The sequence below is a fragment of the Sphingomonas lacusdianchii genome, from assembly GCF_022664395.1.
GTDB lineage: Bacteria > Pseudomonadota > Alphaproteobacteria > Sphingomonadales > Sphingomonadaceae > Sphingomonas > Sphingomonas lacusdianchii.
Window position 1 is genome coordinate 1 of sequence record NZ_JAKRET010000003.1, and the last position, 55,387, is coordinate 55,387.

Consider the following 55,387-nt stretch of genomic DNA (forward strand, 5'->3'; position numbering starts at 1 on the left):
TCGGCCAAAGCGGCAGAGGGCGTAGCAAGGCCAACCAATATGGCCGCGATCAAGTGCGCTTTACGGTTCACGAACTGAGGTTACACACGCGAAAGCTGACCGTCACCAATTTGTCCACGCCGCCTAGTGCATTGTTGTGTCCGCCGCCATTGCCGGGCGGAGGTGGAGCGAAGCGGAGCCGGAGACCGGCAATGGCGGCGGACACAACAATGCACTAACAATCACCCCGGACCACCCGGTGGGGGCTGCTCAGGTCCGCCCGACAACGGTGCGGATCCAGTCGCGGTACAGGTCCATCGCCGCGCGATTGCCATAGAATTGCGCGTTAAAGTTCGCGAACGCCGGCCAGGGATGGGCCGGATCGTTCATGTTCAGATAGTTGCCGCCATTGACGTAGGAGAGATAGGTCATCATGCCGCCCGACCATTCCCAGAAATTGGTCAGGTACAGCACCGCGCGAATGCTGCGCCTGCCCATTTCCGCCAGCGCGTAATCAAGGCCCGCTAGCAGCGTCCGGTCGTAATCCTTGCCCGGCCCGCGAAAGCCCGGCTTGATCGAGTTCTTCAGCGGCCCTTCCTCGCTCGACGCCAGCACGCGCAAATTGGTCACGCCCATCGCCGCCAGCGCATCGAGCTCGCGCTCCAGCCGCGCGCGGTCGCCATAGGGGGCATCGGCGCCGAGATAGGCGGCATACCACATATTGCCGCCGACGAAGCGATAGGGCTGGTCATCGACCAGCAGCCGCACCCCCTCGCGCCGTACGAAACCCTGCGCGCCCGCCCCGGTCGGCCGCGAGAGGGGCGGGGCCATGGTACAGCCGGCAAGCAGCGCACCCGAACCGATGAACCCGCGCCGTGCGATCAACGTCATTCTCTCCAGCCCCTGTTCTGATCGCTATCGTGTCGAGCGTTGTCAGGCTGCGGAAGCCGTGCAGGTCTGTCAACACGGTCATGGTTTCCGGCCATCGTCCAACCCGATGAAAAACATCCGGCGTGTCCGTGGCTTGCGCGGCTTGCACCGACGGCCGGCCAAGGCGTACGGAGCGATCGGTCGCGACCTGTCTCGCCGCGATGGAGTTTCCATCATGACCGATCCCATCGCCCATGTCGTCATCGTCGGCGGCGGCACCGCCGGCTGGATGACCGCCGCTGCCTGTGGCCGCTATCTCGACGATGGCCGCCGCCGCATCACCCTGGTTGAATCCGACGCGATCGGCACGGTAGGCGTGGGCGAGGCGACGATCCCGTCGATCCTGAACTTCAACAAGCTGCTCGGCATCGACGAGGCGGAATTCCTGCGCGAAACGCGCGGCAGCTTCAAACTCGGCATCGAATTCGCCGGATGGCACACGGCCGACAGCGGCTATTTCCCACCCCTTCGGCAATTTCGGCCGCGATATCGAAGGGGTCAACTTCCACCAGCTCTGGGCCAGGCTGAAGCGGCACGACGGGATCGGCCCGATCGGCGACTATTCGCCGACCACGGTCGCGGCGCGCGCCAACGCGTTCGGCCCGCCGCATCCCGATCCGCGCTCGCCGCTGTCGGGCATGGCCTATGCCTATCATATCGATGCCACCCTCTACGCCCGCTTCCTGCGCCGCCGCGCGGAGGCGGACGGCGTCGCCCGGATCGAGGGGCGCATCGTCGCCGTCGAGCATCATGACAACGGCCATGTCGCCGCCGTCCGGCTTGACGATGGCCGCCGGGTCGCGGGCGACCTGTTCATCGACTGCTCGGGGTTTCGCAGCCTGTTGCTGGGCGAAGCGATGGGAGTGGGGTTCGAGGACTGGTCGCACTGGCTGCCCTGCGACCGTGCGATCGCCGTGCCGACCGAGCGCACCGAACCGGTCCTGCCCTATACCCGCGCCACCGCGCATACCGCCGGCTGGCAATGGCGCATTCCGCTGCAGCATCGCACCGGCAACGGCGTGGTCTATGCCAGCCGCTATATGGACGACGATGCGGCGGAGGCACTGCTGCTAAGCCGCCTCGATGCAGCGCCCACCGCAGCGCCCCGCCGCCTGTCGTTCACCGCCGGGCGGCGCGATGCGATGTGGGCGGGCAATGTCGTCGCGATCGGCCTGTCAGGCGGCTTCCTCGAACCGCTCGAATCGACTAGCATCCATCTGATCCAGCAGGGGATATCGAAGCTGTTCGCGCTGTTCCCCGATCGCGGTTTTTCGGCCGTCGAGCGCGACGAATATAATCGGCAGATGGCCGACAACTACCGATCGATCCGTGACTTCATCATCCTCCACTACCATGCGACCGCGCGCGACGAATCCCCCTTCTGGAACCATGTCCGCACCATGGACGTGCCCGACAGCCTGACGCGCAAGATCGACCTGTTCCGGCAAAAGGGCCGCATCTTCCGCTACGAGGACGAATTGTTCGCGATGCCCAGTTGGGTCGCGGTGCTGCTGGGGCAGGGGATCGAACCGGTCGGGTACGACCCGATCGCCGACGCCCTCGACGAGGAACGCCTGCTCCCCGCCATCCGCCGGATGCGCAGCGCCACTGCGGCGGCGGTCGCGACCCTGCCGCAACATGGGGCGGTGCTGGCGCGGACAGTCGGCTTGATACCGCCCGCTGGTGTTAAGGCCCCCTGTCCTCCCGACTGAACGAACGATTGCTTCTTCGCAATCGCCGCCCGGAGGCGGACAGACCGCTTTTGACCGGCCTTACCGAGAGGAGGATTGGCTTCTGCTAAGGACCAAGCCCCAGCACACCTTCTTCATCAAGCATCTCGAATGCTTCGATCATGCGCCGTACTTCTAAGTAAGGCCGTTTTGAAAAGATCGAAACGCGTCCAATCCAGCTCACCAGTCGCGCTGATTGAATTGCCGTCGCGCCGCGCCCGGACAGCCGATCGGCACTAGCGATAATGACGCTTGGCATTGCTCAGAACGCCCTCGCAGCCCGAGCAATGTCCGCATGTACCGTGTATTGTCGACACGCGAGGATCCCGTCGTCCCGCCCGCGTTGCGTGACCGCCCTCGGCATGGCACATTCCGCCCTCCAGCGTTTCCGGAGGTTCGATGCGTTCGTTGTTGCTTGCCCCATGCCTGACCGTCGCCGCATCGGCGCTCGCGCAGACGGCCCCTGCCCCGGTCTCGGTCGAAACGGTCAAGGAGGCGACGCGCGTCCTGTCGTCCGACGCGTTCGAAGGGCGCGCGCCGGGCACGCCCGGCGAGGAGAAGACGCTGGCCTATCTGGCCGAACAATTCGCAAAGGCAGGGCTGAAGCCGGGCAACAAGGGTAGCTGGTTCCAGGACGTGCCGCTTGTCGAGATCACCAGCCGCAACGTGTCGCCGCTGGCCTTCACCGGCGCGGGCAGTCCGATCGCGCTGAACTACGGCCCGGATATGGTCGTCGGAACCTATCAGGTGACGCCGAAATCGGTCGTCGCGAACAGCGACGTCGTCTTCGTCGGCTATGGCATCAACGCTCCTGAAAAGGACTGGAACGACTATGCTGGCACCGATGTGCGCGGCAAGACGGTGCTGATCCTCGTCAACGACCCCGATTATGCCAGGCCGACGCTCGACGGACCGTTCGGGGGCAAGGCGATGACCTATTACGGGCGCTGGACCTACAAGTTCGAGGAAGCAGCGCGGCAGGGCGCGGCCGCCGCGATCATCATCCACGATACGGTGCCCGCCGCCTATGGCTGGAACGTCGTCCAGTCGAGCTGGACCGGTCCGCAACAGGTTGCCGACGCCGCCAACGATCATCTGGACCAAAGCAAGGCGATCGGCTGGATGCAGCTGCCCGCCGCGAAGCGCCTGATCGCGGCGGCGGGGAAGAATTACGACCAGCTAGTCGCGGCGGCCCAGAAGAAGGGCTTTCGTGCGGTGCCACTGACCGGCGTCAAGGCGAGTGTGTCGTTCGACAATCAGGTGCGTCGCCATGCGTCCAAGAACGTGATCGGCATCCTGCCGGGCACCAGACGCCCCGATGAGGTGGTGTTGTTCACCGGCCACTGGGACCATCTCGGCCGGTGCGAGGCGGCGAGCGATGGCGACGATATCTGCAACGGCGCGGTCGACAACGCGACCGGCACCGCCGCTTTGATCGGGCTGGCGCAGGCGAATGCAAAGGCCGGCGCGACGGAGCGCAGTCAGGTCTATCTGGCGGTGACCGGTGAGGAATCGGGGCTGCTCGGTTCGGCCTATTATGGCGACCATCCGGTCTATCCGCTCGCGAAGACCGTCGGCGGGATCAACATGGACGCATTGTCGGTCGCCGGACCGGCGCGCAACGTGGTGGTCGTCGGCAAGGGCAAGTCGGAACTCGACGCCTATCTGAACCGCGCATTGGCGGCGCAGGGCCGGGTCGCTGAGGCCGATCCGATGCCGCAGAACGGCTATTACTACCGCTCCGATCATTTCAGCCTCGCCAAGCATGGCGTGCCGATGCTCTATGTCGATTCCGGCGACGACCTGATCGAAGGGGGCAAGGCGGCCGGGGAAGCGGCGGCCAAGGACTATACCGAGAAACGCTATCACGGTCCCAAGGACGAATATGACCCGAACTGGAACTGGGCGGGCGTCGCGCAGGATCTGAACCTGTTCTATGCGATCGGGCGCGAACTGGCGAACACGACCGCATGGCCCAACTGGGTCGCAGGCGACGAATTCCGCGCGATCCGCGACCGCAGCCGCGCGGCGCAGTGAGGGCAGCCGGACCGCGCCGACGCTAGATATCCGGCATCCGGATCGGCAACGCGTGACGGGTCGCTTGCGCTGGCGTTTCTTCGCCGCTCTCCCTGATGCGAGATCGGCACGCTGGCGGCTTCCGTTCGGACGAAACGATGCGGCATCGCCATCGGCCGATCGACGGCCGGCTCTGCACCACCAATTCCGGTTATCCTCATCCGGTGAGGGAGCATAGCGCGCGTCCCGGCGTTCCGCTTGCGCAACGACCAATTCCGGCGCTCCCGTCGGCAGAGACTATAAGGCAGCAAAGTATGGCGATCGTTCGGCGGCGCGTGGAATCCGGCGGCTTCATTCTATTCCTCGCACTGGTGACCATCGGGCTGACGCTGGTCGTATCGAGCTTTGTCGGTGCGCTGCTGTGGGCGGCGCTCGCCGCGCTGCTGTTCCAGCCCCTGTTCCAGCGGCTGCTGCGGTGGCGGCCCGGGCAGCGCAATCTGGCGGCGGCGCTGTCCCTGCTCATCATCACCGTCGCGGTGGTGATCCCGGCGCTCGTCATCGCCAGCATGGTCGTTGAACAGGCGGCGGGCGTCTATACCCAGCTGCGCAGCGGTCAGATCAATTTCGCAACCTATTTTGAACAGGTTCACAGTGCCCTGCCGCAGCGGATGCAGCACGCGATCGACAGCGCCGGGTTCGGCAGTTTCGAACGCGCACAGGCCCGAGTTTCGCAGGCGGTCGGCGCCAGCGCCAGCGTACTCGCCCGCAGCGCGCTGTCGATCGGCGCCAATGCCGCCGCATTCCTGCTCGCGTTCGGGGTCGGGCTGTATGTCACCTACTTCCTCCTGCGCGATGGCGACCGGCTAGGCCCGGCAATCGTCCGGTCGCTGCCGCTGGAGCGCGACGTGGCATGGCGGCTCGCCAACAAATTCACCGCCGTCGTCCGGGCGACGATCAAGGGGTCGGGCGTCGTCGCGCTCGTGCAAGGGGCGCTGGGGGCGATCACCTTCTGGATCGTCGGGCTGCCCGCCGCATTGCTGTGGGGCGTGGTGATGGCGATCGCGGCACTGCTGCCGGCCATCGGACCAGCGATCATCTGGACGCCCGTCGCCATCTATCTCCTCGCGACCGGCGCGATCTGGCAGGGGGTAGTGGTGATCGCATCGGGCGTGCTGGTTATCGGACTGGCCGACAATATCCTGCGGCCGGTGTTGGTCGGGCGCGACACCGGCATTCCAGACTGGTTGGTGCTGGTGACGACGCTGGGCGGGATCGACCTGATGGGACTGAGCGGGATCGTCGTCGGGCCCCTGGCAGGCGCGCTGTTCATCACCGCATGGAGCATCCTGACCGAGCAACGGACGGCACAGGCAGCAACGGACGAAGAGAAATCAACGGCATAGCTTGTAACGACCGCGCTATACGGTCATCCTGCGACGATCGTTGCCGGAGAGAAGCCCATGGACATCGGCCGTCGCGAACTGATCCTCACCGCCGCTGCGCTATCCATCGCCCCCGGTTGCGCATCGTTCGGACAGTCCGACCGCAAGCTCGGCTATGCCATTGTCGGGCTGGGCGGATATGGCCTCGGCCGGATCATCCCCGAATTTCGGAATTGCGAGCATAGTCGCCTTGCCGCCGTGGTCAGCGGCGACCGGGCAAAGGCTGAACGGGTGGCGAAGGAACACGGCCTGCCCGCCGGCGCGATCTATTCCTACCAGAATTACGATCGCATCCGCGACAATCCGGACATCGACATCGTCTATGTCTGCCTGCCCAATGCGATGCATGCCGAATATTCGATCCGCGCGTCGCAGGCCGGCAAGCATGTGCTGTGCGAAAAGCCGATGGCGGTGTCGGTCGCCGAATGCGAAGCGATGATCGCCGCCGCACGCACTGCGAACCGCAAGCTGATGATGGGATATCGCAGCCACTTCGAACCGCATAACCGGGAAGCGATACGCCTCGCTCGCACGGGTGCAGTCGGCAGGACCCGCTATGTCCGGTCCGAACATGGCTTCAATTTCGGCGACCCCAATGCATGGCGGCTGAAGCGCGCGCTGTCGGGCGGGGGGTCGCTGATGGATATCGGCATCTATGCCCTGCAAGCCGTGCGCTACATGACCGGCGAGGAACCCGTCGCCGTTACCGCGCGCGAATCCACCGACCGGCGCGATCCGCGTTTCCGGGAGGTCGAGGACATGATCGACTTCACGCTCGATTTCCCGTCGGGGGCGATCGGCAGTTGCCAGTCGATGTACAGCGCCAACCGCAACCAGATCATGCTGATGGGCGAGAAGGGCCGGATCGAGCTCGAACCGGCGACCGGCTATAGCGGGCAGCGATTATGGGTGGGTGGCGACCGCGAGCGGCAGGTGACGCCACCGCCGGGGCCGGGCCGTAACCAGTTCGCCGCGCAACTCGATCACCTGTCCGAGTGCGCGGTCAGCGGGCGCGAACCGATCGTGTCGGGTGCAGAAGGCCTGCGAGACATGCGGATCATCGAGGCGATCTATCGATCCGCGCGCGAAGGGCGGACGATCCGGATGGACCAGCCCGCCTGAAGCGACGGGCAGGAGCCGAAGGCCCCTGCCCTGCGGTCGATCAGAACTTCACGCCGGCACGCGCGTAGAGATACCGCCCGTTGAAACCGAAGGGCGAGAAGCTCGAATAGGGAATGAAGTAGTTGTTGATCGCCGCCGCGCCAAGGATCGGGTTGCGCGTCGGATAGACGTCGAACAGGTTGTTCGCGCCGATCGCCAATTCGAACTGTCCCGGCGTCGCGCGGATTTCGACGTCGGTCAGCCATTTCGGCGTCAGTTCGACGTCGGTCGCCGCCGATCCGCCCGGTGACAGCGTGTTGCCGAAGCGATTGGTACGCGCGGTCACACCGAAAATGCCCTGCGACCAGTCGAGACCGGCATTGATCTTCGACCGCGGCTGCCCCTCGGTGAGCCGCAGTGATTCCTGCCGCCCGAACAGGGTGACGCCCGGGATCGCCGACAGGGTCGAACGGTCGGTAATGTCGGTCTGGTTGTAATTGTAACCGGCGGTCAGCGTGACGCTGCCGATGCCGAGGTCCGGCACGCGATAGGTACCGACGACCTCCACGCCCTGCGTCCGGGTGTCGATGCCGTTGATGAAGAAGCGGGCCGAGGTGATGTCCTGGATCCCCGCACCGCGCAGCACCGCGACGACCGCCGCACCCTGAAGATTTTCGGACAGGATGATCCGGTCGTTGATCTTGATGTTGTAATAGTCGGCGGTCAGCGTCAGCCCGCGCAGCGGCGTCAGCGTCAGCCCCCCGCCGATGTTGAGCGACTTTTCGGCCTCCAACTGCCGCGAACCCAGCGCCCGGGCGACCGGATCGCCGACCCGGAACGTGCCGATCTCGACCAGCGTCCCGCCGATATTCTGCGTAGCGAAGGACGAGAAGAATTGCTGCGCAAGGCTTGGCGCGCGGAAGCCGGTCGAGATCGATCCACGCAGCGCCGCCCATCCGACCGGGGCGAGGCGGGCAGCCAGCTTGCCGTTCACCGTATCGCCGAAATCGCTGTAATGTTCGTAGCGGCCTGCGGCGACGACGTTGAACGCGTCGCTGACCTTGCCGTCCAGTTCGACATAGCCGGCGAAGCTGTCGCGCGACGTGTCGACCGCGGTGCTCGGCGAGAAGCCGGGGAAGCCCTGCGACCCGGCGGCAGCGCCGTTGCTGAACGCGAACGGGCCGGCGGCGTAGCTCTGCAACTCACCGGCAACGATGCGATAATTCTCGTTGCGATATTCGCCGCCCAGCGCCAGCGACAGTTGCGACAGAAAGCCGACGGCGATGTCGCGCTGCAGGTCGAGATTGACCGTCTGCTGACCGAAGCGCGTGCCGCCCGCGTTGAACGCGCGCTGCGACTGCGGACCGAAGGATGCGTTATAGCTGTTCTCGATACGGAAATCGAAGCTGTTGGTCCCGTATACGTAGGACAGGTCGTAGTTGAATCCAGCGATATCGCCCTTCACGCCCAGCGCGCCGGAGAAATCCTCCATCTGGCTGGTGATGAGCGGCAGGAAGCCATCGGCGTAGAAGGGCGTGCAGACCGTGCCGGTAAAGGTGCAGTTGCGCAGGTCCTGAATGTTGCTGTTGGCGTCGCGGCCCGAAGCACGACGATAGAAGGCGGCGCTCTCGCCGTCGCGAATGCCGTAGCTGCCGAAGATGTAGAGCTCCGAGGTCGCGCCGAGATCGACGCCGCCATTCAGGAAGAAGTTGAAGTCGGTGGTCTTCGCATCGCCATAGCGATGGTTGATGCGATCGAAGCTGAATTCGCGCGGATCGACGCCGCCGGTCGACAGCAGCGGATAGTTGCGGCGCGGATCATAGCCGGCGCGGTTGGTCGGCTCGCGGTCGCGATATTCGCCGGTCAGGTTCAGATAGGCGGTCTCGCCCATTGGCAGGCCCATATTCGCGGCGAAGGTGACGGTACGGCCGTCACGCACCTGACGATCCCGCCCGGTCTCTTCGAGGACATAGGTGCCGTCGGCGCGGACCTGCGGCTCCCCGCTCGCCTGCCGCGCGACACCCGATACTTCGGCGACACCCTCCATCTGCGAGACATATTTGCCATAGGTCATCGTTGCGCGACCGCCTTCGCGGCGCTTGAGCTGCACATTGATGACGCCGGCTATCGCGTCCGATCCATATTGCGACGACGCGCCGTCGCGCAGCACGTCGATCCGCTCGATCGCAAGGCTGGGAATGGTGTTCAGATCGACCGCCGACGAACCACGACCAACCGATCCGTTCGCGTTCAGCAGCGAGGTCGTGTGGCGGCGCTTGCCATTGACCAGCACCAGCGTCTGATCGGGTGACAGGCCACGCAGCGTCGCCGGACGGACCACATCGGTGCCGTCGGTGATCGAGGGTTGCGGGAAGTTGAACGACGGGACGAGCTGGTTCAGTAGCTTGTTGGTTTCGGTATAGCCGGCATTGACCAGCGCATCGCCGGTGATGACGTCGACCGGCACCGGGCTTTCGGCGACCGTGCGGCCCTGCGCACGGGTGCCGACGACCACGATCTCTTCGCCCGCCGGCACGTCGGCGGCGGGCGGCGGCGCATCGACCATCTGGGCAAAGGCCGGAATGGCCGTGAACGCCGTCGACAGGAACAGCGCGGTGAAAACCGGTTTACGCATGAAAATCTCCCCGAAACCTCTCTTTAAGGCTGGTCGTTGCGCCGCCTAGTTCGACCGGGACATTATCTGGCGCAACCCTACGCCAGATAGCGTAACACGATTGTCACGCCCCTGTTGCCGGTCCGCAACATTGGTTTTCTAGGCGAATCGCCTGTTCGGCATTGACAGCGGCGAGCAGCTTGCCTAGTCACGATCCACTTGCCGCGTGGGGTATCTCCACGCGGACATATTGCATTTGGGAAAGAAGCAAGGGCCATGTTCGCAATCGTGCGCACGGGCGGCAAGCAGTATCGCGTTGCCGCAGGAGACAAGATCGTCGTCGAGAAGCTCGATGGTGAAGCTGGCAGCAACGTGACGCTCGGCGACGTGCTCCTTGCTGGCGAAGGTTCGGAACTGAAGTCGGTCGAGGGACTGACGGTTTCGGCGGAAATCATCGCGCAGGCGAAGGGCGAGAAGGTCATCGTCTTCAAGAAGCGCCGCCGGCACAACTACCGTCGCAAGAACGGCCATCGCCAGCAGCACACCATCCTGAAGATCACCGCGATCGGCGACAAGCGCGCCGACGACAGTGCCGCCGCATAAGCGCCTGAGCGAATACGAGGAGTTTGAACCATGGCACATAAAAAAGCAGGCGGTTCGTCGCGCAACGGTCGTGACTCGGCCGGCCGTCGCCTTGGCGTGAAGAAGTTCGGTGGCCAGGAAGTGGTCGCCGGCAACATCATCGTACGTCAGCGCGGCACCAAATTTTACCCGGGCGTCAACGTCGGCATGGGCAAGGACCATACCCTGTTCGCACTGGTCGATGGCCGCGTGGCGTTCAAGGAAGGCAAGCTCGGCCGCAAGTTCGCCTATGTCGAACTGCAGGCGCAGGCCGCAGAATAACGGGCTACCAAACGGGTCGCCCACCAGGGTGACCCGGGTTCCGGCGACGGAACCAGCCAAAAGAGGGAGGCGGGTCACCCCGGCTCCCTTTTTTATTGCTCTCTCCGGCCCCTGCCCGCTTTCCTTTGCGGAAGCGCGGCGCATTGGAGAGACGATGATGTTCGCCCGTACCGAACGCCTGACCTTGCGCCCCGGCTGGATCGAGGACGCGCCCGCACTGCTTGCCGCGATCGGCCATGAAGCCGTCGTCCGCAACCTGTCGAGGGTACCGTGGCCGTACACGCTTGCCGATGCCGAGGCGTTCGTCGGCGCGTGGCAGGGCGATCCCGGCCCCCTGTTCCTGATCTTCAGCCATGACAGCGGACGCTGTAACCTGATCGGCGGGATCGGCATCGGTCCGCTCGGCGACCAGCCGCACGTCATGGGATATTGGCTGACGCCATCGGCATGGGGGCGCGGCTATGCGGTCGAGGCGGGACGCGCCGTACTCGATTTCGCGGCGACGCTGGGTATCGAGCAGGTTGTCGCCGGCCATTACGTCGACAACCCTGCGTCGGGCACGGTGCTGCGCAAGCTGGGCTTCGCCGCGACCGGCACGCGTAGTTCGATCCATTCGCGCGGGCGCGGGATGGATGTCGAGACAATCGACTATGCGATCGACCTGGCCGATCGTCGCTACGACCGACGGCTCGCGGCCTGAAACACGCGGAACGCACGCGCCGTCCGGCTGGTTTAGGACGGACGGCGCTGCTGCCGCACGAGAGGACGCCCGCGATGATCGATCCCGACACGCCCGAACAGGAAGAAATGGAAGAGGTACAGGAAGAAGCCGCCGAGGAACGCGAGGAAGAAGGCGGCTATCAATAATGGTTCGATCGGGGCGTGGCGCGACCCCGTCCCGATCACCCCTCCAGCAAATCGAAATAGCCGACTACGTCGTTGCTGGTCTGCAGATACAACCCCGCCTGCACTTCCTTCGGTTCGCGCGCTGCCGCCGCCATCGCTTCGGCAAGCGTGCCGTACAGGATAGTGGTAGCCACGCCGCCTTCGTCATCGAGGTGATAGAGCCGGACCGCCGCTTCTTCCGATACCGTTCGCATCAGCGCTCCATGCGCGGACCCGGACCTCGGTGCAAGCCGGTCAGGCGCGGGCCAGTCGTGCCGCCTCGAACTCGCTGTCGACCAGTCCGATCAGCGCGCGGTCGTCATGGTTCCACGGATGGAAGCCCGGCAGGAAGAAGGCGAGGTACATGCCCAGCACCTTGCGCGCCATGCCCGGACGACCAAAGGCATAGGCGAACAGCCGCCATTTCAACCGTGCGCCCGTAAGACCATCCTGCGCAAGCAGGTCGAGCATCCCTTCGGTACGCCCGCGAAAGAATCTGACGGTGACGATCAGCATCACCAGCGCCTTGACCCGCCAGCGCTTGAACCGGGTCCAGTGGCGCGTTGCGTGGAGCCAGGTATCGTAGGCGACGCCCTTATGCTCGATCTCCTCGATCGCGTGCCAGCGCCACAGATCGGCCGCCGCCTGATCGCCGCCCGCCAGATGCGCCGGATCGGCGATCAGTTCGTGCGCGAGGATCGCGGTGAAATGTTCGAGGCACATCGTCGCTGCCAGATTGGCGATCGGCGGACGCCCCTTGGTGATTGACAGTTCGTGATCGATCCGCGCGTCGAGCCGCGACGTGTCATAGCCCTGATCGGTGACATGGCGATTGAACGCGACATGCTCCCGGGTGTGGATCGCCTCCTGCTTCACAAATGCCCGGATCTCGGCGGCGAGGCGCGGCGGCACTTCATCGCGATATTGGCGGACGCTGTCGATGAAGAACCCCTCCCCTTTCGGAAAGGTGACCGACAGCGCGTTGTAGAAGGCGGTGGCGATCGGATCGTCGTTCAGCCACCACCGGCGATAGCCGCCATCGCGCCCGAAGCGCAAGTCGCGCGGCGTGATCGTCAGATCGTCGGGAGTCTTTGCTTTCGGCACGGTTCTGCTCCAACTGATACCATGCCAGATGCCGACTACTTACACATATGTCAATAGCTCGCCGCCGCCTCTCCCCCGAAGCGTCGCGTGACGCGGCGCTCGATGCCGCGCGCGACCTGCTGATCGAGGCGGGACCGCAGGCAGTGACGCTGAAGGCGGTCGCGACGCGGATCGGGCGGACGCATGCCAATCTGTTGCACCATTTCGGATCGGCGTCGGGGCTGCAAAAGGCGCTGGCCGAGCGAATGGCGACGACGATCACCGCCACGATCGGCGCGGCGGTGCTGCGCGCACGCGACGGCGATCACGATCCGCGCGAAGTGGTCGACCTGACCTTCGACGCGTTCGATCGCGAGGGAGCCGGCGCGCTGGCGAGCTGGATGATCCTGTCGGGCAATGACGATGCGCTCGATCCGATCCTCGATGCGATCCATGCGCTGGTCGACCGGCTGGGCAGCGAACAGGCGCTGAGCGGCATGCCACTGGCCGAGGAAACGCTGCAGCTGGTGCTGATGGCGCTGGGCGATGCGTTGCTGGGCGGGGCGATGGCAAAGGCGCTGCGCTTGCCGCGCGACAAGGCCCGCGAGCTGGCGGTGCGCAGCCTGATGGCGGTGCGGGCGGAGGGGTGATGCACATCCGTCCGGCGACACCCGCCGACGATGCGGCGATCGTCGATATCATGCTGCCGATCGTCCGTGCGGGCGAGACCTATGCGCTCGACCGCGACATGACCGCCGAGCAGCTGCTCGCCTTCTGGCATGCGCCGGGCAACAGCGTGTTTGTTGCTGAGGTCGAGGGTCACGTGTTGGGAAGCTATTTCTGTCGCGCGAACAAGGCGGGCGGCGGGCGGCATGTCGCCAATTGCGGCTATGCGACGCATGAAGCGGCAATGGGACAAGGCATCGCGCGGGCGATGGCAGCACACTCGTTCGAACATGCGCGGACTGCGGGGTTTCGGGCGATGCAGTTCAACTTCGTCATCGCCAGCAACGATCGCGCCGTGCGGCTGTGGCTGTCGATGGGGTTCGAACAGGTCGGGCGGCTGCCCGATGCGTTCGAGCATCCGACACTGGGCGAAGTCGATGCGTTGGTCCTGTACCGCCGCCTCTGACCATAGCCCCTTTCCCCCTGGCCCGACTCCGACTAAGCGGACGGGATGCATTTTCTCGATCAAGCCAAGATCTTCGTCCGTTCGGGCGGGGGCGGCCCCGGCGCCGTCAGTTTTCGCCGTGAAAAATTCATGGAATATGGCGGCCCCGACGGCGGCAATGGCGGCAAGGGCGGCGACATCATCTTCGAAGCGGTCCCCGGCCTCAACACCCTGATCGATTTTCGCTACACTCAGCATTTCCGCGCGCCGCGCGGGTCGGGCGGGTCGGGCGCGAACCGCACCGGACCGGGCGGGCGCGACCTGATCATCCGGGTGCCGGTGGGGACGCAGGTCCTGTCGGAGGACAAGGAGACCGTCCTTGCCGACTTTACCCGCCCCGGCCAGCGCGAGGTGTTCCTGCGCGGGGGCGATGGCGGGCGCGGCAATGCCAGCTACAAGACCTCGACCAACCGCGCCCCGCGCCAGCACGGCACCGGCTGGCCGGGTGACGAGGCATGGGTCTGGCTGCGGCTGAAGCTGCTCGCCGATGCCGGATTGGTCGGGCTGCCCAATGCCGGCAAATCGACCTTCATCAACGCGGTGACCAATGCGAATGCGAAGGTCGGCGACTATGCGTTCACCACCACCCGACCGCAGCTGGGCGTGGTCAGTCACAAGCAGCGCGAATTCGTGATCGCCGACATTCCCGGGCTGATCGAGGGTGCGGCGGAAGGCGCCGGGATCGGCGACCGCTTCCTCGGCCATATCGAACGCTGCCGGGTGCTGCTGCACCTGATCGACAGCCATGTCGACGATCCGGTCGCGGCCTACCGGATCGTGCGCGGCGAGCTGGAGAATTACGGTGCCGATCTCGCGGAAAAGCCCGAGGTGATCGCGCTGAACAAGGCCGACCTGCTCGACGAAGAACTGACCGCCGCGCTGGTCGCCGAATTGGAAGCCGAGAGCGGGGCGAAGGTCCTGCCGCTGTCGGGCGCGACCGGAAAGGGACTGGAGGCGGTGCTCGACCGGCTGATCGAAGCGATCGGGCCTGCCGAGATGCACGCGCAGGACACCGGCGACGACGAGGAACCACGCGCATGGTCGCCGATCTGACATCCTCCCCATTTCATGGGGAGGAGGACCAGCCGCAGGCTGGTGGAGGGGGGGCGCCGCGCAACGCAGCGTTGGTGGAGCAGGAAGCCCCCCGCCACCAGCCTCTGGCTGGTCCTCCTCCCCGTGCCGGGGAGGATTGGTTCTCGCCCCGAAACTGCCCACGCCTGATCGTGAAGGTCGGTTCGGCGTTGCTGGTCGCACCGGACGGACAGGCACGCCGGGAGTGGCTCGCCTCGCTCGTCGCCGATATTGCCGAACGTGTCGCGAACGGGCAGCAGATCGTCATCGTCTCGTCCGGCGCGATCGCGCTCGGCGCGCGGCGGCTCGGCCTTGCGAAGGGCGGGCGTGCCAGCCTCGAAGACGCGCAGGCCGCAGCGGCAACCGGGCAGATCGCGCTGTCGAGCATCTGGGCCGAACTGCTTGGCCGCCACGGCCTGACCGCAGCGCAATTGCTGGTGACGCTCGACGATCTGGAGGATCGCCGCCGCTACCTGAACGTCTCGGCGACTTTGGGCCGGTTGCTGACGCTGGGCGTCGTGCCGGTCGTCAATGAGAATGACAGCGTCGCGACCGAGGAAATCCGGTTCGGCGACAATGACCGCCTCGCCGCCCGCGTCGGCGCGGCGGCGCGGGCGAACGGCGTCGTCCTGCTGTCCGATATCGACGGCCTCTACGATTCGAATCCGCACAGCAACCCGGACGCCCGGCTCATCCCGCACGTCGCGCAGATCGATGCCGCGATCATGAGCATGGCCGATGCAAAATCATCTTCGGGCATGGGGTCGGGCGGCATGGTGTCGAAGGTGGAAGCGGCGCGCATCGCCACCGCCGCCGGCGCCAACCTCGCCATCGCCAGCGGGCGGATCGACCATCCGCTCGCGCGGTTCGGCGAGACCGGCCATGGCACCGTCTTCGCCACCGCCGGCAATGCTCCAGCGCGCAAGGCCTGGCTGTCGGGGGGGCTGACCGATCGCGGCGCGATCCGCATCGATGCCGGCGCGGCGAAGGCACTTGCCACCGGCCGCAGCCTGCTGCCCGCCGGCGCCATCGGGGTCGAGGGCGACTTCGTTCGCGGCGACCTGATCCGCATCGTCGATGCCGACAATCGCACGATCGCGCGCGGGCTGGTCGAATATGATGCCGGCGAGGTCGCGCGCATCGTCGGACGGCGCAGCGACGAACTCCCGGATCTGCTCGGCTATGCCCCGCGATCGGCGCTGGTCCATCGCAACCATATGGCATTGCTGTGAGGACGATGGCGCTGACCGGCGGCACCGGCTTTGTCGGGCGTCGCGTGATCGCGCAGGCGGTCGGTCAGGGCTGGCACGTCCGCGCGCTGACCCGCCGCGCCCAGCCCGCCGAGCCGAATGTCAGCTGGGTTCGCGGCGCGCTCGACAAGCCCGAGTCCCTGAGCGAACTGGTCGCGCAGGCCGATGCCGTCGTTCATGTCGCTGGCGTCGTCAATACGCCCGATGTCGCAGGCTTCACCGCCGGCAACGTGACCGGCACCCGCGCGATGCTCGACGCGGCACAGGCGGGTGGCGTCCGGCGCTTCGTCCATGTCTCCTCGCTATCGGCGCGCGAGCCGCAGCTTTCGGCCTATGGCGCATCGAAACGTGCGGGCGAGGATCTGGTCGCGGCCAGCGATCTCGACTGGACGATCGTGCGGCCGAGCGGGGTGTACGGGCCGGGCGATACCGAGATGCGGGACATGTTCCGCATGGCGCAACTCGGGCTGGCGCTGCTGCCGCCGCCCGGGCGGGTCGCACTGGTCGCGGTCGACGATCTTGCCCGGCTGCTGCTGGCGCTGGCCGACAGCGTCGGTCCGCGCGCGATTCTGGAGGTCGATGACGGCAACCCGATGAGCCATGCCGAGCTCGCCAAGCTGATCGGCGATGCCGTCGGGCAGCGGGTATTGCCGATGCATCTGCCGGCGAAGCTGTTGCGGATCGGCGCGAAGCTCGACCGGAAATTTCGCGGGGCGTCGGCCAAGCTGACCGAGGATCGCGCCCGCTATCTGGCGCATCCCGACTGGACCGCCGATCCCGCGCGCCGTCCCGATCCCCGTTTGTGGGAACCGCGCATCCCCACGCCGCGCGGGCTTGCCGACACCGCGGCATGGTATCGTGCGCACGGTCTGCTATAGGCCCGCAGAACCAGATACCTTGGCACGCATATTGGAAAGATCCGCATGAGCGACCGCGCCGCGACCCTCGACACCATCACCGGCCTGATCGAACCGTTCAACAAGAAAGGCGTCGCGCTGACCGAGGCGACGACCTTTGCCGGCGATCTCGAATGGGACAGCCTGACCGTGATGGATTTCGTCGCGGCGGTGGAGGATGAATTCGACATCGTCATCACCATGAACATGCAGGCCGATATCGAAACCGTCGGCCAGCTTGCCGACGCCGTCGAAAAGCTCAAGACCGCCTGATCGCCCTGCCCGGCCCCGAAAGACCGAACCGATGACCGAAGCCGCCGCCACCGCCCACGCCCCGTCCGATTCGCCCGAAACGGTCGCGCCCGAACGCGACCTGTTCAGCAAGTTCGATCCGCTGATCGCCGAGCGCGAGGCGCTGCTCGCGACCGGGGTGCGCGATCCGTTCGCGATCGTGATGGACAAGGTGACGTCGCCGACCCAGGCGGTGATCCGGGGCAAGGACACGATCCTGCTCGGCACCTACAACTATATGGGCATGACCTTTGACCCCGACGTGATCGAGGCGGGCAAGAAGGCATTCGACGATTTCGGATCGGGCACCACCGGCAGCCGGGTGCTGAACGGCACCTACGACCCGCACAAGGATTGCGAAGCGGCGCTGCGCGAATTCTATGGCACCGACCATGCCATGGTGTTTTCGACCGGATATCAGGCCAATCTGGGCATCATCTCGACGCTGGCGGGCAAGGGTGAATATATCATCCTCGACGCCGACAGCCATGCGTCGATCTATGACGGCTGTTCGCTCGGCAATGCCGAGATCGTGCGGTTCCGGCATAACTCGGTCGAGGACCTCGACCGGCGACTGGGCCGACTGCCCAAGGAACCGGGCAAGCTGGTCGTGCTGGAGGGTGTCTATTCGATGCTAGGCGATATCGCGCCGCTGCCCGAAATGGTCGCCGTCGCCAAGAAGCACGGCGCGATGGTGCTGGTCGACGAAGCGCATGGCATGGGCTTTTTCGGCCCCAATGGCCGCGGCGTGTATGAGGAACAGGGCGTCGAAAAGGACGTCGATTTCGTCGTCGGCACCTTCTCCAAGTCGGTCGGCACGGTCGGCGGCTTCTGCGTATCGAACCATCCGAAGTTCGACGTGATGCGGCTGGTGTGCCGCCCCTATGTGTTCACCGCGTCGCTGCCGCCGTCGGTCGTCGCCACTGCCGCCACCTCGATCCGCAAGCTGATGCATGCCGGAGAGAAGCGCGCGCACCTGTGGCGCAATTCGAAGCGGCTGCATGGCGGCCTGAAAGATCTCGGCTTCAAGCTCGGTACCGATACGCCGCAATCGGCGATCATCGCCGTGATCCTCGAGGATCAGACGCAGGCGGTGGCGATGTGGCAGGCGCTGTTGGAGGGCGGTCTCTACGTCAACATGGCCCGCCCGCCTGCGACTCCGGCCGGCACCTTCCTGCTGCGCTGCTCGCTGTGCGCGGAGCATAGTGCGGAGCAGGTCGAGACGATCCTCGGCATGTTCGAAGCGGCCGGCAAGGCGGTAGGGGTGATCTAAATCCCCACCGGCACGGGGAGGGGGACCAGCGAAGCTGGTGAAGGGGGACCTCCGCAAGCGGATCGTTTGCGGCCCTCCCCCTCCACCACCGCTTCGCGGCGGTCCCCCTTCCCGTGCCGGGGAGGATCGCAACGGGACTAGCTTCGCTCGCAACCTTCGGTATAGCCGTCCCCCATGCCATCGATCGATCGCTACATGGCCCGGCTGATCGCGGTGCCGCTTTTCTCTACGCTGTTGATTTCGGCGATGTTGCTCGTCCTCGACCGGATGCTGCGGCTGTTCGACTTCGTCGCGGCGGAGGGCGGGCCGGTCAGCGTCGTGTGGCGGATGCTCGCCAACCTGCTGCCCGAATATCTGGGACTCGGCATTCCGATCGGACTGATGCTGGGCATCCTGCTTGCCTTCCGCAAGCTGGCGACCTCGTCCGAACTAGACGTAATGCTGGGCGTCGGCATGAGCTATTGGCGGCTGCTGCGCGTGCCGTTCATCTATGCCACGGTGCTGGCGGCGGCGAACCTCGCCATCGTCGGCTATGTCCAGCCGCTGGCGCGCTATAATTACGAAGCACTGCGCTTCGAACTGCGCACTGGCGCGCTCGGCGCATCGATCAAGGTCGGCGAATTCACCAAGCTCGGCGAACGGATGACGCTGCGCATCGAGGAAAGTCGCGATTCGGGTGCCGATCTGCGCGGCATCTTCGTACAGGCCAGCCGGCCCGACGGCCAATGGCTCGGCGTCACCGCCGAACGCGGGCAGTTTCTGCGCACCGACGATCCCAACACGATCATCTTCCGTCTGACCAACGGGACGCTCATCCATAATTCGCCCGACTTTCGGGTGCCGCGCACGCTGACCTTCACCGCGCACGATTTGCCGATCGACTTGCCGAAATTCGGGAATTTCCGCCCGCGCGGCGGACGCGATCTCGAACAGACGCTGCCACAGCTCGCCATCACCGGCCATGACCCGAAGGTCAGCGAAGAGGATCGCGACGGCGCGCGCGCCAACTTCCACTTCCGCCTCGCCGAAGTCGCCACGATGTTCCTGCTGCCGATGCTGGCGCTGGCGCTGGGCGTGCCGCCAAAAAGGTCGTCGTCGGCGCTCGGCGTGTTCCTGTCGATCGTGATGATCGTGACCTATCACAAGGTCAACGAATATGGCGAGGCGGTCGGCGGGCTGGGCCGGATCGATCCGATCCTCGCGCTGTGGGTACCGTTCCTGCTGTTCGCGGCGCTGGTGTTCCGGCTCTATTGGGTGATCGCGCGCGTGCCGGGCGGGGAGCCGATCGGCGGGCTGGAGCGCGGCGCGGCCAAGATCGGCAAGTTCATCGGCCGCTATCTGCCGGGCCGGCGCAAGGCGACCGCGTGATGCGCGCCTTCTTTCCATCGACGACGGTCGCGATCTACATGGCGCGGCTGTTCCTCGTGCGCACTTTCGCGATCCTGTTCGCGCTGGTGCTGGTGCTGCAGGCGCTCGACCTGTTGTCGGAAAGCGGCAAGATCCTTGCGCAGCCGGGCAATGGGCAGGCCGAAATCCTGCGCTACATCTCGCTGCGGGCACCGCAGATCGTCGCGCGCTTCCTGCCCTTCTCGGTGCTGCTCGGCACGATCCTGACGCTGACCCAACTCAATCAGAATAGCGAGATCATCAGCCTGAAGGCGGCCGGCCTGTCGGCGCACCAGGTGCTCGCCCCGCTGATCCTCGCCAGCTTCGGCGTGGCGGCGCTGTCATTCGCATTCAACGAGCGCGTGGTGGCGCGGGCGACCGCGACGCTGACGGCGTGGGACGATGTCGATTACGGCGCGATGCCGATCGATCGCGGCGACCGTACCAATGTGTGGGTCCGCGACGGCGACAATCTGATCCAGGTCGCGCGCGTGGCGGGACGCGGCGAGCAGACCCGCCTGCGCGGGATCACGGTGTACAGCCGCGACGGCTCATCGCTGCGCGCCTTGACCACGGCCAGCAGCGGCCGGCGCGAAAACGGCGCGTGGCGGATCGAGAATGCCGAACGCTTCACCGTCGCGAACGGCGTTCGCGAGCGACTGGGCACGCTGCGCATCGCCGGGGGCGTACGGCCCGACCAGTTCACGCTGCAGAATGTCGATCCCGACGGCCTGTCCTTCGCCCAATTGTCGCGCGCGATCGACGATCTGGTCGAGGCCGGTCGCCCGACCAAGGCGCTGGAGGGCGCGCTGTGGCACAAGCTGTCGGGGCCGTTGTCGGCGGTGCTGATGCCGCTGCTCGCCGCCGTCGCCGCGTTCGGCGTGGCGCGTTCGGGAAAATTGTTCGTGCGCGCGGTCATTGGCATGGCGCTCGGCTTTACCTATTTCGTGGCGGACAATTTTGCGTTGGCGATGGGCAACCTTGGCGCCTATCCCCCGTTCCTAGCCGCATGGGCACCGTTCCTGCTGTTCTTCCTGATCGGCGAAGCGGTGCTGATCCGAACCGAGGAATGACGCAGGATCGTCGTACTTTGGCCGCAAATCGTCCCCAGATGCGGAGGATGGGCGGCATCGCCCGATCGAGGAATGAGTTGAGGAAGTTGGCCCGATGAACGCGATCACCGAGAAGCAGGGCTTCTGGAAGAAGTCGCACCATCTCGACAAGATGACCTTCAAGGAGCTTGTCGTCGCGTATTTTCAGTACCCGGCGATCATCGCCTATATCGCGCTGTCGTTCGTCGCGATCGGGTTGTTCGTCTGGTCGCCCGCGCCGCTGCTGCCGACGCTGGCATCGGTCGGGGTCGCGGTCCTCGCCTATCCGTTCGTGTGGTATGTGTTGCATCGCTGGGTGCTGCATTCGAACTGGATGTTCAAGATTTCGCCGCTTGCCGCCACGTGGAAGCGCATTCATTACGATCACCATCAGGATCCCAATCATCTGGAGGTGCTGTTCGGCGCGCTGCACACCACCCTCCCCGCGATCGCGATCGCGACGGCGCCGATCGGGTATCTGATCGGCGGGTTCGGCGGGGCGATGGCGGCGCTGGCCACGGGCCTGCTGACGACCTGCTTCTACGAATTCTGCCACTGCATCCAGCATCTGGCCTACAAGCCGAAGAACAAGCTGCTGGTCGCGTGGAAGCGCAAGCACATGGCGCATCATTTCCATGACGAACATGGCAATTTCGGCATCACCAACTTCTTCTGGGACAAGGTGTTCGGCACCCATTACGAACGGTCGGAACGTCCGGAAAAGAGCGCGACGGTGTTCAACCTCGGCTATACCGAGGAAGTCGCGAAGAAATATCCGAAGGTCGCCGAACTGTCGGGTGGCGTCGCCAAGGGGCATCCCCGCTATCGCGGATGACCGATTTGTCATTTGATGTTTGATACGGGGCGGCGCATTGCCGCCCCGTTGTCGTTTGGGGGAAGCAATGTCGGATACACTGGTGAGGGTTCGTCCGGTTCTGAACGGAACCGATCGCAAGGCATTCATCGCCCTTCCCTACCGGCTCTATGCCGGGGATCCGCACTGGGTACCGCCGCTCAAGACCGAGGTCGCGGCAACGATCGACCCGAAGAAGAATGGCTGGTTCAGCCATGCCGATGGCCAACTCTTCATCGCCGAACGTAGCGGGCAGGTCGTCGGCCGTATTTCCGCGCATATCGACACGCTCGCGCTGACCATGCCGGCGGACAAGGGGTTCGGCCCCGGCGTCGGTTTTTGGGGCATGATCGAGGCGGAGGACGAGGCGACCGCCAAGGCGCTGATCGCGCAAGCCGAACAGTGGCTGCGCGACAAGGGCATGACCCGCGCGATCGGCCCGGTCGCATTGTCGATCTGGGAAGAACCGGGGCTGTTGATCCAGGGCCATGACCATAGCCCCACCGTGCTGATGGGCCATCACCTGCCGCAATATCGTGGCTGGATCGAGGATGCGGGCTATGCCCCCGTTAAGCAGCTCGTGACTTATGAGCTGGACATCACCAAGGATTTCCCGCCGATCGTGCAGCGTATCGTCGCGGCGGGCGAGGAGAACGATCGCATCCGCATCCGCCGGGTCAACAAAGCGAAGTTCGCCGACGAAGCCGCGATCATCCTGCGCATCCTCAACGACGCATGGTCGGACAATTGGGGTTTCGTCCCGCTGACCCAGCCCGAGGTCGACGATGTCGGCAAGAAGCTGAAGCCGCTGGTGTTCGAGGACCTGATCCGCATCGCCGAGCTGGACGGCGAGCCGGTCGCGTTCATGATTACGCTACCGGACATGAACGAGCCGCTCAAACCCATGGGCGGGTCGCTGCTGCCGTTCAACTGGCTGAAACTGCTGCTGTGGCTGCGTGCGCCCAAGGCACGAACGATGCGCGTGCCGTTGATGGGCGTCGTCAAGAAGCTGCAGGCATCGCGCATGGCGAGCCAGCTGGCCTTCATGATGATCGAATATATCCGCCGCGATGCGGTGGCCAAATTCGGTGCCTCGCGCGGCGAGATCGGTTGGGTGCTTGACGACAATCAGGGCATGAACGCGATCGCCACCACCATCGATAGCAAGATCAACCGCGTCTATCAGATGTACGAACGGAGTCTTTGACGCGGACGGCCGCCGGGTGCCCCGCCCCGGCGGCGATCGTCGCCGTCACTTCCCGCTCAGCACGAGGACCGGGTCGAAGCCGCGGGCGCGCCATTCGTCGCGGGTCCGGCAAATCTTTCCCTTCAACTGCGACCCTTCGCGGCGATCGATGATGCGGTAGCGCTTGACGCGTGGCGTGGTGGCGACCGGCGTGGCCGGTTGCGCAGGCGCTTCGGCGGCGGGCGCGGCGGTGGCGATCAAAGCGGCCAGCAAGGTTGCGATCATGGATAGTCCCTCCCGTTTCCGATATCAGCGGCCAGCCAGCGCAGCGTCGAGATCGACCCCCATCGCTTCCCAATCGCCACGGGTCTTGCAGACGCGCGGCATGATGCGCGAACCGGTGCGTTCGGTGCGGAAGCAGTAGCGCGCGTTCGGTGCGGCCTTGTACGCGACGGCGGCGGGGCCGGCGGCGAGCGTGACGGTCAGCGGCAGCGCCGATACGGCGGCAGTTGCGGCGACCGGGCTGGGCGTGGCGACCGGTGCCGCTTCCGGTTCGGCGGCGAAGGCCGAGGTGGTGGCAACGAGGCCAAGAACGATCGAAGTGGCGAAGCGAATGGCGGTCATGATGCTGTCTCCCTGTGCGCGTCCGGTGTGTTGCCGGACATGCCAGTAGCTTTGCAGCGACCGTGCCAGTTTTATATTCCGTTGTTTCTCAATAACTTACCAAATGACTACAGTTGTAGTCGTGGTATCCGCCACCAATCCGCGGGAAATGCCGCCATCGGTTGGGATAGTATCCGACGTATCGATCGGCATTGATCAAAAACGGTGCGAGATGCCGCTATAGACGCGCAATTTCGGCGTATCGGCATCCAGACCGGCGACACCGCCCGCATCGATCTGCAGGTCCGGCGACAGCTGCCACGCAAGGGCCAGCGCGACGCGATGCTGGGTCGCTTCGTCGTCGTGCGACCATTGCCCCTCCGCGGTCACCTGGCACCGATCGGACAGGGTGATGCCGAGACCGACGGTCGCGGTCGTCGCCACCATATGCCCTGCCGCTTCCTCGCGCGGCATCCACGCCAGTTCGGGGGAGAATTGCAGGTCCGGCGCCTTGCTCAGATCGTAGCTGATCGGCGCGACGATCCCCGCCCCCCAGCCGCCGCCGCCGATCGGCGAGCGGCCGACCGGCACCGTGACCGATGGCTGCACGCCATAGGACAACCCCTTTCCATCGGGATTACGCAGCGCGATCCGGCCACCGATCTCGATATCGCCGGTCCGCGCCGTCCGCCGGCCATCGCCTCGGTCGCGTTCGATGCCGAGCGGCGTCCAGTTCACCTGCGCCTCGATCCGGTCGGTCAGACCCAGCCGGAACAGCGTGTCGCCGAACAGGACGGTATCGCGATCGTCATCGCGTTCCCAGTCGGAGAGCGCCGTTTCGATGGCGGCCCTACCGGGATCGAGCACGCAGGCCGACTGGCCAAGGCTCGGCCGCGTCGGACAATAGTCGCGCGCCGCCGCCGCAGTCGTCGACAGCGCCGCCGCCGCGCCCAGCGCCGCCAGCCGCGCGATCAACGCAGGCGGACCCAGGTCGGCGCGTGATCGCTCGCCTTTTCCCGACCGCGATACGCCTTGTCGACGCCGGCATCGACCAGCCGGTCGGCGGCGATCGGGCTGAGCAACAGGTGATCGATCCGGAAACCGGCATCGCGCTGCCACGATCCGGCCTGATAGTCCCAGAAGGTCCACACGCCACCTTTTGGAAAGCGGGTACGTAGCGAGTCGGTCCAGCCCTGCGCCAGCAATGCGCGATAACCGGCCCGCGATTCGGGCTGCATCAGCGCATCGCTCTGCATCGCCCGAACCGAGAAGACATCGTCGTCGTTGGGAATGACATTATAGTCGCCCGCCAGCACCACCGCGCGCTCCTCGGTCAGCAGCGCCGCCGCCCGGTCGCGCAGGCGATCGATCCAGCGCAGCTTGTAATCGAATTTCGGCCCCGGCTGCGGATTGCCGTTGGGCAGATAGATGGAGGCGACGATCAGACCGTCGACCTCGGCCTCCAGATAGCGGCTATGCTCGTCCTCCGGCTCGCCCGACAAGCCACGCTGCCGCTCGACGGGATCGGACCCGCGCGCCAGCACGGCAACGCCGTTGAACCCCTTCTGCCCGTGCCACAGCGCACCGTAGCCGGCGGCGCGGATATCAGCTTCGGGAAACGTATCGTCGCTCGACTTCAATTCCTGAAGACAGACGATGTCCGGCTGTTCTTCGGCCAGATATTCGAGCAACCGGGGCAAGCGCGCCTTGATGCCGTTGACGTTGTAGGTGACGATCCGCACGTCAGATCGCGAAGCTGGTGCCGCAGCCGCAGCCCGACGCCGCCTGGGGATTGGTCACGCGGAACGCCGCGCCACCCAGCGATTCGACGAAATCGACCTCGCTGCCGCGGACCAGATCGATGCTGACCGGATCGACGACCAATGTAACGCCATCGGTCTGTGCAACGCTGTCGTCGCTCTCGACCGTTTCCGCCAGTCCGAAGCGATATTGGAAACCCGAACAACCACCCCCCTCGACCGAAAGGCGCAGGATGGCGGGCTTGGCCTGTTTCGCCGCGATCGCCGCGACGCGTTGCGCGGCGGAGGGCGACAGGGAAATGTCGGTGGTGGTGGTCGTCATCGCGTTCAGATAAGCGCGCGGGGACCGATCGGCAACGGGCAGTCCGCGATGCGTCGGTCGGCCGCAAATCAGTCGGCGACGGGACCGCCCATCGCCACCCGCTGCCGCTGCGCACGATCCGCCGCCATCGCCAGTTCGCCCGCCTGCAGATAGGGGGCCGGATTGACCGCCGAGCCGTCGATGCGGACTTCGTAATGGAGGTGGCTGCCCGTCGAACGGCCGGTCGAACCCATCAGCCCGATCAGCTGACCACGCTTCACGCGCTGGCTGTCATGGACGATGATCTTCGACAAATGGCCATAGCGGGTGGCGATGCCCTTGCCATGGTTCACTTCGATCAGATTGCCATAGCCGCCGGCGCGTTCGGCGCGGGCGACGATGCCATCGGCGGTGGCATAGACCGGGGTGCCGAGCGGGCCGGGGATATCGACCCCGGCGTGCATCGCGGCGGTACCACGGAACGGGTCGGAGCGGACGCCGAAATTGCTGGTGAACGACAGGCGTTCGACCGGCTGATAGGACGGGATCGAGATCGCCGCCTGTTCAAGCGTATCGAGCTTCTTCCAGCTGAGGAAGAGGGCGCGGAACTGGGCATCGGCCTGCGCATCGGCGGTGGCGGAGGCGGCGGTCGCCGCGGCGGCGGTGGCGGCATCGACCGGTTCGTACGGGCCACCCATCGCCGGCACCACGCGGCGCGGGTTCAGCCCCAGCTTGCGGATGGTGCGCGCGGTATCGGCATAGCGGGCATCGGCGATCGCCTTTGCCTGCGACGCCATTTCGGCCTGTTGCCGGGCGACGCGTTCGAACGGGCGGGTGACGAAATTGGCACCGGTGGCGGGTGCCTGATCGAGCGCGGCCAGCGCCAGCGCATCGGCATCCTCGTCGCCGGTCAGCACCGCCGCAAGCGCCGCCTGCCGCTTGTCGAGGCGGGCGGCATGGGCGCGGGCATCGGCATGAAGGCGGGCAACGTCGGCGCGCATCGCATCGACCTGCTGCTGCATCGCCGCGACCTTTTCGTCCGACGTCGCGACCGCACCGGTCGCCGCCTGGCTCATGCCGAACGCCGAGAAGGCGATGGTGACGGCGGCAAGACCGGCGGCCGCGGCCTGATTGCGGCCGGTGATTGTGTGGCGGCGAAGCTGACCGCCGTCATGGAACAGAAAATGCCGCGTACGGAAGATGGAACGGAACCCGGCGAACGGAGCGACGTTGTTTTTCAATACGGAATTAATCGACATTCTGTCCCGCTATCCGAGCGTTATGCACGCGTCGGAAGCGCCGACACGAACGATGAACCCCAATGTCCCGACGGTTTTGCCCCACCGCGCGTCGACGGATCGAGGACTTGCCGGATAGCGGCCCCGTTGCGCAAGCGTCCGGCGGGACCCGCGCGGTAAAGCGTCGTACCGGCGCGGTCAGTCGTTTAACCATGTGGTCGGAACGGCTCTGACACCCCCACCAACCGGCTGCACCGCTGCGTGCAATCGATTCGCCGGGATCAGGACCGAACCGCGGCGAGGACGTCGGCGGCATGGCCGGCGACCTTCACCTTGCGCCATTCGCGGACCAGCCGGCCCGCGGCATCGAACAGGAAGGTCGCGCGCTCGATACCTATATAGGTCCGGCCGTACATCTGCTTTTCGCCCCAGACGCCGAACGCCTCGCACACGCTGCCATCGGCATCGCTCGCCAGCGTCACGGTCAGCGCATGTTTCGCGGCGAAGCGCGCCAGCTTCGCCGGCGTGTCGCGCGAGATACCGACGACGCTTGCCCCCGCCTGTGCGAAATCATCGGCAAGTGCCGAAAAATCCTGGGCTTCGCGCGTACAGCCGGTCGTATCGGCCTTGGGATAGAAATACAGGACCAGCGGCTTTCCCGACCGATCGTGCAACGACAGCGGCGTGCCGTCGGCCAGCACCAGTTCGCCCGCCGGCAGCATGTCACCGATCGCCAACGCCATTCGCTATCTCCTGCCACGTATCGCCGACCACCTGCCGCGCGGCGTCGAGCCTGGCAAGTACGGCCGGCCAGTCGGGGCAGCCCAGCGCGGCGGCGAGGATCGGTCGCGTCGCCTCGGGCGGTACCTGCGCATCGGGCGCGACCAGCCGCATCGCGACGATCAGCCGGGTCAGGAAATCATGCGCGTTGTGCAGTCCAGCCGGCAACCGGCCTGCCCGCGCCAGCGCATCGATCGCCTCTCCCAACCTCGGCGACAGCCCCTCCCCGCTTTGCAGCTGCGTGACGTGAACGGCGAACTCCAGATCGACCAGACCGCCCGGCGCCAGCTTCGCATCAAGGGGACCGGCGGGCGGCTTGTGGCGGGCCATATCGCCACGCATCGCCACCGCCTCCGCCGCGACGTCGCGGTCCGGCCGGTCGCCCGCCAGCACCCGCGCGATGATGTCCGCCGCCGCCGCGCGCCCGGCCGGCGATCCGACGATCGGTCGCGCGCGGGCGAGCGCCATATGCTCCCACGTCCACGCATCCTCGCGCTGATAGCGTTCGAACCCGGCGAGCGAGACGACCAGCGGCCCCTGCGCCCCCGATGGCCGCAGCCGCGTATCGACGTCGTAGAGCGGCCCCGATGCGGTCTGGACCGACAACGCCGCCGTCAACCGCTGCGCCAGCCGGTTGTAATACAGTACCGCGCCCAACGGCTTGGCACCGTCCGATTCGGCCGAAAAATCACCGGTGAAGCAATAGACGAGGTCGAGGTCGGAGGCGTGGGTCAGCGCCCCGCCACCCAGCCGGCCGAGCGCCAGGACGATCAGCTCGCTGTCCGGCACCCGGCCATGGCGCTCCGCGAATTCCGCGACGGTGGCTGCGGCGAGCACTTCGACCGCAGCTTCCGCCACCCGGGCGTACCCGTCCGCCACGGCGAGCGGATCGCCGGTCCCGGCAACCACCTGCACGCCCAGCATGAACCGCTTCTCGTTTACCACGTCACGGACATGGTCGAGCAGCCGTTCATACCCCTCCGCCTGCCGCGCCGCCATTTCGGTCGCCAGTTCCGGCACCGATCCGACCGGTTCGAGCGCGCGCGCATCGATCAACCCGTCGAGCAGCGTCGCCCGCCGCGCCAGTGCCTCGGCCAGTGTCGGCGCATGGCACAGGATCGTGCTGAGCAGCCGGGCCAGTGCCGGCTGTGCCTCCAGCAGGCGGAACAGGTTGATCGCGCTGGGCAGGCGCGCGAGCATCGCGTCGAGCCGCAGCAGCGCCGCTTGCGGGTCCGACGCGGTCGCAAGGCCAGCGATCAGCCCGGGCAGGCTATCCTCCAGTGCCGCGCGCGCCGCCGGACTGCGCAGCGCCGGATAGGCGCCCCCGCGCCAATCGGCGATCCGCCGCGCGGCCTGTTCGCCCGATGCGAAGCCCAGCGTTTCGAGGCGGCCGGCCAGCGTCTGCGGATCGACCGGAAGACCCGGCACGGACGCACCGTCGAGCTGGTCATAGACCGCGCCCACCGCCGCAACGTGCGGTGCCAGCAGGTCGAGCAACCCCCGCCCATCCTCGGCGCCGTGCAGCCGCGCGACGCGGTCGAGCGCCTCGCGCTGGTCGGGCAGGCTGTGGGTCTGGCGATCGTCGACCATCTGCAACCGGTGTTCGATCGTGCGGAACAGGGTGTAGCCATCGGCCATCACCCGCGCTTCGTCGGCCGTGATCCGGCCACCCGCCGCCAGCGCCGCCAGCGCATCGAGCGTGGCGGGCGCCCTGAGCGTCGGGTCGCGCCCGCCATGGACCAGCTGATGGACCTGCGCGAAGAACTCCGCTTCGCGAATGCCGCCGTGTCCGCGCTTCAGGTCGTATCCGGGGCCGAATGCCTGACCCTGCGCATAATGGTCGCGGATACGGCGGGTGATTTCGCGGATTTCGCCGATCGCGCCGTAATCGAGAGCGCGCCTCCATACGAACGGCCGGATTGCGTCGAGGAACCGGTTGCCGAGCGCGACATCGCCCGCCACCGCCCGCGCTCGAATGAACGCCGCCCGCTCCCATGGCAGCGCCGCCGATTCGTAATAGGAAACGGCGGCATCGATCGGCAGCGCGATCGGCGTCGCCTCCGGTGAGGGACGCAGCCGCAGGTCGACGCGCAGCACATAGCCGTCGCCGTCGCGGGCCTGCAGCAGTTCGACCACACGCTTGCCGATCCGCACCGCCGCCTCAACCGGCTCGTCGCGTGTCCGCCGGGGCAGCGTCGCCGGGTCGTAGATCAGGATCGGGTCGATATCGGACGAATAATTCAGCTCATGGCTGCCCTGTTTGCCCAGCGCGATCGCCGCGAAGCCGACCGGCTCGGCACCCGGCGTCCGTTCCTCGATCGCCGCGGCGATCGCGCGGTGCAACGCGCTGTCGGCAAAATCGCTCAGCGTCCGCGTCACTCGTCGCAGGTCATAGGCGCCCGACAAATCGCCCAGCGCCACCAGCAGGGCGATCCGTCGCCGCTCGATCCGCAGGCGTTGCGCCAACGGCAGCGCCGGATCGGCAGCGACCGCCGCCAGAGCATCGATCGCGAAGCCTGGCAACGCCTCGACGAACGCCGCTTCGCGGTCCAGCAAAACCGATAGGAAGGGCGACCCCGAACGGATGCGATCAAGCAGTTCGAATGGCAGTTGCATCGCTGGATCGAACTCCGGGGCAGAAAACTTACCCTGTCCTACCGCCCGATCGATGGAAACGAAACGCGGATGCGCACGTTGGAAAATACATGGCAACGCAACCGACCCTTGGCACTTCCTCGTCCGACCGCGGACAAGTCGTGCGCGGTCCGTCGCCGACGGACGGAATAGGAAAAGCGCTGCGCAAGGTGTTCAACGGCGACAGCCGAATGCCGCCAATGTGGGTCGAGCAACTTCGACGACTGGACGAAACTGGCTATTAGCCGGCCAGCGCGGATTTCGGCTCAGTGAAAAACCCGCCGATCCGTCTCCCAGTATGAACGCATACGCAGCCTGCGACCGCAACCGCGTCAGCGATCGCGGCTCAAATCGTCGACTTCGCCCATGATTGTGTCGAGTACCGTCTGGCCGCCATTATCAGGCTGTTCCGCGCGTGACGGCAGCTTGCCCTCGGACATCAACGCTTCGAGCGCGACCCGGCCGCGGGCCACGCGGCTCTTGATCGTGCCAACTGCGACATTGCAGATTTCCGCCGCCTCTTCATAGGCGAACCCGCCCGCGCCGACGAGGATCAATGCCTCGCGCTGCGGTTGCGGAAGATGCAGCAGGGCGCGCTGCATATCGGCCAGTTCGACATGGCGGTCCTGGCTCGCCGGTGCGGCGAGAATGCGGTCGGCGACCAAATCGTCCCACTCGCCCTTGAACCGGGCACGGCGCATCTGTGAAAGATACAGGTTGCGCAAGATGATGAACGTCCAGGCGCGCATATTGGTGCCCGCCTGAAAACGCTGGCGGGCCGCCCACGCCTTCAGCAGCGTTTCCTGCACGAGATCGTCCGCCAGATCGCGGCTGCCCGACAGCGAACGGCCGAACGCGCGCAGGTGCGGGATGACCTGGGCCAGTTGCTTCTTGAATTCGGGATCGGAGAGCGCGACGTGCTCCTGCACCTCGCCTGCCGCGTCCTCGTTGATGTCGGATTCAGTCATTCTTATCCGTTCGATACGCAGTCGGCCCGGTGTGGGGCTGACCCGAACATAGGGGTGCCGATCGTCGATTTCCAGCGCTGCCGGGACGAACCGAGCCGCAGCGCCGGAACGCGTATCAGGACAACAATATATAGGCCATGACCGCGATCACCGCGATCAGGGACACCGCAAGGATATAACGGGTGACCCCGGGGGTAGCGCCGGCGCGTGCTTCGGTGGCGCTGACATGGATGCTGTCTTGATCGTCTGCCATCGCCTATCAACCCCCGAAGATCGTTTTGGGTCCGTACCGTTACGCCGCGACTTCCGGTACCGTCGCCTCGTCAAAGAACAGCGCTTGGCTGATCGCGGCCTTCACCGTCGACCGCTGGAACGGCTTGGTGATGAGGAAGGTCGGCTCGGGCCGCTCGCCGGTCAGCAGACGCTCCGGGAAGGCGGTGATGAAGATCACCGGGACGTTGAATTCGGACAGAATGTCCTTGACCGCATCGATGCCCGAGCTGTCGTCGGCAAGCTGGATGTCGGCCAGCACCAGTCCCGGCCGATCCTGCATGGCGAGCGCGACCGCTTCGTCGCGGGTGACCGCGACGCCGGTCACCTCATGCCCCAGATCGCGGACGATCTGCTCGAGGTCCATCGCGATCAGCGGCTCGTCTTCGATGATCATGACGCGCGACCGGGTCTGCTGCTCGATCTCGCGCAATGCTTCGGCGACTAGTTCCTCGACCTCCTCGGGCGTCGCATCGATCAGATAGGCCGCATCCTCGGTCGTGAAGCCTTCCATCGCGGTCAGCAGCAGCGCCTGCCGCGACAGCGGCGCGATACGGGCGAGGCGCGCCTGTGCGATCGCTTCATTTTCGGTACCCGATGCGCTGGCGGCGCCGAACGCTTCGGGCTGCGACGACGCCCAGATCGCCTGGAAGGTGCGATAGAGGCCGAGACGGGGATCGACGTCGCGCGGAAATTCTTCCGGAGCGGCCACGATCGCTTCCAGCGTCGCGCGGACATATTGATCGCCCTCGCTCTGGCTGCCGGTGAGTGCTCGGCCATAGCGCCGGAGGAAGGGGAGGTGCGGCGCAAGCTGCTGTCCGAGCGACATGGTCAGGTAAATCTCCTTCGTCGCGACCCGGCGAGGAATGCCGGTTCGCACACTGCGTTCTACAACGATACGGCACGGGAAAGACGCCTCCCCCGAGTTCGCGTCGATGCATGGAACCAACGAGCACGTCTTTTGTTTCCTGTGCGCCCGACATGCTGATGCAAGCCAGTCTTGATGCCGGTCGGCGGTTAGGTATTCGTGCCGGCGTTTGTCCGGGCGTCGGGGGAAGGCATAGCTTCGTGAAGGATGGTGAGAAGTCGGTTCAGCAGTCGAACGCGAAACCCGCGGGAACGACGCAGCCGGACAAGAAAGACACGTCCAGCCTGGGTAACGCGTTGCGCGCCGTGTATCAGGATGCAGCCAGTGAATCGGTTCCCGACGAGATGCTCGACCTGTTGAACAAGCTCAAATAGCCTCGACGGTGTGACCGATACTGTAACAGCCAAGCGGAGGTCGCCCAGTCCGGCCGCCGCGTTGCGGCGAGTGCCGACTGGCGCCAAACTGATGCTGATCCTCAGCGCCGCGCTGCTGCCGCTGGCGCTGATCGCGCTGTTCGCCACGCTCCAGACGTCCCGTATCGCCGATATCGATCTACGGGCGCGGCTGCGGGTTGCCGCGATCGAGGCGTCGCGCGGGATCGCGATCGAACTGGGTGGCGACATGACGGCACTTCGTGTCGCGATGACCGCCTTGTCGTCCGATCCGGCGAATTCGCCAAGTTGCGCACGGGTCGAGGGAGTGTTCGCGCAGCAATCGACCGCAGGCGCCCGCTTCGCCATCTACTCCGCCGACGGGCGGCTGGTCTGCGGGACCGCCATATCGGTACGGATGGTCGGCGCAGCCGATGCCGGTGGCGTGCGGGCGCAACTCGTTCCCGATGCCGGGGTCGTCCTCGACATTCACGGCCCCAACGCCGCCCGGGCGGTGGCGTTCTTCCCTGCGGCGTTGCTGCGCGACCGGTCACAGCCAAGCGCCTTCCCGACTTCGTTCGAAAGCGGCATCCTGCATGCCGACGATGGCGAATTGAGCCTGTCGATGCTGCCGCCGGAATCGGGGATCGAACGGCTGGAACGCGTGAGCATCCCGCTGAGCATCGACGACCTTGCCTTCACCATGGCGGTACGCCGTGCGCCAATCACCTCTTCGACGATCGTTGCAATGCTGCTCCCGCTGGTCATGTGGTTCGCGGCGACCGGCATCGGCTGGTTCGTCGTCGACCGGTTGCTGATCCGTCCGCTTCGGCGACTGCGCGACGATATCGAGCGCTATCGGCCCGGCCATCCGATGGCCGACGTCAATCTCGGCGCGATCCCCGCACAGGAAATCGCCGATCTGGGCGAGACGTTCCAGGAACTGACTCATACTGTCGAGCGCCACGAACAGTCGATGGCCGACGGACTGGTGCGGCAGACGAAGCTGACGCGCGAGGTACACCACCGCGTCAAGAACAACCTTCAAGTGATTGCCAGCCTTATCAATTTTCATGCTCGCAGCGCGCACGGCGCGGCAGCCGCCGATGCCTATGCGACGATCCAGCGACGGGTCGATGCGCTCGCGGTGGTTCACCGGCATCATTATGCCGAGATGGAGGAGAATCGCGGCCTCGAACTGAAATCGGTGATCGGCGAGCTCGCGTCGAACATTCGTGCGACATCCGCCAGCGAAACCGCCAAACTCGGCATCACGTTGAACGTCGAACCGGTGCTGGTGACGCAGGACGTCGCGGTCGCCGTGTCGTTCCTGTTGACCGAGTTGATCGAGCTGGCGGCGTCGGTCAACCCGCAGGCGCAGATCGGCGTCTCGTTGCGGCCCGTACCCGATACCGAAACGGCGGTGCTGCGTACCAGCTCGCCCGCATTGGTTGAAAGCGAGCAACTCGATGCATTGGTCGCCAGCCGCTATGGCCGGATCATCCTCGGCCTGTCGCGCCAGTTGCGCGCGCCGCTGCACCATGATCCGCTGATCGGTGCCTACGAAATCACGATCGCGGCGAAACCGGCCTAACGCAGACCGAGCAGCTTGTGCGTCTGGAGCGACAGCCGCCAGCGGGGACGCGCCATCGCGAACGCCACCGCTTCGTCGCGGTTGAACGCTTCCTGCCCGACCGCGTCCATCGGCTGGACGAGGTGATGGGCGAAATCCCATTGCTCGATCGCGTCGAGGTCGATGCCCGCCTGGGGCCAGACTAGTTTCAGTTCGTCGCCGTGCCGCTGCACGACCTCGCTGCCGGCCTTGGGGCTGATGCAGACCCAGTCGATGCCGGGATGCGCCGCGATCGTGCCGTTGCTTTCGATCGCGATCTCGAACCCTTCACGGTGCAGCGCGTCGATCAGCGCGTCGTCGATCTGCAACATCGGTTCGCCCCCGGTCAGCACCACGAAGCGCCGCGTCGGTTCCGGTCCCCAATGGCCGGCGACCGCCGCCGCCAGCAGCGCCGCGTCGGCGAACTTGCCGCCGCCCACGCCGTCCGTCCCGACAAAGTCGGTGTCGCAGAAGCGGCAGATCGCCGTCGCACGATCGACCTCGCGGCCCGTCCACAAATTGCACCCGGCGAAGCGAACGAAGACCGCCCGTCGCCCGGCATGAACCCCTTCCCCTTGCAGGGTCAGGAACATTTCCTTGACCGAATAGGTCATCGGCCGGTGTCGGGCGTTTCCGCATAGCGGGTCGGATCGGGCAGCCCGGCCTCGACAAAGCCGCGCGCACGCAGGCGGCAGCTGTCGCAGCGTCCGCAATGCAGGTCGCCGACCGGATCGTAGCAGGTCCAGCTCATCCCTGCGTCCAGTCCCAGCCGGTCCGCTTCCCGCGCGATATCGGCCTTGGTCATATGTTGCAGCGGGGCATGGATGCGGAAGCGCGCACCATCGCTGCCGGCACGGGTGGCCAGTTCGGCCAGCGCTTCGAACCCGGCGATGAAGTCCGGACGGCAATCGGGATAACCCGAATAGTCGAGCGCATTGACCCCGATCCATAGATCGCGAGCGCCCGCCGCCTCCGCCCAACCAAGCGCCAGGCTGAGGAAGATGGTGTTACGCGCCGGGACGTAGGTGACCGGGATATCGTTGCCGACGCCGTCCTTTGGCACGTCGATCGACATGTCGGTCAGCGCCGATCCGCCGAATGCCGACAGATCGAGCGGCAATATGACATGCCGCTCGGCACCCAGCAGCGCCGCGATCCGCTTCGCCGCTTCCAGTTCGACCTGATGCCGCTGGTTGTAATCGATCGACAGCGCCAGCAGCCGGTGGCCCGCCTCGCGTGCCAGCGCCGCCGACACCATCGAGTCGAGCCCGCCCGACACCAGCACCACGCTGAGGGGAGAATTCGTCATGCTGCGCTCGCTAAGACTTTCGGCGCGCCGGGGCAACCGCCCGAAAAAGAGCGGGCCGCAGTGACGCGGCCCGGAGGGTGCCATGCTTTAGGGGAAACATGCGTGCCCAACCGGACACGCACATCGTATAACCCGTCCGCCCTAAACATAGGCTTAACGCTGTCCTCGGGCGCAATTGCCGATCCGCCGTGCTTCATAGGCATCGGCGAAGGGCATGCCGTCGGCAATGCCCTCACTCTCGATGCGCAGCGATCGCGGGGTGTCGACATGGATGGTCGTGCGGACATGGCCGATACCGGGGCAGGTATAATGGACGGTCGACAGACGCGGCGTATCGTCGATGACGAACCGACTGCACTGGGCGGCGCGCAACCGCAGGCGCAGAAACGCCGCGGTATCGGCGAAGCAACTGGCCCGCGCCGCCTCGGGCGAGCCGCTAGCACGCAGCGACCAATTGCCCGGCGCGACCGCGCGCATCGCGGTCAAAGTCGGCGCGGCGGCGGGCTGTGCCGTCGCCGCTCCCGATGCCAGCACCAGCGCTGCCGCGACCCAGCGTAACGACCTAATCCCCATGACGTCCCCCCTCCCCCGTACGCGTCAGGATGCGATGTCGGCGACCGCGAGCGGAAATTTCGTGGCGCAAAAGGCGCAGTCGACGGTAATGATGCCATTCTCGTCGGCCATCGCCGCGCGTTCCTCGACCGGGAAGCGCGAGATCACGCCGGCGATATAGTCGCGGTCGCACCGGCACCCGCGCGACATATCGGTGCTGGCGAGGATGCGGACCTCGCGCTCCTCGTTGAACAGGCGCCAGACCAGCGTTTCGAGCGGAAGCATCGGATCGGTCAGTTCGTCCGCCCCCATCGTCGACCCAAGCGCCTCGACATGGTGCCATTCGGGATGGTCGAGCCGGACATGCAACCGTTCGCGTCCTTCCTCGCCCTCGGGCAGATGCTGGAGAAAGATGCCGCCGGCGATCCGCTGGCCATTGTCGTCGACGCCGATGCCGAGGCGGACCAGCGAAGGTATCTGTTCGGATTGCAGAAAATAGCTTTCTGCCGCCGCCGCAATCGAGTCGCCGTCGAGTGGGACGATGCCCTGATAGCGCTCGCCCGACGTCACCTGATCGAAGGTGATCGCAAGATACCCCTGTCCAAACATCGCGAACAGCGAGGGGTCCTCGCCGAGTTCGGCCAGCCGCTCGGCATCGAAATCGACATAGCCGCGCAGTTCGCCATTCTTGTAATCGGCGACCATCAGGCGGATGATCCCGCCTTGGGTCTGCGCCTGCAGCGTCAACTGCCCTTCGGCTTCCTTGAGCGTCGACCCAAGCAGCGCGGTCAGCGCGAGCGTTTCGGCCAGCAGCTTTTCGATCGGTGCGGGATAGGCGTGGGCAGCGAGGATCGACTGCGCCACCGGCCCCAGCCGTACGACGCGACCGCGGGCATGGTGATCGGGCAGCGTGAACCCGATCGCACGATCGAGGTCAGGCAGGCGGACGGGTTCGGACAAGATCGGGCTCCCTGCGGCCCGGCATGCGGGCAAACTGTGATCGATCGCTCACATGGGAGCCGATACCTGATTCCGCAAGCGCTTTGCGTCATGTTGCGCGTGCGAAATGCCCGGCAATGGACAGGTCGCCCCGTCCAAGGGGTTTCAGATCAACCGACCAGGCCGAAGCACCAGCGCAGGATCGCCTTTTGCGCGTGCAGGCGGTTCTCCGCCTCCGGCCAGATCAGCGATTGCGGTCCGTCGATGACGTCGGGCGTAACTTCCTCTCCGCGATGCGCGGGCAGGCAGTGGAGGAACACGGCGTCGGGCTTTGCATGCGCCATCAGCGCCGCATCGACCTGATAGGGTGCCATCGCCGCCAGCTTCTGTTCGGCATGGGCCTGCCCCATCGAGATCCAGGTGTCGGTGACGACGACGTCGGCATCGCGAACCGCCGCAATCGGATCGCGGGTGATCGTCGCCCGCGCGCCCGCTGCCGACAGCACCTCGGGCGACGGATCATAGCCTTCGGGACAGGCGGCGACGACGTCGAAGCCTATCAGTGCACCGGCCTCGACGATCGAGTGCAGGACGTTGTTGCCGTCGCCCAGCCACGCCCATTTCGTACCCGGCAACGCCTTGCCCGCTTCGATGACGGTCAGCAGGTCGGCGACGATCTGGCAGGGATGCGAATGATCGGTCAGGCCGTTGATGACCGGGACCGAGGCATAGCGGACCATTTCGTCCAGCTTGGCCGGATCGTCGGTGCGGACCATGATCGCGTCGCAATAGCCCGAGAGCACGCGCGCGGTATCGGCCACCGTCTCACCACGGCCGAGCTGGGTGGTGCCGGCATCGAGCACCAGCGCGGAACCGCCGAGCTGGCGCATCGCCATGTCGAACGAGACCCGGGTGCGGGTCGACGATTTCTCGAACACGCAGGCGAGCGTGTGTCCGGCTAGCGAAGCGTCCGCATCGGCGCGGCCCTTCGGCCACCCCTTGCGCGCGGCCTTCGCATCGAGCGCGTCGTTGAGGATGGCGGCGATGCCGTCGGCACCGGCCGAGGCGAGATCGAGGAAATGGCGCATAATGGGTAAATCCTCCCCGGCACGGGGAGGGGGACCGTCCGCAGGACGGTGGAGGGGGTTCTCCACCAACGCTGCGCTTCGGAGCGGTCCCCCTCCACCATGCTTCGCATGGTCCCCCTCCCCGTACGGGGAGGAATTTCAATCAATCGTCGGCGACGGGCACATAGACCCGGGCGGCGGCGGACAGCTTCTCTACCGCTTCGGCGATATGGCTTTCGTCGATCACCAGCGGCGGCAGGACGCGGACGACATTGTCGCCGGCGGCCACCGTCAGCAGATTATGATGATCGCGTAGATGCGCGACGAAGCGGCGGCTGTCCGATTTCAGCTTGATGCCGAGCATCAGCCCCATGCCGCGGATCTCCTGGAACAGGTGATCGTGATTCGGGATCATCTGTTCAAGACTGGCGCGCAGTCGGTCGCCCATGGTCTTGACATGGTCGAAGAAGCCCGGCTCGAGCATCACGTCGAGCACCGCCTGCCCCGCCGCCATCGCCAGCGGGTTGCCGCCATAGGTCGAACCATGGGTGCCGAACACCATGCCCTTGGCCGCTTCCTCGGTTGCGAGGCAGGCGCCGAACGGGAAGCCGCCGCCAATGCCCTTCGCCGCCGAGACGATGTCGGGCTTCACGCCGTACTGCTCGTGCGCGAACAGCGTGCCGGTCCGGCCATAGCCGCACTGGACCTCGTCGAGCACCAGCAACAGCCCGCGCTCGTCGCAGGCCTTGCGCAGACCGGTCAGGAATTCGGGCGTCGCGGTGCGCAGGCCGCCCTCACCCTGCACCGGTTCGACGAGGAAGCCCGCCGTATTGTCGTCGATCAGCGCCAGCGCGCCTTCGAGATCGTTGAATTCGGCATATTTGAAACCGGGCAGCAGCGGTTCGAACCCGTCGCGCATCTTGGCCTGATTGGTGGCCGAGATCGTGCCGAGCGTCCGGCCATGGAACGCCTGGTTGAAGGTGATCAGCGTATGCCGTTCGGGATTGCCGTTGGCGAAATGGAAGCGGCGCGCGGTCTTGATCGCGCATTCGACCGCTTCGGCACCAGAATTGGTGAAGAATACCGTGTCGGCAAAGCTGTTGTCGACGATCCGCTGCGCCAGCGCCTCGCCCTGCGGGCTGCCGTACAGGTTGCTGACATGGATCAGCGTCGCGGCCTGTTCCTGGATCGCCTTGGTCAGGTGCGGATGGCCGTGGCCCAGCGCATTGACGGCGATACCGGCGGCGAAGTCGAGATATTCGGTGCCGTCCTCGCCGTACAGGTAGCAGCCTTCGCCTCGGACCGGACGCACGCCGCACCGTGGATAGACGGGCATGAGCGCGGGGGTCGTCATCGAACTGCTCCTTTGAGAAATAACGGCGTTGAAAACGCAAAAGGGCGGCCAACCGGGCCGCCCGGAGCGGCGCTGTACCGCTCCTTAGAGGCTTACGTCAATTCTTGAGCTTCCATCCCGAGCGCAGCAGGGCGTAACAGCCGATAGCCATTGCAATATCGACCAGTAAAATCACCGCACCGCCCAGCAGCACCGGCGAATCGGCCCGTTCGAGAAAGCCGTAACGAAAGCCCGAGATGATGTAGAAGAACGGATTGAGATGGCTGATTGAGCGGAAGGTCGGTGCCAGCGCCTCGACCGAATAGAAGGTGCCCGACAGCAGCGTCAGCGGCCCGATCACGAAATTGGTGATTGCCGCGGCATGATCGAACTTTTCCGCCCAGATCGAGGTCATGACCCCGGCGAGCGCCAGAAAAGCCGATCCGAACAGCCCGAACCACAGCACCGCGCCCGGATGCCGCGGCAGTACATGGACGCCGGGATAGAGCAGCATTGCTCCCCACAATACGATCCCGACGAGGAAGGCGCGCGTCACCGCCCCGCCGACCAGCGCGGCCAGCAACTCTCCGGTGGACAGCGGCGGCATCAGGTAATCGACGACCGTCCCCTGGATCTTGCCGACCAGCAGCGCGAAGCTGGAATTGGCGAAGGCGTTGTTGAGCATGGCCATGGCGATCAGCCCCGGCGCCACGAAATCCGGAAACGGCACCCCCAATACGGTCCGCCCCGCTCCGCCCATCGCCACCGAAAAGATGACGAGAAACAGCAGCGTCGTGACCGCCGGCGCCCAGATCGTCTGAAGCTGCACCTTGAAGAAGCGGCGCACCTCCTTGATATAGAGCGTGCGCAAGCCGCCCCAGTTGACGTTCCGGATGACGGGCACGCCGGGTTCGGCAAGGACGATTTTTGCGCGCAACGGGGATTGTTCCTGCATGGCTGTGTCGCCTAATCGCTGGCGAAGGCGGCGGCAAGGATCAAGGTCGGCCGGGCGCCACAGGAATGTGAAGGACAAGGACGGGCATGAGCTGGACCGAAGAACGCATCGCGACACTGGCCAAGATGTGGGAATCGGGGATGACCGCCAGCCAGATCGCCGAGGAGCTTGGCGGGATCAGCCGCAATGCGGTGATCGGCAAGGCGCATCGTCTGGGCCTGCAGTCGCGCCCGTCGCCGGTGCGCTCCAACGACGCGACCAAGGCGGCTGCTCCGGCGGCGGCCCCTGCACCCAAGCCGGCGCCCGCCGAACCCGCGCCGGTCGTAGCGGCGCCCCCTCCCCCGCCGAAACCCGAACCCAAGCCCGAGCCGGTCGTCGCTGCGCCGCCGCCCAAGCCCGCGCCGCCCCAGCCGGTCGATGACGACCCCTTCACCCCGTTACCCGCCAGCGCCGATGCCGGCGACGACGGGGAAGAGGACGAGGAGGACGCGGTTGCGCCCCCCGCCCCCCGTAACGACGCGCCGGTGATGCGTTCAGTCGGCCCCGGCGGCTTCCTGCGTCAGAATCCGGGCGAGCAGACCGCGCCGCTGACGCCCGCGCCGCCGCGTCGCCTTGTCCCCGCGCGCCCGAGCGATGCCATTGCCGGCAAGACGACGCTGCTCGACCTGAATGACCGCATCTGCAAATGGCCGATCGGTCACCCGGGCGAGCCGGACTTCCATTTCTGTGGCGACAAGGTCAATCCGGGATTCCCCTATTGCGTCGACCATTGCGGTCACGCTTATCAGGCGCAGCTTCCCCGTCGCGATCGTCGCCCGCCGCCGCCGCTGCCTTATGGCGGGCCCCGGGTTCGTTGATGCCGAGCGCGCAAGTCCGGGCTTAAGCCCGGACGCGCACCGGTGCTCGTCCGGCCGGCGCGGCCCAAAGCCGCGGCCGACGGCATGGGCTTTGCCCATGCCTGCACGGCAGTTTCATGCCTCCTTCTGCTCTCATCACCTCGGACTTGTTCCCGGCTTCACCGCGTCGCTGACGGTGAGGCAATAGGAGCCAGGCGCCATCGCCCATAGAAGCGTGGAACCCGGAAGCGGTCCGGGTGACCGGGGTGCGGCAACCGTCGCCACCAAACACCCCTACCCCCGCTTTGCGGATGGCCCCGTTTCGTTCTATACGCCCGCCATGGCCGATAATCTGTTCGAAGCGAACGTCCCCACCCCGCCCGCCTATGACGCATCGTCGATTGAGGTGTTGGAGGGGTTGGAACCGGTTCGTCGCCGGCCGGGCATGTATATTGGCGGTACCGACGAACGCGCGTTGCACCACCTCGCCGCCGAAGTGCTCGACAATGCGATGGACGAGGCGGTCGCGGGGCACGCGACCCGGATCGAGGTGCAGCTGGACATCGGCAACCGGCTGACGATCATCGACAATGGCCGCGGCATCCCGGTCGATCCGCACCCCAAATTCCCCGACAAGTCCGCGCTCGAAGTCATTCTGTCGACGCTGCACTCGGGCGGCAAATTCGCGGGTAAAGCCTATGCGACATCGGGCGGCCTGCACGGTGTCGGCATTTCGGTCGTAAACGCGCTGTCGGTCGATACCGTGGTCGAGGTTGCGCGCGACCGGCAGCTTTATCGCCAGCGTTTCTCGCGGGGGCAGACGCTCGGCCCCCTCGAACATGTCGGTGCCGCCCCCAATCGCCGGGGTACGCTGGTCGCGTTCACGCCCGACGCCGAAATCTTTGCCGACCTCCAGTTCAAGCCGGCGCGGCTGCACAAGCTGGTGCGCTCCAAGGCGTATCTGTTCGCAGGGGTCGAGATCCGCTGGAAATGCGCGCCCGAACTGGTCGCCGGCACCGACGTACCGGCCGAGGCGGTGTTCCAGTTTCCCGGCGGCCTTGCCGACCATCTGCGCGAACAGATTGGCGGCCGCGAATGTGCGACCGCCGATTTCTTCACCGGGCGACAGGATTTCCCGGGCGAAGCCGGCCGCGTCGAATGGGCCGTCGCGTGGCCGTTATGGAGCGACGGCAGCTACAGCTATTATTGCAACACCATCCCAACCCCCGATGGCGGCACCCATGAACAGGGACTGCGGCAGGCGCTGGTCCGGGGCCTGCGCGGGTTCGCCGATCTGGTCGGCAACAAGCGCGCCAAGGACATGACCGCCGACGACGTTACCGTCGGCTGCGAACTGATGCTGTCGGTATTCATCCGCGACCCGCAATTCCAGAGCCAGACGAAGGATCGCCTGACCAGCGTCGAAGCCGCCAGCCTCGTCGAAAAGGCGGTACGCGACCATTTCGACCATTTCCTCAGCCACAATATGGACCGGGGCAAGGCCCTGCTTGGTCTCGTCCTCGACCGGATGGACGAACGCCTGCGCCGCAAGGCCGAGCGCGAGGTCAAGCGCAAGACCGCGACTTCCTCGCGTAAGCTGCGCCTGCCCGGCAAGCTGACCGATTGCGCGTCCGACGATCCCGCCGGCACCGAACTCTTCATCGTCGAGGGCGATTCGGCGGGCGGTTCGGCCAAGCAGGCGCGCGACCGCAAGACCCAGGCGATCCTGCCGATCCGCGGCAAGATCCTGAACGTGGCCTCGGCGACCAGCGCCAAGATCCTTGCCAATCAGGAGATTGCCGACCTGATCCTCGCCATGGGCTGCGGGACGCGCAAGGATTGCCAGCCCGACGCGCTACGCTACGAACGCATCGTCATCATGACCGATGCCGATGTCGACGGCGCGCATATCGCCACGCTGCTGATGACCTTCTTCTTTCAGGAAATGCCGGAGGTCGTCCGTCGCGGGCACCTTTATCTGGCACAACCGCCGCTCTACCGCCTGACCGTCGGCGCGAAGTCGCTCTATGCGCGCGACGACGCGCATCGCGCCGAGCTGGAACGCACCGCGTTCAAGGGCAAGAAGGTCGAGGTCGGCCGGTTCAAGGGGCTGGGCGAAATGAACCCCGGTCAGCTGCGCGAAACGACGATGGATCCGAAGACACGCAGCATGATCCGCATCACCCTGCCGCAGGAATATGAGGAACGCGCAGCGGTAAAGGATCTGGTCGACCGGTTGATGGGCACCAACCCGGCGCACCGCTTCGCCTTCATTCAAGAGAATGCCGCGCGGCTCGACGACGAGGTGATCGACGCCTGATGATCGATTGACCCCCATCGGTCGCCCCCGCATGATCGGGCGAAACAATATCGGGGGAAAATATGGGGTTCGCCATCGGCATGATCGCTTTGGCACTGCAAGCGACAGCGACGCCCGCCACCCCGCCCCCCGCCGCTCCGGCCACGACGACGGCCGCGCCATCGCCGCAACTGAAGCAACGAACCGACGACGTGGTGGCGCTGCTCGGCGGCAATGGCGATTTCGACGTGGTCTTCGCGCCGTCTTTCCGCGCTGCCCTGCCCAAAGCGAAGCTGGATGCGCTGACCGCACAGATCACCGCTTCGCTGGGCAAGCCGACCGGTGTCGACAAGATCGAACCGGTCGGGCCGCTCATGGCCCGGTTCAGGATCGGCTTCGAACGCGGGCTGCTGAACGCCGAAATCGCGCTCGATCCCGCCGCCCCGAACCAGATCGTCGGCCTGTTGTTCAAAGGCGCCGAGCCACGGGGCCCGCAGGCGGCGACTGTTGAAGCGGTGATCGACCAATTGGCTGCGATGCCGGGGAAAAGCGGATTCGCGCTGTCGCGACTGGGGAGCGGTGCACCGGTATCGATCGCGGCGCATGCCCCGACCACGCCGCTGGCGATCGGTTCGGCGTTCAAGCTGGTGATCCTCGCCGAACTGGTGCGATCGATCGAAGCCGGCGAGCGCAAGTGGAGCGACGTCGTTACGCTCGACGGGTCGGCGCTGCCCGGCGGCGGCTATGCGCAACAGCCCAAGGGGACGCGCATCCCCTTGCGCGAACTGGCCGAGCGGATGATCTCGGTCAGCGACAATAGCGCGACGGACATCCTCCTGTTCCATCTTGGCCGGCAGAAGGTCGAGGCGATGCTGCCGGTGGTCGGCATGACTGATGGCGGCGCGCGTAACGTACCGTTTCTCGGCGCGCTCGAGGTGTTCAAACTGAAAGGCGTCGATGGCGGCGCGCTTGGCAGCAGATATCTGGCGATGCCGGCTGCGCAGCGTCGGGCGTTTCTCGACGGGCCGGTCCGCGACACGCCGATCGCTGCAATCCCGGCAGGGCTGTTCCAGGACGGCAAGCCGCTGCGTATCGAGCACCTCGAATGGTTCGCCAGCCCGAACGATCTGGTGCGGACCATGGACTGGCTGCGGAGGCACTTTGACGGCCCGGCCGGCGCGGACCTCCGCGCGGTCCTGTCCAAGAACCCCGGCCTGCCCGAACCGGCGGCGAACTGGCGCTATGTCGGCTACAAGGGCGGTTCGGAGCCGGGCGTCCTCACCATGACCTTCCTGCTACAGGGCAAGGACGGCAACTGGTACGCGCTTTCGGGCGGCGTCAACGATCCGGCCAAGGACGTCGATACGCTGCGCTTCACGGGTTTGCTGGGTCGCGCGCTGGAACTTGCCGCGCCGCGTTAGGGGTGGGAGCCGGACGACCCGCTGCGAAATCGTTGCGGCTGCTTCCTTCCGGACCTGACCGGGTTGGCGACGGCATCGTCCGCCCGACTCCCGAGCGCCATATGGGCGAAGCGCCGCCCCGACGCAAGGGCGTCAGTTCGCCTTGCGCGGCAGGCGCGAATAGGGGACGAAATCGTTCAACGCCAACGACCCGCTCGCCATCTGCGAGGCGCGGTCGACCAGATTGACGATATCGATACGGCACAACTGCGTGCCGATCGTGCGGGTAACGAGAATGTCGTCCCGATCGAGGATCGGCGCGCCTTCGGGCCGGTTGACCATCAACGTGCCATTGTTCATCCGATAGACGATGCCAAGATCGGGAACGATCTCGCTCGACCGGATATCGCGCAAATTGATGCAGTTGACCGGTTTGCCCACGGTCCGCCCATCGACGATCCGCGCCAGTGCCGCCTCTCCGGCAGCGGCGCGATCCTGTGCGACCGCAGGGGTAGCGAGCAGGGCGGAAGCAAGCATCAGGATCGGCAGGCGCATGGCGAAAGTCCCGGGAAAGAGCGATGCGCACGTCCTTAAGCGATTACAACTGAACGGGCGCTGATGGCCGATCAACGCAGACGACCGCCCGTCCGCTCCATCACCCTTTACAGCGCGGCCGCCGCCTTGATGATCGGCACGAATTTCTCGGCGGTCAGGCTGGCACCGCCGACCAGCGCGCCGTCGACGTCGTCGATCGACAGAATGGCCGCCGCGTTGGCGCCGGTCACCGAACCGCCATAGAGGATGCGGATGCCATCGGCCGCGTCGCCGACCATCTGGCGCAGCTTGGCACGGGCGATCGCGTGGACCTGGGCGATCTCATCGGCCGAAGGGGTGCGGCCGGTGCCGATCGCCCAACGCGGTTCATAGGCAAGGGTGAACCAGTCGCCGCTCGCCCCTTCGGGCACCGACTTCTCGATCTGCGCCTGCACTACGCGCTCGGCACGGCCGGCGTCGCGCTCGGCCTCGGTCTCGCCGCAGCACAGGATCACGTCCAGTCCCTGCCGCCGCGCCGCCGCCGCCTTGGCCCAGGCATCGTGGCTGGTTTCGTTCTGATCGGCGCGGCGTTCGCTATGGCCGACGATCACGACGCTGGCCCCCGCCTCGCGCAGCATCTCCGCCGACAGGCAACCGGTATGCGCACCACGATCATTGGCATGCACGTCCTGCCCGCCGATCCGCACCGACTTCGCGACTTCGGCGGCGTGATGGACCAGCGTCGCCGGCAGGCACAGCATGACATCGACATCGGGCGCGGCGGCGGCAGCGGCATCGATCGCCTCGATCTCGGCCAGTTGCCCACGCAGCCCGTGCATCTTCCAGTTCCCCGCGACCAGTTTGCGACGACTCATCGTTCCGGCTCCCAGCCTGTTTTACATGTTCTACAGCCGATAGCGTCTCTGGCGGTCCGCGCAACCTTGAAGCGGCGGCGACCCGTCTCTAAAGCAGCCTCCTTTCATTCCTCTCGATCGGTTGCACGGATGCTCGGTTTCTTCAGGCGCATGACCAAGTCGAAGGTCGGCATCTTCATCGGTCTGCTGCTGCTGGTGGTGATTGCCGTTGGGTTCGCGATGGCGGATATCCAGGGCCTGCGTCCCGCTTCGATGGGCGGTGCCGGCGCGGCGGTGGCGAAGGTCGGCGATCAGGAGATCAGCGACGCAGCGCTGCGCGAGCGGATCCAGAACGACGTGCAGAACGCGGCACAGCGCCAGCCGGGGCTGACCGCCGCGCAGTATATTGCGGCGGGCGGGTTCGAGGGGTCGCTGGAACGCGCCATTTCGGATTCGGCGCTGATGCAGTTCGCCCGGGATCACGGGCTGGTGGTCAGCGACCGCTATATCGACGGACAGATCGCCAGCCTGCCGGCATTTCAGGGGCTGGACGGCAAGTTCAGCCAGCAGGCGTTCGACCAGGCGCTGGCGCGCGCGCGGATCACGCCGCAACAGCTGCGTGACGATTTCCGTCGCACCGTGCTGACCCGGATGATGCTCGGCCGTACGATCGAGAACAGTTTCCTGCCGCAGCAGCTGGCGCTGCCCTATGCCTCGCTGTCGAAGGAATCGCGCACCGGTCAGGTCGCGATCGTGCCGACGGCGGCACTGCCCGCGCCGGCGGCACCGACCGACCAGCAGTTGCAGGCCTATTACACCGCCAATCAGGGCCGCTACACGATCCCCGAACGCCGGGTGATCCGCTATGCGATCGTCAGCCCGGCGAGCGTCGCGGCACAATCGGCCCCGACCGATGCCGAGATTCAGGCGGCCTATCGTGCGAACGCCGCGCGCTTCGCTGCGTCGCAAACCCGCACCGTGTCGCAGGTCGTCATCGCCGATCAAGCGGCAGCGAACCGCGTCGCGCAGGCGGTACGCGGTGGCCAGAGCGTCGCCGCTGCCGCTGGTCCCCTGGGGCTGGAGGCAACGACGCTGACCGGTCAGACGCAGGGCCAATTGGCCGCACGGACGTCGGCGGACATCGCCAAGTCGGCCTTTGCCGCGCAGCAGGGCGCGGTGATCGGCCCGGTCCGCGCGCCGCTCGGCTTCGTGGTGCTGAAGGTCGATGCGGTCACGCAGGTTCCCGGCAAGACGGTTGAACAAGCGCGTCCCGAACTGGTCGCCGAGCTGACCAAGACCAAGAGCGCGACGGCGCTGGGTGCGGTGCAGGAAAAGATCGATGGCGGCATCACCGATGGCGCGACCTTCGACGAAATCGTTGCCGATGCCAAGCTGACCGCACAGGCGACCGCCCCGATCACCGCGCAGGGGATCGACCCGATGAAGCCCGGCCAGCCCGACCCGGCGATCGCCCCGATCGTCGAGGCGGGCTTCGCTGCCGAAGCAGGCGACGCGCCGCAGATCGTGCAGACCCAGGCCGACGGTACCTTCGCGCTGGTCGCGACCGGCGACGTGACCCGCGCCGCGCCGCGTCCGCTGGCCGAAATCCGCGAGCAGGTGGTCGGCCAGTATCTGAAGGATCAGGCGATGAAGGCGGCGCGGGTGATCGCGCAGCAGATCCTGAACAAGGTCAATGGCGGCATGCCGCTGAACACCGCGGTCGCCCAGTCGGGTGCCCGCCTGCCCGCCCCGCGGCCGGTGACCGCATCGCGTCAGCAATTGTCGCAACTGGGTGCGCAGGTGCCTCCCGCGTTGTCGCTGATGTTCGCGATGGCACCGAAAAAGGCCCGATTGACCGCCGCCCCGGACGGCGAAGGATGGATCGTCGTCTATCTCGATTCGATCGCGCGGGGCGATGCGAGCAGCGACAAGGCTGCGATCACCGGGATCGGGCGCGAACTGGGGCGGCTGAGCGGCAACGAATATGCCGAACAGTTCGTCGAGGCGGTGCGGCGGCAGGTCGGCGTGACCAAGAATGGCGCGACGATCAGCCGTCTGCGCGGTGAACTGGCCGGGTCGGCCGCGCCTGCCGCGCAATGAACGGCGTCGAAGGGGTAACGGCGGCGCAGGCCGCGCTGGCGGCAGATCGTCCCGCGCTGCTGTGGACGACGCGTGTCGCCGATACCGAAACGCCGGTCGCCGCTGCGCTGAAACTAATCCAGCCGGGACGCGGCGACTTTCTGCTCGAATCGGTCGAGGGCGGTTCGGTGCGCGGTCGCTACAGTCTGCTGGGCCTCGCCCCCGATCTGGTGTTCCGGGCGGAGGGGGATGACGCGGCGATCAATCCGCGCTGGCTGACCGATCGGGAAGCGTTCGCGCCGTGCGGCGAGCCGACGCTGGCGGCGCTGCGGACGCTGGTCGGGCAGTGCCGGATGGACGTACCTGCCGCGCTGCCGCCGGCGCTGGCATGTCTGGTCGGCTATTTCGGCTATGAGACGGTCGGGCTGGTCGAGCAACTGCCGCAGGCGGCCGAGGATGCGCTGCGCCTGCCCGACATGATGTTCGTGCGGCCGACGGTGCTGCTGGTGTTCGACCGGCTGTCGGACACGCTGTTCGTCGTCGCCCCGGTATGGCCGGGGGCGTCGGTCGAGCGATCGGTCGAACGGATCGAGGCGACCTGTGCCGCGCTCGACGCCGCTACCCTGCCCGCCTCCACCCGGCTGACCGAAGCCCCCGAGATGGCGCTGACGCCGACGCTGCCGGCGGGTCGCTATGGCGAGATGGTCGCGGCGGCGAAGGAATATATCGCGGCGGGCGATATCTTTCAGGTCGTGCTGGCGCAGCGCTTTACCAGCCCCTTCCCGCTGGAGCCGTTCGAGCTGTACCGCGCGCTCAGGCGAATCAATCCCTCGCCCTTCCTCTACCATCTCGACCTGCCGGGCTTTGCGCTGACCGGGTCGAGCCCCGAAATCCTCGTGCGGTTGCGCGATGGCGAGGTGACGATCCGCCCGATCGCCGGCACGCGCCCACGGGGCGCCACAGCGGCGGAGGACGAGGCGAACCGGACCAGCCTGCTCGCCGATCCGAAGGAACGTGCCGAGCATCTGATGCTCCTCGACCTTGGCCGCAACGATGTCGGCCGGGTCGCATCGAGCGGCAGCGTGCGGGTGACCGACAGCTATACCGTCGAATTCTACAGCCATGTGATGCACATCGTGTCGAACGTCGTCGGCACGCTGCGCCCGGATGCGGATGCGCTGGACGCGCTGTTCGCGGGGTTCCCCGCCGGCACCGTATCGGGTGCGCCCAAGGTGCGGGCGTGCCAGATCATCGCCGAACTGGAGCGCGAACGGCGCGGTGCCTATGCCGGGGGGGTCGGCTATTTCAGCCCCGACGGGTCGATGGATTCGTGCATCGTGCTGCGTACCGCGGTGGTCAAGGATGGGGTGATGCACGTCCAGTCGGGCGCGGGCATCGTCGCCGACAGCGACCCGGCCTATGAACAGCGCGAGTGCGAGGCGAAGGCCGGCGCGCTGCTGGCGGCGGCGCGCGAGGCGGTGGCGCAGGCGGCAAAGGCCCGTTTCGGACAATAGGCGCGGAAGTTGACGAAGTTTGCGCTACGTTAAGGTTGCGCGGCGTAGTCGTGTGAGCGCAGTTGGCGGGCAAGATGTTGACTTTGCTCGACTTTGCTGCGGCATAGTGATTCGGCGGACGCGTGGAAGTTGACACGTGCGGGCCGCGAGCGAGGAAGGCCATGGACAATATCCGCCGCGCGACGTTGCAGGATATCGATCGCGTCGTCCCGCTGTTCGACGCGTATCGACAATTTTACGGCCAAGCCAGCGACTTAGCGGGTGCGCGCCGGTTCCTGACCGAGCGGACCGAACAGGGGCAGTCGGTGATCCTGATCGCCGGGGACGATGCGGGCTTCGCGCAACTTTATCCGAGCTTTTCGTCGGTGCGGATGCAGCCGACGATGATCCTGAACGACCTGTATGTCCGGCCCGAGGCGCGCTGTCGCGGAATTGGCGCGGCGTTGCTGCATGCCGCCTGCGACGTCGCGCGCGACAGCGGAGCGGCGCGGATGTCGCTGTCGACCGCGGTCGACAACAGCGCGGCGCACGCGCTGTATGTCCGTGCCGGATGGACGCGCGATGCGCAGTTCCATACCTACGCGATCGCGATCGGGTGAGTTTACCGGCGAAAGAGCGGTGCGACGCTAGCGCGGGGCGCCGGTTGTAGGAAAGCGTCCGCGCTACCGCCTGAGCGCGATCCAGCCGAGCCATAGCCAGCCGATAATCATCGCCAGCCCCCCGAGCGGGGTGATCGGGCCAAGAACGCCGCGCGGGCCGCCGAGCGCCATCGCGTAGAGCGACCCGCCGAACAACAACCCGCCTACCACGAACAGCCAACCCGGCCCGCGCGCGCCGAGGTTCAGCGCGACCAGCGCGGCGATGGCATGGGCGAGCTGATACTGGCCGCCGGTCTTGAACCAGTCGACCGCCGGGCCGGAAGCACCATGGGCGCCGAACGCGCCGGCAGCGACGGCCATGGCCCCGGACAGGGCGGCGGCGAGCAGGAGGAGGTTCATCGGCTGGCTCCGGTCATGGTCGTTGGCGGCGAACAGGGGCTATCCCCGGACGATCCGCAAATAGGCGTCGAGCACCGCCTGGTTGGCGCGGTCCCATTCATATTCCTTGGCGTCTTCATGCCCGGCAAGGCCCATATGCCAGCGCAGATTGGCATCTTCGCACAGCCGGGCGATGGCGTCGGCATAGGCAGGCACGTCGCGCGGCGGCACAAGGAAGCCGGTGCGGCGGTCGTCGACCAGCCCGACCGCGCCCGATGCACGCGCGGCGACGACCGGCACGCCGGCCGCCATCGCCTCCAGCGTGACATTGCCGAACGTCTCGGTGATCGAGGGGTTGAAGAATACGTCCATCGACGCGACGGCGCGGCCCAGATCGTCGCCCGCCTGAAAACCGGCGAATACCGCGTGCGGCACACGTTCGGCGAACCAGTCGCGCGCCGGACCTTCGCCGATCACGAGGATGCGATGCCTGACGCCGCGCCGCTGCAATTCGGTGGCGACGTCGGAAAAGATGTCGAGCCCCTTTTCCAGCACCAGCCGCCCAAGGAAGCTGACCGCGACCTCGTCATCGCCGATGCCGATCGAGCGGCGCCAGTCGAGATCGCGCATCGCCGGGTTGAAGCGGTGGTGATCGACACCGCGCGACCAGATGCCGATCGGGCTGGTGACGCCCCAGTCCTGCAACAGCTCGGCCATGCCTCGGCCGGGCACCATCACCTGATCGGCGCGGTTGTAGAAGCGCTTCGACAGGGCCAGCGCCAGCGGCCCGAGAAAGCCGATGCCATAATATTGCGGATAGGTTTCGAAGCGGGTGTGGAGCGAAGCGAGCGTCGCTATCCCCCGTTTCCGGCCCCAACTAAGTGCGCGGTGGCCAAGAATGTCGGGCGCGGAGACATGGACGATATTCGGCCGGAACGCTTCGAGATCGGCGCGGGTCTTTGCCGTCAGTCCGCGGGCGAGCTTATATTCGCCGCGTCCGCCCGGCATGCCATAGGCCGGCACGCTGACCAGATCGCCGGTCGGGGGGAATGCCGGATGGGCAACGGTCGGCGAATAGACGCGCAGCGCCACGTCACGGTCGAGCAGATGCCTGGCAAGGCGGTTCAGCGCCTGGTTCGCGCCGTCGCGGACATAGTTATAGTTTCCGCTGAACATCGCCACGCGGAGTTGGGAAGCCTTCATCGCCGCGCCATAGCGCGGGTGCGCGCCGTACGCCACCGGAACGCATGCGACCGCAGACAGTTGACCGGGCCGGCAACAGGAGTGGACAGATGAGCGACAGCTACAAGAAGGGCGAGAAGGTCAAATGGTCGTGGGGCAACGGTACCGCCGAGGGCAAGGTCGAGGAACGATTTGAAAAGCGGGTCCAGCGCACGATCAAGGGCAGCAAGATCACCAAGAACGGGACGAAGGACAATCCGGCCTATCTGATCGAGCAGGAGGACGGGACGAAGGTGCTGAAGCGCGGGAGCGAGCTGGATTAGGTCGAAGCGCTATTCCGCGATTCCGACATATGCTCGCCCGTACCGCGCCGGCGGGACCCTTGCGAACGTTCCCTGTCGTACCCCAGGGTACGCGGGATCAGCAACTTAACGGGACGACATGACCTGACTCGTTCGTTGTAAGTAGCCATTAAGCCTGTCGAAATGGCGTATCGAAGGACCGTCTGCGGCCGGTGCTTCGATACGGGTCTTCGACTTCGCTCAGCCCCTACTCAGCACGAACGGTTCTGCCTGCTGTCATCACGTTATTAAGCGTGCGACGTTCGCAGCGCGCTCAAGCTAGGCAGGCGCGACCATTTGCCCGACGCTACGCCACCGCCACCCGTCGCCGGTCCCATAGCCGGTTGACCCGTCCCTGCGCCGGACGCTCGACGTAGCGATACAGCACCTCCGACGACAGGATCACCGCGACGACATACAGCGCCAGCACCCACGCAGGCGCCACCGCCGCATCGGCGACGAACAGCAGTTTGAACACGAACCACAGCAGGAAGTGACCGAGATAGGTCGCATAGCTGATCTCGCCCAGCCGGTGGATCGGCCACCATTCGAGCGGATTGCCCCGCCGGTTCGACAGGATCGCACACGCCAGCAACAGGCAGGCCAGCGCCGGCGGCAGCGCATGGGGTTCGGGCAGCAGCCGCAACCCCCATCCGACGACCAGCGCCCCGGCCAGCAGCACCGCCGCCCCGGCAACCGCATCGCGTTGCCGCCACCGCACCCACAGCGCCCCGATCGCGGTGCCCGCCGCGAACTGGATGACGCACCGGGCCACCGCAAAGCGCCGCAGGTCGGCACCCAGCCCGTCCTGCCCGGCAAGCGGCAGCAGTCCGAACAGCAGCACGGCGATCACCGCGACCAGCGCCCAGCTCGGCATGCGCCGCCAGTCGATCGTCACCGCCAGCACCGGGAACAGCAGATACGCCGCCGACTCCGCCGAGATCGACCATGCCGGATCGTTCCACGCCAGCGGTTCGACAAACCCCCAGCTTTGCAGCAGCACGATATGGAGCGGCAGATCCGCGAAGGGGAAGCGTTCGATATCGCGTCCGCTCGCCGCCAGCACGACCGCCAGCACCACCGCGAACGCAAGCACGAACAGGTGCAGCGGCCAGATGCGCGCCATCCGCTTCCACAGGAAGCGCCCGGCCTCGGCAAAGCCGCGTTCCCGGAACCGCTGCCCCCATGACAACCAGATCACGAACCCCGACAGCAGGAAGAAGAAATCGACCGCCAGATAGCCTTTGGCGATTGCCGATTCGACCGCAGGATGCAGCGTGCCCATCGATCCGCGCAGATGGAACAACACCACCCACCATGCCGCGACCCCGCGCGCACCGGTCAGCGCCTTCAACTCGTTCATGCTGCGATCGTCCCCGCCTTACGCCGTTGCAGCGGTCGCCACGCCGCCTCGGCCCGTTTGCGCGCCAGATAGGTGTCGAGGCCGATCTGCGCGCCGATCAGCATGAAGACAAATGGTTGAAAAGCGATGGCGATGAAGTTCGCGCCGAACAGATAGACGATATGCCCGTTCTGAAGCGCGGCGGCGAGCGGCACGACCCAAGTCTCGCCCGCATCCGCCTTCGCATAGCGCCGCCGCAGCACTTCCATCCGAAACAGCCCGCCCAGATTGATCGCCAGCCACAGGAACAGCCCCGGCCAGCCCTGTTCGCCCAGCATCTCGAAATAGGCCGAGTGATAGGCCCGCGCCTTGTCGACCTCGAGGCTGCGCTCGACCGTCCGGTTGCCGCCCTCGCCGACCACGGCAACCTTCTCATAGCGGATGCGGTTCTGCAGGAACGCGTTGAAGCCGCCGCCGAACGGGTTCTGCTGCACATAGTCGAGCGTCCAAGCCCATACCGCCAGCCGCGTCGATGCCGATGCGTCGGCCTGATAGGTGCCGATCGTCTCCATCCGTTGGGTGAAGGCGGAGGGGAGGAAGGGCAGCGCCAGCATCCCCGCCGCCCCGGCCAGCGCCAGATAGGTCAGCCGCCGCTTGACGTCGCGCAACATCAGCAGGCCGAGCAGGCCGATGCACAGCAGCCCGGTCCGCGTCGACGTGCCGACCGGGATGAGCAGGCAGGAGAAGACCAGCGCGAAGCAGAAAGTCCGCACCCGCCAGTCGGGCGCGAACACCGTGCCGAACCGGCTGAACCACAGGATCAGCGGAATGATCGCGATCGCGACCGTCGAGATGGTCGATCCTTCGTACAGCCCGGCATTGTTCGACACCATCAGGTTCAGCTCGCCATAGCCGCCGCCCGACCCCAGCGTCTTGATCCCGCCGACGATGATGATCGACGCTGCCGACAGCACCATGAACAGCAACAGCGATTCGATACGCAACCGCGTCCGCAGGGTGAGCGGGAGGAAGATGGCGAAGGCCAGCGCCTTCCACACCCATTCCCACTTATACTGCGCATCGACCGGGAAATCGGCGGTCTTCGTCGTCCACAGGCAGTAGAAAAGCAGCGCCAGCATCAGCAGCTGACGCGGTGCGATCCGCGTGTCGCGCTTGTCGTCGACCACCATCCACGCCGCGACCGACAGGCCCGCCGCGATCAACGAAATCGGCACCGAATTGAGCAGGATATAGGTCAGCCGCTGCGGCGAGACGATATCGATATAGACATAGGTGAGCACGAACACGAACGGCCGCC

Annotated in this window: 56 protein-coding genes, 1 other RNA gene and 2 pseudogenes (1 of these 59 cut by a window edge); 28 read left to right on the top strand and 31 right to left on the bottom strand. The window is 66.0% G+C overall.

Annotation, left to right across the window (positions count from 1 at the left end; translation table 11 throughout):
• Window positions 1–123: 123 nt before the first annotated feature.
• Both MF607_RS04855 and MF607_RS04860 read right to left on the bottom strand, forming a co-directional pair.
• Window positions 124–198 (bottom strand): annotated as a pseudogene (locus MF607_RS04855) (integrase catalytic subunit); the annotation flags it as partial.
• A 51-nt stretch (window positions 199–249) separates the two neighbouring features.
• Window positions 250–870, bottom strand: a complete 621-nt coding sequence (locus MF607_RS04860) for a glycoside hydrolase 5 family protein (RefSeq protein ID WP_242116455.1) — start codon at window positions 868–870, stop codon at window positions 250–252.
• Between the two features lie 268 nt (window positions 871–1,138).
• On the opposite strand from MF607_RS04860, the pseudogene MF607_RS22655 reads away from it, so the two are divergent.
• Together MF607_RS22655 and MF607_RS04865 are read left to right on the top strand one after the other, a co-directional pair.
• A pseudogene (locus tag MF607_RS22655) lies at window positions 1,139–1,300 on the top strand (tryptophan 7-halogenase); the annotation flags it as partial.
• Window positions 1,301–1,397: 97 nt separating this feature from the next.
• Entirely contained in the window at window positions 1,398–2,621 is a 1,224-nt protein-coding gene (locus MF607_RS04865; protein ID WP_347340864.1) for a tryptophan halogenase family protein, read from the top strand.
• An 85-nt stretch (window positions 2,622–2,706) separates the two neighbouring features.
• On the opposite strand, the gene MF607_RS04870 is transcribed toward MF607_RS04865, so the two are convergent.
• Complete coding sequence (locus MF607_RS04870; RefSeq protein ID WP_242116456.1) at window positions 2,707–2,898, bottom strand: hypothetical protein; 192 nt, start codon at window positions 2,896–2,898, stop codon at window positions 2,707–2,709.
• Between the two features lie 140 nt (window positions 2,899–3,038).
• Between MF607_RS04870 and MF607_RS04875 the strand changes: the two genes are divergently transcribed.
• From MF607_RS04875 to MF607_RS04885, 3 genes are all read left to right on the top strand, one after another.
• Window positions 3,039–4,676: a M28 family peptidase gene (locus MF607_RS04875; protein ID WP_242116457.1), complete on the top strand. Its 1,638-nt coding sequence runs from the start codon at window positions 3,039–3,041 to the stop codon at window positions 4,674–4,676.
• Window positions 4,677–4,969: 293 nt separating this feature from the next.
• On the top strand, window positions 4,970–6,058 hold the full coding sequence (locus tag MF607_RS04880) for an AI-2E family transporter (RefSeq protein ID WP_242116458.1): 1,089 nt from the start codon (window positions 4,970–4,972) through the stop codon (window positions 6,056–6,058).
• Window positions 6,059–6,115: 57 nt separating this feature from the next.
• Window positions 6,116–7,219, top strand: a complete 1,104-nt coding sequence (locus MF607_RS04885) for a Gfo/Idh/MocA family protein (protein WP_242116459.1) — start codon at window positions 6,116–6,118, stop codon at window positions 7,217–7,219.
• Window positions 7,220–7,259: 40 nt separating this feature from the next.
• Here MF607_RS04885 and MF607_RS04890 read toward each other — a convergent pair whose 3' ends face one another.
• Entirely contained in the window at window positions 7,260–9,833 is a 2,574-nt protein-coding gene (locus MF607_RS04890) for a TonB-dependent receptor plug domain-containing protein (RefSeq protein WP_242116460.1), read from the bottom strand.
• Between the two features lie 255 nt (window positions 9,834–10,088).
• Here MF607_RS04890 and rplU point away from each other — a divergent pair, with 255 nt between their 5' ends.
• The 3 genes from rplU to MF607_RS04905 all read left to right on the top strand — a co-directional run bounded on the left by rplU (window position 10,089) and on the right by MF607_RS04905 (window position 11,415).
• The gene (gene rplU, locus MF607_RS04895; protein WP_055785208.1) at window positions 10,089–10,415 is read left to right on the top strand and encodes a 50S ribosomal protein L21; all 327 of its coding nucleotides are present in this window, start codon (window positions 10,089–10,091) and stop codon (window positions 10,413–10,415) included.
• 30 nt (window positions 10,416–10,445) lie between these two features.
• On the top strand, window positions 10,446–10,715 hold the full coding sequence (gene rpmA / locus MF607_RS04900; RefSeq protein WP_242116461.1) for a 50S ribosomal protein L27: 270 nt from the start codon (window positions 10,446–10,448) through the stop codon (window positions 10,713–10,715).
• Between the two features lie 154 nt (window positions 10,716–10,869).
• Complete coding sequence (locus tag MF607_RS04905) at window positions 10,870–11,415, top strand: GNAT family N-acetyltransferase (protein ID WP_242116462.1); 546 nt, start codon at window positions 10,870–10,872, stop codon at window positions 11,413–11,415.
• 202 nt (window positions 11,416–11,617) lie between these two features.
• Here MF607_RS04905 and MF607_RS04910 read toward each other — a convergent pair whose 3' ends face one another.
• Together MF607_RS04910 and MF607_RS04915 are read right to left on the bottom strand one after the other, a co-directional pair.
• Window positions 11,618–11,815, bottom strand: coding sequence for a hypothetical protein (locus MF607_RS04910; protein WP_242116463.1), 198 nt, complete (start codon window positions 11,813–11,815; stop codon window positions 11,618–11,620).
• 40 nt (window positions 11,816–11,855) lie between these two features.
• Window positions 11,856–12,704: a metal-dependent hydrolase gene (locus MF607_RS04915; protein WP_242116464.1), complete on the bottom strand. Its 849-nt coding sequence runs from the start codon at window positions 12,702–12,704 to the stop codon at window positions 11,856–11,858.
• A gap of 47 nt (window positions 12,705–12,751) precedes the next feature.
• On the opposite strand from MF607_RS04915, the gene MF607_RS04920 reads away from it, so the two are divergent.
• The 11 genes from MF607_RS04920 (at window position 12,752) to MF607_RS04970 (ending at window position 23,172) form a co-directional block, all read left to right on the top strand.
• Window positions 12,752–13,333 (top strand): TetR/AcrR family transcriptional regulator, encoded by a 582-nt coding sequence (locus MF607_RS04920; RefSeq protein WP_242116465.1) that lies wholly within the window; start codon window positions 12,752–12,754, stop codon window positions 13,331–13,333.
• Window positions 13,333–13,815 (top strand): GNAT family N-acetyltransferase, encoded by a 483-nt coding sequence (locus MF607_RS04925; RefSeq protein WP_242116466.1) that lies wholly within the window; start codon window positions 13,333–13,335, stop codon window positions 13,813–13,815. Before MF607_RS04920 ends, MF607_RS04925 begins: the two co-directional genes overlap by 1 nt.
• A gap of 45 nt (window positions 13,816–13,860) precedes the next feature.
• On the top strand, window positions 13,861–14,907 hold the full coding sequence (gene obgE, locus MF607_RS04930; protein ID WP_242116467.1) for a GTPase ObgE: 1,047 nt from the start codon (window positions 13,861–13,863) through the stop codon (window positions 14,905–14,907).
• Window positions 14,892–16,157 (top strand): glutamate 5-kinase, encoded by a 1,266-nt coding sequence (gene proB, locus MF607_RS04935; RefSeq protein WP_431311896.1) that lies wholly within the window; start codon window positions 14,892–14,894, stop codon window positions 16,155–16,157. The genes obgE and proB overlap by 16 nt, the downstream gene beginning before the upstream one ends.
• Before the next feature lie 5 nt (window positions 16,158–16,162).
• Window positions 16,163–17,053 (top strand): NAD-dependent epimerase/dehydratase family protein, encoded by an 891-nt coding sequence (locus MF607_RS04940; protein ID WP_242116798.1) that lies wholly within the window; start codon window positions 16,163–16,165, stop codon window positions 17,051–17,053.
• A gap of 45 nt (window positions 17,054–17,098) precedes the next feature.
• Window positions 17,099–17,344: an acyl carrier protein gene (locus MF607_RS04945; protein ID WP_242116468.1), complete on the top strand. Its 246-nt coding sequence runs from the start codon at window positions 17,099–17,101 to the stop codon at window positions 17,342–17,344.
• A 31-nt stretch (window positions 17,345–17,375) separates the two neighbouring features.
• Window positions 17,376–18,635 (top strand): serine palmitoyltransferase, encoded by a 1,260-nt coding sequence (gene spt / locus MF607_RS04950; protein WP_242116469.1) that lies wholly within the window; start codon window positions 17,376–17,378, stop codon window positions 18,633–18,635.
• A gap of 174 nt (window positions 18,636–18,809) precedes the next feature.
• Entirely contained in the window at window positions 18,810–20,003 is a 1,194-nt protein-coding gene (lptF, locus tag MF607_RS04955) for an LPS export ABC transporter permease LptF (protein WP_242116470.1), read from the top strand.
• Window positions 20,003–21,094 (top strand): LPS export ABC transporter permease LptG, encoded by a 1,092-nt coding sequence (gene lptG / locus MF607_RS04960; RefSeq protein WP_242116471.1) that lies wholly within the window; start codon window positions 20,003–20,005, stop codon window positions 21,092–21,094. The genes lptF and lptG overlap by 1 nt, the downstream gene beginning before the upstream one ends.
• 94 nt (window positions 21,095–21,188) lie before the next feature.
• A complete protein-coding gene (locus MF607_RS04965) occupies window positions 21,189–21,947 on the top strand; it encodes a sterol desaturase family protein (RefSeq protein ID WP_242116472.1) in 759 nt (252 codons plus the stop codon).
• A gap of 67 nt (window positions 21,948–22,014) precedes the next feature.
• Window positions 22,015–23,172, top strand: coding sequence for an N-acetyltransferase (locus MF607_RS04970; RefSeq protein WP_242116473.1), 1,158 nt, complete (start codon window positions 22,015–22,017; stop codon window positions 23,170–23,172).
• Between the two features lie 45 nt (window positions 23,173–23,217).
• Here MF607_RS04970 and MF607_RS04975 read toward each other — a convergent pair whose 3' ends face one another.
• The 11 genes from MF607_RS04975 to MF607_RS05025 form a co-directional block, all read right to left on the bottom strand.
• The gene (locus MF607_RS04975; RefSeq protein WP_242116474.1) at window positions 23,218–23,436 is read right to left on the bottom strand and encodes a hypothetical protein; all 219 of its coding nucleotides are present in this window, start codon (window positions 23,434–23,436) and stop codon (window positions 23,218–23,220) included.
• A 24-nt stretch (window positions 23,437–23,460) separates the two neighbouring features.
• Complete coding sequence (locus tag MF607_RS04980; RefSeq protein WP_242116475.1) at window positions 23,461–23,775, bottom strand: hypothetical protein; 315 nt, start codon at window positions 23,773–23,775, stop codon at window positions 23,461–23,463.
• 195 nt (window positions 23,776–23,970) lie between these two features.
• Complete coding sequence (locus MF607_RS04985) at window positions 23,971–24,729, bottom strand: transporter (RefSeq protein ID WP_242116476.1); 759 nt, start codon at window positions 24,727–24,729, stop codon at window positions 23,971–23,973.
• Window positions 24,726–25,496, bottom strand: coding sequence for an exodeoxyribonuclease III (gene xth / locus MF607_RS04990; RefSeq protein WP_242116477.1), 771 nt, complete (start codon window positions 25,494–25,496; stop codon window positions 24,726–24,728). Before xth ends, MF607_RS04985 begins: the two co-directional genes overlap by 4 nt.
• Before the next feature lies 1 nt (window position 25,497).
• Entirely contained in the window at window positions 25,498–25,836 is a 339-nt protein-coding gene (gene erpA / locus MF607_RS04995; RefSeq protein ID WP_242116478.1) for an iron-sulfur cluster insertion protein ErpA, read from the bottom strand.
• A 68-nt stretch (window positions 25,837–25,904) separates the two neighbouring features.
• Window positions 25,905–27,056: a M23 family metallopeptidase gene (locus MF607_RS05000; protein WP_347340860.1), complete on the bottom strand. Its 1,152-nt coding sequence runs from the start codon at window positions 27,054–27,056 to the stop codon at window positions 25,905–25,907.
• Window positions 27,057–27,334: 278 nt separating this feature from the next.
• Complete coding sequence (locus MF607_RS05005; RefSeq protein ID WP_242116480.1) at window positions 27,335–27,796, bottom strand: peroxiredoxin; 462 nt, start codon at window positions 27,794–27,796, stop codon at window positions 27,335–27,337.
• On the bottom strand, window positions 27,777–30,449 hold the full coding sequence (locus MF607_RS05010; protein ID WP_242116481.1) for a bifunctional [glutamine synthetase] adenylyltransferase/[glutamine synthetase]-adenylyl-L-tyrosine phosphorylase: 2,673 nt from the start codon (window positions 30,447–30,449) through the stop codon (window positions 27,777–27,779). Before MF607_RS05010 ends, MF607_RS05005 begins: the two co-directional genes overlap by 20 nt.
• Window positions 30,450–30,799: 350 nt before the next feature.
• Window positions 30,800–31,435 carry a sigma-70 family RNA polymerase sigma factor gene (locus tag MF607_RS05015; protein ID WP_242116482.1) on the bottom strand — a complete coding sequence of 212 codons (636 nt, stop codon included), beginning with the start codon at window positions 31,433–31,435 and terminating at the stop codon, window positions 30,800–30,802.
• 115 nt (window positions 31,436–31,550) lie between these two features.
• Entirely contained in the window at window positions 31,551–31,688 is a 138-nt protein-coding gene (locus MF607_RS05020; protein ID WP_242116483.1) for a hypothetical protein, read from the bottom strand.
• A 39-nt stretch (window positions 31,689–31,727) separates the two neighbouring features.
• Window positions 31,728–32,534: a response regulator gene (locus MF607_RS05025; protein ID WP_242116484.1), complete on the bottom strand. Its 807-nt coding sequence runs from the start codon at window positions 32,532–32,534 to the stop codon at window positions 31,728–31,730.
• 152 nt (window positions 32,535–32,686) lie between these two features.
• Here MF607_RS05025 and MF607_RS05030 point away from each other — a divergent pair, with 152 nt between their 5' ends.
• Window positions 32,687–32,947: a NepR family anti-sigma factor gene (locus MF607_RS05030; RefSeq protein ID WP_242116485.1), complete on the top strand. Its 261-nt coding sequence runs from the start codon at window positions 32,687–32,689 to the stop codon at window positions 32,945–32,947.
• Window positions 32,948–33,038: 91 nt separating this feature from the next.
• Window positions 33,039–34,538, top strand: coding sequence for a sensor histidine kinase (locus MF607_RS05035; protein ID WP_242116486.1), 1,500 nt, complete (start codon window positions 33,039–33,041; stop codon window positions 34,536–34,538).
• Here MF607_RS05035 and queE read toward each other — a convergent pair.
• The 7 genes from queE to MF607_RS05070 form a co-directional block, all read right to left on the bottom strand.
• Window positions 34,535–35,170, bottom strand: coding sequence for a 7-carboxy-7-deazaguanine synthase (gene queE, locus MF607_RS05040; protein WP_242116487.1), 636 nt, complete (start codon window positions 35,168–35,170; stop codon window positions 34,535–34,537). The genes MF607_RS05035 and queE overlap by 4 nt on opposite strands.
• Window positions 35,167–35,949 carry a 7-cyano-7-deazaguanine synthase QueC gene (gene queC / locus MF607_RS05045; protein WP_431311897.1) on the bottom strand — a complete coding sequence of 261 codons (783 nt, stop codon included), beginning with the start codon at window positions 35,947–35,949 and terminating at the stop codon, window positions 35,167–35,169. The genes queE and queC overlap by 4 nt, the downstream gene beginning before the upstream one ends.
• Window positions 35,950–36,018: 69 nt before the next feature.
• Window positions 36,019–36,438: a hypothetical protein gene (locus MF607_RS05050; RefSeq protein ID WP_242116489.1), complete on the bottom strand. Its 420-nt coding sequence runs from the start codon at window positions 36,436–36,438 to the stop codon at window positions 36,019–36,021.
• Between the two features lie 24 nt (window positions 36,439–36,462).
• The gene (hslO, locus tag MF607_RS05055; RefSeq protein ID WP_242116490.1) at window positions 36,463–37,377 is read right to left on the bottom strand and encodes an Hsp33 family molecular chaperone HslO; all 915 of its coding nucleotides are present in this window, start codon (window positions 37,375–37,377) and stop codon (window positions 36,463–36,465) included.
• A gap of 149 nt (window positions 37,378–37,526) precedes the next feature.
• Window positions 37,527–38,444 (bottom strand): ornithine carbamoyltransferase, encoded by a 918-nt coding sequence (gene argF, locus MF607_RS05060; protein ID WP_242116491.1) that lies wholly within the window; start codon window positions 38,442–38,444, stop codon window positions 37,527–37,529.
• 142 nt (window positions 38,445–38,586) lie between these two features.
• Window positions 38,587–39,777 carry an aspartate aminotransferase family protein gene (locus MF607_RS05065; RefSeq protein ID WP_242116492.1) on the bottom strand — a complete coding sequence of 397 codons (1,191 nt, stop codon included), beginning with the start codon at window positions 39,775–39,777 and terminating at the stop codon, window positions 38,587–38,589.
• Between the two features lie 97 nt (window positions 39,778–39,874).
• A complete protein-coding gene (locus MF607_RS05070) occupies window positions 39,875–40,711 on the bottom strand; it encodes an ABC transporter permease (RefSeq protein WP_242116493.1) in 837 nt (278 codons plus the stop codon).
• Window positions 40,712–40,797: 86 nt separating this feature from the next.
• On the opposite strand from MF607_RS05070, the gene MF607_RS05075 reads away from it, so the two are divergent.
• The 3 genes from MF607_RS05075 (at window position 40,798) to MF607_RS05085 (ending at window position 45,267) form a co-directional block, all read left to right on the top strand.
• Complete coding sequence (locus MF607_RS05075; RefSeq protein WP_242116494.1) at window positions 40,798–41,568, top strand: GcrA family cell cycle regulator; 771 nt, start codon at window positions 40,798–40,800, stop codon at window positions 41,566–41,568.
• Window positions 41,569–41,887: 319 nt separating this feature from the next.
• Entirely contained in the window at window positions 41,888–43,867 is a 1,980-nt protein-coding gene (parE, locus tag MF607_RS05080; protein ID WP_242116495.1) for a DNA topoisomerase IV subunit B, read from the top strand.
• Between the two features lie 62 nt (window positions 43,868–43,929).
• Window positions 43,930–45,267 carry a serine hydrolase gene (locus MF607_RS05085; RefSeq protein ID WP_242116496.1) on the top strand — a complete coding sequence of 446 codons (1,338 nt, stop codon included), beginning with the start codon at window positions 43,930–43,932 and terminating at the stop codon, window positions 45,265–45,267.
• On the opposite strand, the gene ffs is transcribed toward MF607_RS05085, so the two are convergent.
• The 3 genes from ffs to tpiA form a co-directional block, all read right to left on the bottom strand.
• An RNA gene (gene ffs, locus MF607_RS05090) (signal recognition particle sRNA small type) lies at window positions 45,267–45,361 on the bottom strand. The two genes, MF607_RS05085 and ffs, sit on opposite strands and share 1 nt — an antisense overlap.
• 38 nt (window positions 45,362–45,399) lie before the next feature.
• Window positions 45,400–45,801 (bottom strand): hypothetical protein, encoded by a 402-nt coding sequence (locus MF607_RS05095; RefSeq protein ID WP_242116497.1) that lies wholly within the window; start codon window positions 45,799–45,801, stop codon window positions 45,400–45,402.
• Window positions 45,802–45,908: 107 nt separating this feature from the next.
• Window positions 45,909–46,655 carry a triose-phosphate isomerase gene (gene tpiA / locus MF607_RS05100; protein ID WP_242116498.1) on the bottom strand — a complete coding sequence of 249 codons (747 nt, stop codon included), beginning with the start codon at window positions 46,653–46,655 and terminating at the stop codon, window positions 45,909–45,911.
• 129 nt (window positions 46,656–46,784) lie between these two features.
• On the opposite strand from tpiA, the gene MF607_RS05105 reads away from it, so the two are divergent.
• The 3 genes from MF607_RS05105 (at window position 46,785) to MF607_RS05115 (ending at window position 50,826) form a co-directional block, all read left to right on the top strand.
• Window positions 46,785–48,734 (top strand): peptidylprolyl isomerase, encoded by a 1,950-nt coding sequence (locus MF607_RS05105; protein WP_242116499.1) that lies wholly within the window; start codon window positions 46,785–46,787, stop codon window positions 48,732–48,734.
• Window positions 48,731–50,227 carry an anthranilate synthase component I gene (gene trpE, locus MF607_RS05110; protein ID WP_242116500.1) on the top strand — a complete coding sequence of 499 codons (1,497 nt, stop codon included), beginning with the start codon at window positions 48,731–48,733 and terminating at the stop codon, window positions 50,225–50,227. Before MF607_RS05105 ends, trpE begins: the two co-directional genes overlap by 4 nt.
• A gap of 161 nt (window positions 50,228–50,388) precedes the next feature.
• A complete protein-coding gene (locus MF607_RS05115) occupies window positions 50,389–50,826 on the top strand; it encodes a GNAT family N-acetyltransferase (protein ID WP_242116501.1) in 438 nt (145 codons plus the stop codon).
• A gap of 63 nt (window positions 50,827–50,889) precedes the next feature.
• Here MF607_RS05115 and MF607_RS05120 read toward each other — a convergent pair whose 3' ends face one another.
• The gene (locus MF607_RS05120) at window positions 50,890–51,225 is read right to left on the bottom strand and encodes a DUF423 domain-containing protein (RefSeq protein ID WP_242116502.1); all 336 of its coding nucleotides are present in this window, start codon (window positions 51,223–51,225) and stop codon (window positions 50,890–50,892) included.
• A gap of 39 nt (window positions 51,226–51,264) precedes the next feature.
• On the bottom strand, window positions 51,265–52,407 hold the full coding sequence (locus MF607_RS05125; RefSeq protein ID WP_242116503.1) for a glycosyltransferase family 4 protein: 1,143 nt from the start codon (window positions 52,405–52,407) through the stop codon (window positions 51,265–51,267).
• A gap of 89 nt (window positions 52,408–52,496) precedes the next feature.
• On the opposite strand from MF607_RS05125, the gene MF607_RS05130 reads away from it, so the two are divergent.
• Window positions 52,497–52,709: a hypervirulence associated TUDOR domain-containing protein gene (locus MF607_RS05130; protein ID WP_242116504.1), complete on the top strand. Its 213-nt coding sequence runs from the start codon at window positions 52,497–52,499 to the stop codon at window positions 52,707–52,709.
• A 325-nt stretch (window positions 52,710–53,034) separates the two neighbouring features.
• Here MF607_RS05130 and MF607_RS05135 read toward each other — a convergent pair whose 3' ends face one another.
• Complete coding sequence (locus tag MF607_RS05135) at window positions 53,035–54,090, bottom strand: acyltransferase family protein (protein ID WP_242116505.1); 1,056 nt, start codon at window positions 54,088–54,090, stop codon at window positions 53,035–53,037.
• A protein-coding gene (locus MF607_RS05140; protein WP_242116506.1) for a DUF5935 domain-containing protein crosses the window boundary here: on the bottom strand, window positions 54,087–55,387 show its 3' portion. Its footprint extends 55 nt past the window's final position; the window shows 1,301 of its 1,356 coding nt (coding positions 56–1,356); its start codon lies off the right edge, out of view; the stop codon is at window positions 54,087–54,089. The genes MF607_RS05135 and MF607_RS05140 overlap by 4 nt, the downstream gene beginning before the upstream one ends.

What these genes read in the sequence shown, in the direction of transcription:
- MF607_RS04860 (WP_242116455.1), bottom strand. Translation starts at nt 870, where the DNA reads ATGACGTTGATCGCACGGCGCGGGTTCATCGGTTCGGGTGCGCTGCTT.
- MF607_RS04870 (WP_242116456.1), bottom strand. Translation starts at nt 2,898, where the DNA reads ATGCCAAGCGTCATTATCGCTAGTGCCGATCGGCTGTCCGGGCGCGGC.
- MF607_RS04875 (WP_242116457.1), top strand. Translation starts at nt 3,039, where the DNA reads ATGCGTTCGTTGTTGCTTGCCCCATGCCTGACCGTCGCCGCATCGGCG.
- MF607_RS04880 (WP_242116458.1), top strand. Translation starts at nt 4,970, where the DNA reads ATGGCGATCGTTCGGCGGCGCGTGGAATCCGGCGGCTTCATTCTATTC.
- MF607_RS04885 (WP_242116459.1), top strand. Translation starts at nt 6,116, where the DNA reads ATGGACATCGGCCGTCGCGAACTGATCCTCACCGCCGCTGCGCTATCC.
- MF607_RS04890 (WP_242116460.1), bottom strand. Translation starts at nt 9,833, where the DNA reads ATGCGTAAACCGGTTTTCACCGCGCTGTTCCTGTCGACGGCGTTCACG.
- rplU (WP_055785208.1), top strand. Translation starts at nt 10,089, where the DNA reads ATGTTCGCAATCGTGCGCACGGGCGGCAAGCAGTATCGCGTTGCCGCA.
- rpmA (WP_242116461.1), top strand. Translation starts at nt 10,446, where the DNA reads ATGGCACATAAAAAAGCAGGCGGTTCGTCGCGCAACGGTCGTGACTCG.
- MF607_RS04905 (WP_242116462.1), top strand. Translation starts at nt 10,870, where the DNA reads ATGATGTTCGCCCGTACCGAACGCCTGACCTTGCGCCCCGGCTGGATC.
- MF607_RS04910 (WP_242116463.1), bottom strand. Translation starts at nt 11,815, where the DNA reads ATGCGAACGGTATCGGAAGAAGCGGCGGTCCGGCTCTATCACCTCGAT.
- MF607_RS04920 (WP_242116465.1), top strand. Translation starts at nt 12,752, where the DNA reads ATGTCAATAGCTCGCCGCCGCCTCTCCCCCGAAGCGTCGCGTGACGCG.
- MF607_RS04925 (WP_242116466.1), top strand. Translation starts at nt 13,333, where the DNA reads ATGCACATCCGTCCGGCGACACCCGCCGACGATGCGGCGATCGTCGAT.
- obgE (WP_242116467.1), top strand. Translation starts at nt 13,861, where the DNA reads ATGCATTTTCTCGATCAAGCCAAGATCTTCGTCCGTTCGGGCGGGGGC.
- proB (WP_431311896.1), top strand. Translation starts at nt 14,892, where the DNA reads ATGGTCGCCGATCTGACATCCTCCCCATTTCATGGGGAGGAGGACCAG.
- MF607_RS04940 (WP_242116798.1), top strand. Translation starts at nt 16,163, where the DNA reads ATGGCGCTGACCGGCGGCACCGGCTTTGTCGGGCGTCGCGTGATCGCG.
- MF607_RS04945 (WP_242116468.1), top strand. Translation starts at nt 17,099, where the DNA reads ATGAGCGACCGCGCCGCGACCCTCGACACCATCACCGGCCTGATCGAA.
- spt (WP_242116469.1), top strand. Translation starts at nt 17,376, where the DNA reads ATGACCGAAGCCGCCGCCACCGCCCACGCCCCGTCCGATTCGCCCGAA.
- lptF (WP_242116470.1), top strand. Translation starts at nt 18,810, where the DNA reads ATGCCATCGATCGATCGCTACATGGCCCGGCTGATCGCGGTGCCGCTT.
- lptG (WP_242116471.1), top strand. Translation starts at nt 20,003, where the DNA reads ATGCGCGCCTTCTTTCCATCGACGACGGTCGCGATCTACATGGCGCGG.
- MF607_RS04965 (WP_242116472.1), top strand. Translation starts at nt 21,189, where the DNA reads ATGAACGCGATCACCGAGAAGCAGGGCTTCTGGAAGAAGTCGCACCAT.
- MF607_RS04970 (WP_242116473.1), top strand. Translation starts at nt 22,015, where the DNA reads ATGTCGGATACACTGGTGAGGGTTCGTCCGGTTCTGAACGGAACCGAT.
- MF607_RS04975 (WP_242116474.1), bottom strand. Translation starts at nt 23,436, where the DNA reads ATGATCGCAACCTTGCTGGCCGCTTTGATCGCCACCGCCGCGCCCGCC.
- MF607_RS04980 (WP_242116475.1), bottom strand. Translation starts at nt 23,775, where the DNA reads ATGACCGCCATTCGCTTCGCCACTTCGATCGTTCTTGGCCTCGTTGCC.
- erpA (WP_242116478.1), bottom strand. Translation starts at nt 25,836, where the DNA reads ATGACGACCACCACCACCGACATTTCCCTGTCGCCCTCCGCCGCGCAA.
- MF607_RS05005 (WP_242116480.1), bottom strand. Translation starts at nt 27,796, where the DNA reads ATGGCGTTGGCGATCGGTGACATGCTGCCGGCGGGCGAACTGGTGCTG.
- MF607_RS05010 (WP_242116481.1), bottom strand. Translation starts at nt 30,449, where the DNA reads ATGCAACTGCCATTCGAACTGCTTGATCGCATCCGTTCGGGGTCGCCC.
- MF607_RS05015 (WP_242116482.1), bottom strand. Translation starts at nt 31,435, where the DNA reads ATGACTGAATCCGACATCAACGAGGACGCGGCAGGCGAGGTGCAGGAG.
- MF607_RS05020 (WP_242116483.1), bottom strand. Translation starts at nt 31,688, where the DNA reads ATGGCAGACGATCAAGACAGCATCCATGTCAGCGCCACCGAAGCACGC.
- MF607_RS05025 (WP_242116484.1), bottom strand. Translation starts at nt 32,534, where the DNA reads ATGTCGCTCGGACAGCAGCTTGCGCCGCACCTCCCCTTCCTCCGGCGC.
- MF607_RS05030 (WP_242116485.1), top strand. Translation starts at nt 32,687, where the DNA reads ATGCTGATGCAAGCCAGTCTTGATGCCGGTCGGCGGTTAGGTATTCGT.
- MF607_RS05035 (WP_242116486.1), top strand. Translation starts at nt 33,039, where the DNA reads ATGCTGATCCTCAGCGCCGCGCTGCTGCCGCTGGCGCTGATCGCGCTG.
- queE (WP_242116487.1), bottom strand. Translation starts at nt 35,170, where the DNA reads ATGACCTATTCGGTCAAGGAAATGTTCCTGACCCTGCAAGGGGAAGGG.
- queC (WP_431311897.1), bottom strand. Translation starts at nt 35,949, where the DNA reads ATGGCACCCTCCGGGCCGCGTCACTGCGGCCCGCTCTTTTTCGGGCGG.
- MF607_RS05050 (WP_242116489.1), bottom strand. Translation starts at nt 36,438, where the DNA reads ATGGGGATTAGGTCGTTACGCTGGGTCGCGGCAGCGCTGGTGCTGGCA.
- argF (WP_242116491.1), bottom strand. Translation starts at nt 38,444, where the DNA reads ATGCGCCATTTCCTCGATCTCGCCTCGGCCGGTGCCGACGGCATCGCC.
- MF607_RS05065 (WP_242116492.1), bottom strand. Translation starts at nt 39,777, where the DNA reads ATGACGACCCCCGCGCTCATGCCCGTCTATCCACGGTGCGGCGTGCGT.
- MF607_RS05070 (WP_242116493.1), bottom strand. Translation starts at nt 40,711, where the DNA reads ATGCAGGAACAATCCCCGTTGCGCGCAAAAATCGTCCTTGCCGAACCC.
- MF607_RS05075 (WP_242116494.1), top strand. Translation starts at nt 40,798, where the DNA reads ATGAGCTGGACCGAAGAACGCATCGCGACACTGGCCAAGATGTGGGAA.
- parE (WP_242116495.1), top strand. Translation starts at nt 41,888, where the DNA reads ATGGCCGATAATCTGTTCGAAGCGAACGTCCCCACCCCGCCCGCCTAT.
- MF607_RS05085 (WP_242116496.1), top strand. Translation starts at nt 43,930, where the DNA reads ATGGGGTTCGCCATCGGCATGATCGCTTTGGCACTGCAAGCGACAGCG.
- MF607_RS05095 (WP_242116497.1), bottom strand. Translation starts at nt 45,801, where the DNA reads ATGCGCCTGCCGATCCTGATGCTTGCTTCCGCCCTGCTCGCTACCCCT.
- tpiA (WP_242116498.1), bottom strand. Translation starts at nt 46,655, where the DNA reads ATGAGTCGTCGCAAACTGGTCGCGGGGAACTGGAAGATGCACGGGCTG.
- MF607_RS05105 (WP_242116499.1), top strand. Translation starts at nt 46,785, where the DNA reads ATGCTCGGTTTCTTCAGGCGCATGACCAAGTCGAAGGTCGGCATCTTC.
- trpE (WP_242116500.1), top strand. Translation starts at nt 48,731, where the DNA reads ATGAACGGCGTCGAAGGGGTAACGGCGGCGCAGGCCGCGCTGGCGGCA.
- MF607_RS05115 (WP_242116501.1), top strand. Translation starts at nt 50,389, where the DNA reads ATGGACAATATCCGCCGCGCGACGTTGCAGGATATCGATCGCGTCGTC.
- MF607_RS05120 (WP_242116502.1), bottom strand. Translation starts at nt 51,225, where the DNA reads ATGAACCTCCTCCTGCTCGCCGCCGCCCTGTCCGGGGCCATGGCCGTC.
- MF607_RS05125 (WP_242116503.1), bottom strand. Translation starts at nt 52,407, where the DNA reads ATGAAGGCTTCCCAACTCCGCGTGGCGATGTTCAGCGGAAACTATAAC.
- MF607_RS05130 (WP_242116504.1), top strand. Translation starts at nt 52,497, where the DNA reads ATGAGCGACAGCTACAAGAAGGGCGAGAAGGTCAAATGGTCGTGGGGC.
- MF607_RS05135 (WP_242116505.1), bottom strand. Translation starts at nt 54,090, where the DNA reads ATGAACGAGTTGAAGGCGCTGACCGGTGCGCGCGGGGTCGCGGCATGG.